The sequence below is a fragment of the Novosphingobium colocasiae genome (assembly GCF_014652555.1).
GTDB lineage: Bacteria > Pseudomonadota > Alphaproteobacteria > Sphingomonadales > Sphingomonadaceae > Novosphingobium > Novosphingobium colocasiae.
Genome location: NZ_BMZA01000002.1, coordinates 282,945 through 339,192 on the forward strand (window position 1 = coordinate 282,945; position 56,248 = coordinate 339,192).

The window sequence follows — 56,248 nt, forward strand, 5'->3', positions numbered from 1 at the left end:
GTTCCCGCAGCACCGGTTGCCAAAGCGCCGAAACCTGCACCCAAGCCGGTCGCCCCGCCGTCGCCGGTTGCGGCGAAGCCTGCGGCGGCTCCCGTTGCCGCGGCTGCGCCCGCCGCTCCTGCTGCGGCTACCGCGCCCAAGGCGGCCAAGGGCACGCTGGTGGTGCAGATCGGCGCGTTCGCGTCGGAGGCCAACGCCCGCGCCTTGGCCGGTAAGCTCAACGCCAATGTCAGCCGCTCCGGCAAGCTGTGGCGGGTATACGCCGGGCCGTTCGCAAGTCGTGGACAAGCGAGCGCGGCGCTGGAGAAAGTGAAATCCGCCGGATATAGCGGCCTGATCCAGAGCGCGGACTGACGGCAAGCCCCGGCTTCCCACGTCCCCGCGCTTCCCCCGGCGCGGAGTAAACCGACCTTGAAATTCCTGCCCAAGCGGGCCGGTATGCTGGCCCTGATGGTGGCCGGCCTGCTGGTCCAGCCCCCCGGAGGCGGCGCGGTGATGGCCGCCGGGCCCAGCATCGCGCCCGCGCCGCCTCCCGAGGTAGCCGCCATCCCGGTTTCCATGCTGGTCGATCTCAATTCGGGCCAGATCCTGACCGAGCGGCGGCCGGACGTGCCGTTCCTCCCCGCGTCGGTCACCAAGGTCATGACCGCCTATGTCGCGTTCGAGGAGATCGCGGCGGGGCGGCTGCACTTTGACCAGCGGTTTCCGGTGCCCGAAGATGCCTCGAAGGAATGGTGGGCCAAGGGCACTTCGATGTACCTGACACCGCAGGACAGGCCGACCCTGGCCGAACTGCTGCACGGGATCATGACCAATTCGGCCAACGATGCCTGCATCGTGCTGGCGCGCGGGGCGGCGGGCAGCGTCGATAACTGGACCGCAAAGATGAATGCAGCCGCCCGGCGGCTGGGCATGTCGCGCAGCCACTATCATACGCCGAACGGCTGGATGGACGATGGCCTGACCTATGTGACGGCGCGCGATCTGGTGCGGTTGTCCGACGCGATGACGATGAACTACCCGCGCTTCTACCGCGCGTTTTCGGGCCGCAAGCACTATTTCTGGCGCGATGTGGCGATGCGCAGCCACGATCCGACGGTGGGCGTGGTGCCCGGTGCCGACGGCATCAAGACCGGCTATACCCGCGAAGCCGGGTACAACTTCCTCGGCTCTGCCGAACGCAACGGGCGGCGGCTGGTGATGGTGCTGGCGGGAACGCCCACTTTCCGCGAACGCGATGCCGCCGCGCGCGCGCTGCTGGAATGGGGCTTTTCCGCCTGGTCGGCGCGCCCGCTGTTCGACAAGGGGGCGACCATCGCCACGGCGCGGGTGCAGGGCGGGGCCGCCTATGCCGTGCCGATGGTGGCCGATCGCGACGTGATCGCCACGCTTCCCGCCGGCACTTCGCCGCAGATAGGGCTGACGGTGCGCTACAAGGGGCCGGTCAAGGCGCCGATTGCCAAAGGCCAGCGGATCGGGACGCTCGAAATCCGCGTCGGCAACCTGCCGCCGGGCCACGTGCCGTTGCGGGCGGGGCGTGATGTCGCGGTGGCCGGGCCGGTGGACAGGCTGCGCAATGGGTTTATGAACCTGCTGCAATGACACCGGGGAAATTCATCGCGTTCGAAGGCGGGGAAGGGGGCGGCAAATCGACCCAGGCCCGCCTGCTCGTCGCCGCGCTTCGCGCGGGCGGGCATGACGTGGTGGCGACCCGCGAACCGGGCGGGACGCCGGGAGCCGAAACGATCCGCGCGCTGCTGCTGGGCGCTGCGGGCGATAGCGATCAGCCCTGGGGCCTGCGCGCCGAGGCGCTGCTGTTTGCCGCGGCCCGCGCCGATCACGTTGAAAAGCTGATCCGTCCGGCACTGGCGCGCGGGGCTTGGGTGGTGTGCGATCGCTATATCGATTCGAGCCGTGCCTATCAGGGCGGCGGCGGCGGGCTGGACGATGGCGACATCCTGACGCTTCACCGCATCGGCAGCGATGGCCTGCTACCCGATCTGACCGTTCTCATCGAAGTCTCGCCCGAAGTCGCCGCCGCCCGGCTGGCCGCGCGTGACACCGGGGGGACAGACCGCATCGGCGGCCGTGATACCGCTTACCACGCCCGTGTCGGCGCGGCGTTCGCAGCTATGGCCGAGGCCGAGCCGGAGCGGTTCGCGCGGATAAACGGCGACGGCTCGCCCGAGGCGACGCACCGGGCGGTGATGGCGGCCGTGGCCGGCCTGCTGGGCCCGGCGTGAAGGTGGGCCGCCCGTTCATCGGCCAGGAACAGGCCTGGCAGGAGTGGCTCGCCGCGCTCGGTTCCGATCGGATGCATCATGCCTGGCTGCTGGCGGGGGCCAAGGGGCTGGGCAAGCGCGCGTTCGCCTGCGCCGCCGCCGGCGAACTGGTGCGCGAACCGGGTGGCCGACTGCCCGATGCGGTGGCGCACCCCGATATCCACATCCTCGAGCATCTGCCCGCGAACGATGACGAGGCGAAGAAGAAGGCCGAGGGCAAGCCGTTCCAGACCAAGCGCAACATCACCATCGAACAGGTGCGCACGATGCAGCACCGGCTGGTGACCCGGCCGACGCTGGGCGATCGCCGGGCGATCATCATCGATCCGGCCGACGACATGGAGAAAAGCGCGGTCAACGCCCTGCTCAAGAGCCTGGAGGAGCCGCCGGTCGGCACCTATTTCCTGCTGATCGCCCATCAGCCCGGCCGGCTTTTGCCGACCATCCGCTCGCGCTGCCGGGTGCTGCGCTTCCAGTCGCTGGCTCCGGACGAACTCGATGCCGTCGTGCGCCGCGACATGCCGCAGGCCGACGCTGCCGAGCGTGCCGCCGCGATCACCGCGAGCCGGGGCTCGCCGGGCGTCGCGCTCAGCTTCATCGCGCAGGATCTGAGCGAAATTCACGAGCTGATGCTGGCAATCCTGCATCAGGGCGACGGCGATTTCCGGCTGCGCGGCAGGCTGGCGGCGGAAATGGGCGCGCGCCCGTCGCGCGAGCGGCAGCTCGCCGCGCTGGAACTCGCGCGCACGGTGCTCTCGGCCGAACTGGTTACTGCGGGCCGGGCCGGCCAGGTGAAGATCATCGCCGCGCACAGCACGCTGACCCGGCTTTCGGCGCAGGCTCCGGTCTACAATTTCGATGCCGGGCTTTTGATAATGGAAATTGGCGGCTTGCTGGCATCGGCCGCGATGCCTAGAGAGACGGCTCGCTAGACCACTCCCGAGCCAGGAAAGCCGCCAGACGCCATGGGCGAGCCTTATTACATCACCACCGCCATCAGCTATCCCAACGGCAAGCCGCACATCGGCCATGCTTACGAAGCGATCGCGGCAGACGTCATCGCCCGCCACCGCAAGGCCGAGGGGTTCGACGTGCGGTTCCAGACCGGAACCGACGAACATGGCCTGAAGATGGCGCAGAAGGCACGTGACATGGGCGTGACCCCAGCCGCACTCGCTGCCGAAATGTCGCAGCATTTCATCGATATGTGCGATGGTCTTGATGTCAATTACGACGTGTTCATGCGCACCACCGAACCGCGCCACCACGCCGCGACGCAGGAATTGTGGCGGCGGATGGAAGCGAACGGCGATCTCTATCTCGATCGCTACGAAGGTTGGTATTCGGTTCGCGACGAAGCCTATTACGACGAGACCGAGCTTGTCGAAGGGGAAGGGGGCGTCAAGCTTTCGCCGCAGGGCACCCCGGTCGAGTGGACGGTCGAGGAATCGTGGTTTTTCCGGCTGTCGCGCTATCAGGACAAGCTGCTCGAACTCTACGCCGCCGGTGAATTCATCCGCCCGGAAAGCCGCCGCAACGAAATCCAGCGGTTCGTTGAGGGCGGCCTGCGCGATCTTTCGGTGTCGCGCACCAGTTTCGACTGGGGCGTCAAAGTGCCGGGCAGCGAAAACCACGTCATGTACGTCTGGGTTGACGCACTCACGAATTATCTCACTGGCCTTGGTTTCCCTGACGGAACAGGAGATTACGCGCGATACTGGCCAGCCGATCTCCATCTGATCGGCAAGGATATCGTGCGCTTTCACACCGTCTATTGGCCGGCATTCCTGATGAGCGCTGGCCTGCCGGTACCCAGGCAGGTGTTCGGCCACGGTTTCCTGCTCAATCGCGGCCAGAAGGAGTCCAAATCGGTCGGCAATGTCACTGACCCGATCGCCTTGGCCGAAACTTTCGGCGTCGATACCGTGCGCTACTTCTTCCTGCGCGAAGTGGCATTTGGGCAGGACGGTTCGTGGTCGCCCGAAGCGATCGTCACGCGCGCGAATGCCGAGCTGGCGAACAGCTTCGGCAATCTGGCGCAGCGCACACTTTCCATGATTTTCAAAAACATGGGTGGCGAACTCAAGTCGGGACTGGAAGAGACAACGGCGGATGCGCTGCTCGCAGGGGCGGTAGCCGAAGGCATCGCTGGCCTGCGCGCGGCGTTCACCGATCTCGATTTCAGCAACGGTCTCGAAAGCTGGATGAAAGCAGTGTTCGCCTGCAACCAGTATGTCGACGAACAGGCCCCGTGGACCCTGCGCAAGACCGATCCGGCGCGGATGGAAGCGGTGCTGACCGTGCTGTTCCGGTCTGTGCGGCAACTGGCGCTGGCGGTGCGGCCGGTGGTGCCGACGGCGATCGACAAGCTGCTCGACCAGATGGGCCAACCCGCCGCCGCCCGCGATTATGCGGCGCTGGAAACGGCGAGCTGGTTTGACGATCTGATCACATCCGGGTTCCGCGTGGCGCAGCCGGTCGGCGTGTTTCCGCGTCTGGAACTGCCCGAGGCGGTCGACGGCTGATGCTGATCGACAGCCACTGCCACCTGCAATACAAGGGCCTGATAGAGGACCAGCAGGGCGTGCTCGATCGCGCGCGGGCGGCCGGAATCAGCGGTTTCCTCAACATCTCGACGCGGCAGAGCGAATGGCAGGCGGTGGTTGCCACTGCAGAACGCGAGCCGGACGTCTGGGCTTCGATCGGCATCCATCCGCACGAGGCGGACCAGCACGCCGATCTGGGCGAGGGGGCGCTGCTCGAAGCCGCAGCCCATCCCAAGGTCATCGGCATCGGTGAAACCGGGCTCGATTACTATTACGACAAGTCCGACCGCGAGGTGCAGCAGGCCCTGTTCCGCACCCACATCCGGGTGGCCCGGCAGACCGGCTTGCCGATCATCATCCATACCCGCGACGCCGAAGACGATACGCTGCGCATCCTGGACGAGGAAATGCAGCAGGGCGCGTTCCCGGCACTGATCCACTGCTTCACCGCCAGCGCAGAGTTCGGCCGGCGAGTGCTGGAACTGGGCCTCACCATCTCGCTTTCGGGCATTGTCACGTTCAAGAACGCCCGCGATCTGCAGGATTTCGCGCGCGAGGTACCGGGGGACCGGCTGCTGGTGGAAACGGATTCGCCATTCCTTGCCCCGGTGCCGCATCGCGGGCGTACCTGCGAGCCGGCCTACACGGCCGATACCGCGCGGTTCGTGGCAAACCTGCGGGGTGAAAGTGCGGACGATCTCGCAGCGCGCACCAGCGCCAATTTCTTTTCGCTGTTCGCCAAGGCCGTGCGGCCATGAAGCTGACGATCCTGGGTTCGGGCACCAGTACCGGGGTGCCGCGCCTGGGGGGCGAATTCGGCGCGGAATGGGGCCTGTGCGACCCGGACGAGCCGCGTAACCGGCGTACCCGCGTATCGATCCTGTTGCAGAACGAGGCGGGCGGCACGGTCCTCGTGGATACGCCGACTGACTTGCGCCAGCAGTTGCTGGCCTGCGACGTTCATCGCATCGACGCGGTGTTCTGGACTCACGACCACGCAGATCATTGCCACGGCATCGACGATCTGCGGCCGCTGCGCTACGGCCGCGCCGGACCGATCCAGGGCTATGCCGCGTCGGAAACTGTGCGCCGCCTGCGGCAGCGGTTCGGCTATGTCTTCGCTGGCCAGCACGGCTATCCGACGCTGGTGACGCTCGACAACCTCGAAACGGTGCGGATCTGCGAAGGGTTCGGCGTCGGCCATGTGCAGATGCCGCACGGCCCCGCGCAATCGACCGGGTTTACCTTCGATTATAATGGAAAAACCGTCGGTTACGCGACAGACTTCAGTGAAATCACAGGCGGCATGGTCAACCTGTTTTACGGCTGTGACGTCCTGGTCGTCGATTGCCTGCGCCGCGAGCCGCATCCGACCCATGCGCATCTGGCCATGGCGCTGGAACTGGTCTCAGTGACCCGGTGCAAGCGGGCGGTGCTGACCCATCTCGACAAGAGCATGGATTATGCCACGCTGTCCGCCGAAGTGCCGGAGCACGTCAGCGTGGCCTATGATGGCATGGTGGTGGACCTTGAGGAGTTGGCACGATGAGCCAGACGGCCATACTGGTTTCGATTGTCTCGATCCTGGGCTGCCTGTTGCTGGCGACACGCGGCCTCGCGGCCCGGAACATCAACTTTTCGCGCACCGCAACGATGGCGCTGATCTGGCTGGCGATCATCGTCGGGGGGACGTTGTTTGCTACTTGGGCGGGGCTTCACATCGGCTGAACCGCGCCCTTCGGTTGCTTCCTATTTTACATAATATATATTATCAATCCAACAGTCCGGTTGTCGCCGCCGATGCCGCCAGTTAAGCGTTCGCCCATGACTGACGCCCCTGTTCCTCAGATCGATCGCCTTATCGGCATCATGGCGCGGCTGCGCGATCCGCAGCGCGGTTGCGAATGGGACCGCGTGCAGACTTTCGCCACCATCGCTCCCTACACGATTGAGGAAGCCTACGAAGTGGCGGACGCCATTGCCCGTGCCGACCTGCCGGCGCTGCGTGACGAGCTGGGCGATCTGTTGCTCCAGGTGGTCTTCCATGCGCGCATCGCCGAGGAAGCCGGCGATTTCGCTTTCGCCGATGTTGCCCGGTCGATTGCCGACAAGCTGGAAGCCCGCCACCCGCATCTGTTTGGCGAAGACACGACCCCGCGAAGCCAGACGGAACGCTGGGAAACGCTCAAGGCCGAAGAACGCGCGACCAAGGGCGAACACAGCGCGGTCGATGGCATCGCTCTGGCCCTGCCGGCGCTGATGCGCGCGGAAAAGCTGCAGAAGCGCGCGGCGCGGGTCGGCTTCGACTGGCCGGACCCGAGCGGCGCAGCGGACAAGATCACCGAGGAAATGGCCGAACTCGACAGCGCCGCGCCACCGGATCGTCTGGAAGAAGCCGGTGACCTGCTGTTTGCGGCGGTCAATTTCGTGCGCCTGCACGGGATATCCGCCGAAGAAGCGCTGCGCGCCGCCAATGCCAAGTTCGAACGCCGGTTCCGCGCGATGGAACAACTCGCAGGCGATAATGGCAGGGACTTCGGCGCGCTGTCGCTGGATGAACAGGAAGGCTACTGGCAGGCAGTCAAACGCGGCGAGCGCTCATAAAGCCCCGTACCGGCCCAGTTCGCGGGGGGACAGCCTGACCGTCAGCCGCAGTTGGGGGCCATCGGCGCCCTCTCCCGCATCGTCTTCGGACAATACTTCGCCGCGCGCATGAAGGAACGCCAGACGCTGTCCGTCGGCCGCCGGCAGCACGAAGCTGTAGACGGCGCTGTCGCGGGTCAGCATTTCGCCCAGTGTGGCCAGCAGATCGTCGCACCCGTCACCGGTGATCGCCGAAACCGGAACGATCGTCTCGTCCGGCCGATGGGCGATCGCCTCGCGGAGGTGTTCGGCATGGGCCAGGCCCAGAAGATCCCACTTGTTCCACACCTCGACGATCGGGATCGCTTCCGAAGGATCTTCCGGCGCAACGTCTTCGGTGGCATCGGGCAGCACCCCGAGGTCGGCCAGCACGTCGAGCACCTGGCGCTTCTGGGCATCGGTATCGGGATTGGCGATATCGCGGACGTGGACGATGACGTCAGCCGCCGTCACTTCCTCGAGCGTCGCCCGGAAGGCGGCGACCAGTTGCGTCGGCAGGTCTGAAATGAAACCCACGGTGTCTGACAGGATCGCCTTTTCGACGCCGGGAAGCCGGATCGCGCGCATCGTCGGGTCCAGCGTGGCGAACAGCAGGTCCTGCGCGAACACCCCCGCCCCGGTCAGGCGGTTGAACAGCGTGGACTTGCCGGCGTTGGTATAGCCGACCAGCGCGACGATCGGCCAAGGTGCCTTTTCGCGACGGTCGCGATGGAGGCCGCGCGTGCGGCGGACCTGTTCGAGTTCGCGGCGGATGCGGGCCATGCGGTCGCGGATCATCCGGCGGTCCGCCTCGATCTGCGTTTCGCCCGGCCCGCCCAGAAAGCCGAAGCCGCCGCGTTGCCGTTCAAGGTGGGTCCAGCTTCGGACCAGTCGGCCCGCCTGATAATCGAGATGCGCCAGCTCGACCTGCAGCCGCCCTTCGGCCGTCGCCGCGCGTTCGCCGAAGATTTCAAGGATCAGCCCGGTGCGGTCGATCACCTTGCGCTTGAGCTTCTCCTCAAGATTGCGCTGCTGGATGGCCGTCAGCGAACCATCGACGACGACCAGTTCCGCCTCGCCCATGGTGCAGGCCACGGCGATATTCTCGATCTGGCCTTCGCCGAACAGGGTGCCCGCGCGCGGTTCGCGCACCGGCACGACCAGCGCATCGGCCACGACAAGGCCGATCGCCAGTGCAAGGCCGCGCGCTTCTTCGACCCGCGCTGCGGGATCGAGGCCATGACCGCGCGCGTCACGGCTGCGCATTTGCGGATAGACGACGAGGGCCCGCGCACCGCGCGCGACCTCGCCTTTTACATCATCGTTCAAAGCCTGTCGGCACTCCGCTCCGGCCGGCCGCTATGCTGCGGCCGGTTCAATCTTCCTCGACTTCGTGCGACTGCAGGTCAACCGGGGTCACCGGCTGGATCGTGGATACGGCGTGCTTGTACGCCAACTGGACGTATCCTTCGCGTTCCAGCAGCATGCAGAACAGGTCATAGGCGGCAACCCGGCCCTGGAGCATGACACCGTTTATGAGGAACATCGTCACCTGGACGGCGGCGTTGCGGATGCTGCTGAGGAACACGTCCTGAAGCATGCGGCCCTTTTTGGCCGAATCGGCGCTGCCGCCGAACTGGCGCGCATCGACGGGCATCGACGGCATGATCGTCGAGATCGCGTGCTTGTAGACGAGTTGCGACTGACCATCGCGGCGCAGGAGAATCGAGAAGTTGTCAAACCAGGTGACAATCCCCTGCAGCTTGACGCCCTTGACCAGGAACATGGTGACCGGGGTCTTGTTCTTGCGCAGGAGGTTCAGGAACTGATCCTGAAGGTTCTGCCCCTTCCCCGTCGGCGCAGGTGCGGCCACGGGCTCTGCTGCCGAAACTTCTTCCGGTGCCGGAGCGGGTTTGGGTCGCGCGGACAGCGTACGACCAGCCATATCGATATTCTCCTGTTTTTGGCGACCCTTGCGGGCCGCATTCTGGCTCGGCGTTCATCCGAACCGTTCTCGAATCGAAACCTAGCTATTTGCTGCAGTGCAGTAAACGCGAAAAATGTCTCGGGATTGTGACAGGTGGGCCGGGTGGACCATCAGTCCGCTTCGTCCACCTCGTCGTCCCGCCGTTCGACCATGCCCAGCAGCTTGAGTTTGCGGTGCAGGGCCGAGCGTTCCATGCCGATGAACGAGGCCGTCTTCGAGATGTTCCCCGAAAACCGCCTGATCTGGATACGCAGGTATTCGCGTTCGAAGCTCTCACGCGCTTCGCGCAAAGGGGCGCTCATCAGCACGCTGACGCCGGCATCGCCATCGCCCCGGCTGTTGAAGATCTCGGGCGGGAGCATTGCCGCCTCGATCAGGTGCAGCTTCTCGCGCGGGGCCATGATGACGGTGCGTTCGATCACGTTACGCAACTGGCGCACGTTGCCGGGCCATTCATAGGCCTGCAGCGCGGTCATCGCTTCGGCGCTCACTTGCGGCGGTGGCACCCCTTGCTCGTTGGCGTATCGGGCAAAGAAATGCTCGACCAGCGCCGGCACATCCTCCCGCCGCTCGCGCAGCGGCGGGATGGCGATAGGCACGACGTTGAGCCGATAGAACAGGTCTTCGCGAAAGCGCCGCTCGGCGATCTCCTTTTCCAGATCGCGCGAGGTGGAGGACACCACCCGCACATCGACGCGGATCTGGCGCGAGCCCCCTACCCGAACAAATGCCTGGTCGGTCAGCACCCGCAGGATGCGCGCCTGGGTCGACAGCGGCATGTCGGCCACTTCGTCGAAGTAGAGCGTGCCGCCATCGGCCATTTCCAGCAGCCCCGGCCGAACCAGCGCGCCGTTCTCCTCTTCCCCGAACAGTTCCTGTTCGAAGCGTTCGGGCGTGATCCGGGCCGAATTGACGCTGACGAAGGCGCTCTGCGCGCGCGGGCTCCAGGTGTGGAGCAGCCGGGCGGCCACTTCCTTGCCGGACCCGGCCGGGCCGGAAATCAGCAGCCGACTGCCGGTGTTGGCGATCCGCTTGAGCGTGGCGCGCACCTGGTTGATCGCGCCGCTGGAGCCGGTGAAAGCATCCATCGACGGGAAGTTCTGCTTGAGCTGTGCGTTCTCGCGCCGCAGCCGTTCGGTCTCGGTGGCGCGGGCGACGAGGTGGAGCAGCTTTTCGGTCTCGAACGGCTTCTCGATGAAATCCATCGCCCCCCGGCCGATCGCGGCGACGGCGGTATCGATATTGCCGTGGCCGGAAAAGATGATCACCGGAAGTTCCGGTTCGCGCGCCTTGATCGCGTCCAGCACTTCAAGCCCGTCCATCGGGCTGCCATGAAGCCATACATCGAGAAGGACCAGCGACGGCCGCCGCGCATCGACAGCCGCGATCGCGCTTTGGCTGTCGCCGGCGGTGCGGCATTCGTAGCCTTCGTCGCTGAGCACGCCGGCCACGAGTTCGCGAATGTCACGTTCATCATCGACGATGAGGATTTCGAGAGCCATCTGGTTGTCTTTCAACGAAAATTTTTAAATGCGACGGTCAGTCGCGCAAGGGGTGCGGCGGGCATCGGACTGGAGCAAGCACGGCAGATCATTCCGCCGCCTCGGCTTTGCGGCCACCGGCAAGCGGATCGGCCGCGAACCGCATCGTCACGCAGGTGCCGCCACCGACGGCGGGCGAGAAGGCCATTTCCCCGCCGTGTTCCTCGATGATCTTGTTGACGATCGCAAGGCCAAGGCCGGTGCCCTTCTCGCGCGTGGTCACGTAGGGCTCGATGATCCGCTCGCGATCCTGCTGGAGGCCGATGCCGTTGTCAGTCACGCGCACGAAGACGCAAGGGTTGCCCCGCTCCTCGCCGCCCTCGACCGAAACGGTGATCCGGCCGGTATAGCCCTCGTCCGCCTGCGCCGCCTTGGATTCGATGGCCTCCACCGCGTTCTTGAGGACGTTGGTCATCGCCTGTCCGAACTGGTGGCGATCGCAATCGATGCTGCCGAGGTCCGGATCGCCGGTGAAGGCGAAAGCGATGTCCGGGCGCGCCACCTCCTGCAGGAACAGCGCCTGCCGGGTCAGCGCCACCGGGTCTTCAGCGCGGAACACCGGCTTGGGCAGCCTCGCGAACGAGGAGAATTCGTCCACCATCTTGCGCAGATCGCCCACCTGCCGGATGATCGTGCGGGTCAGGTCCTCGAACAGCTCAGGATCCTGCGTGATCTGCTTGCGATAGCGCCGGCTCAGCCGCTCGGTAGCGAGCTGGATCGGGGTCAGCGGGTTCTTGATCTCGTGCGCGATGCGCCGCGCCACATCGGACCATGCGGCAGTGCGCTGGTCCACCAGTTGCCGGGTGATATCCTCGAACGTGATGACGTGCCCGGTAGCGTCACGGCTCGTCTTGACCGCCAGCGTCAGCAGTTCGCTGCCGCGATTGTACTGGACGATGCCGCCATCGCGGCCCTGCTGGACCAGATCGGCAATCTGGGGAGCAAGATCGGCAAAAGCCCGGTCCTCCACCGCATCCGCCTCGCTGTCGTTCAGCAGCTTGTGCGCGGTGCTGTTCATCAGCAGGATGCGCCCCTCGGCATCGAGCGAGACGATCCCGGCGGTAACTGATTCCAGCACCGCCTCGATGAACACGCGGCGTTCGTGCAACTGCCGGTTCGCCCCCAGCAGCGCCTGTGTCTGCTTTTCGATCTGCGCCGTCATCCGGTTGAAGGCGCGGTTGAGCTGGCCGATCTCGTCCGTCCCGGTGCGGCCACCGATGCGCAGCGAGAAATTGCCGCTGCCCACCTTGCGGGCGGCATCGACCAGTTCGTAAAGCGGCTGCACCTGTCGATCGGCAAAGCGCAGCGCGAACCACACCGCCAGCCCGACCAGCGCCAGCGAGGCCACGAACAGCGCGACGTTGAAGCGCAGTTGCAGCACCCGCGCCCGGCTCGTCAGCACCTCATAGGCTTCGACGATGTTGCGCACGCGCTGCCCCTGGCTCAGCGCCAGCAGATCGGAACTGCGTGAATTGTAGAGATAGACCCCGGCGGTGCGATCGATCGGGATAACGGCGTCGATGCGGTTGGCGTTAGCGGTCACCACCATCCGCTCACCGGTGTCGAGGCGGTGCAGGGTATCGGCGGTGATGTGGCCGACATCGCTGTCGCCCTCGGGATCGACGACCGCCAGCGTGGTCAGCTTGCCGTCAGGGGAGCGCTGGAACACGGCCGAATTGGTGAGTTTGCGACGCACCACCTGTTCGGCATAGAACGCGCGGACATCGAGGCTGGTGATCGGCTCCTGGCTGAGGACGGTGTTGAAATCCTGCGCCATCGATATCGATTCGTAACCGACATCGCGCTGGGCCTGCTCGTAGTAACCGCGCGCCAGCTTGTTGGCGTTTTCCAGCAAGCCGCGCGAACTGTCGGAAAACCAGAACTCGACGCCCGACTGGAACAGCCAGGACGCGAAGATCACCACCAGCAGCGTCGGCACCGCCGAAATGAGCGAGAAGATGAACACCATGCGGACGTGCAACTGGCCGCTGCCGCCCATGTGCTCGGCCGCCCGGCGCAGCGCCAGCCAGCGACCGAACAGCACCAGGATCGACATTGCCGGGACCAGCGTCCCCACCAGCAGCGTGGCGGTGAGGTTGGAGGACAGCAGTTCGTGCTGCTCGCCGCCGCGCGCCAGCGCCACCCAGGTGGTGACCGTCATCGTCACGAAGGCGATGACGGAAACGATCGCCAGGAGGCCGAAGAAGTTCGCCCGGCGAGCGCGGACCTGCAGCCGCCGCCACCAGCGCGGCCAGCTTTGCCGCCGGGGAAAACCGAGAGTCATAGTGGCGTGGTTACAACACCGGTGTGGCCAAACTGCAAGGGCTAATCGCGCATCAGGGACGCTGGATATCAGGGGCGCCGGATAAAGGCATCCGGATCAAGGGCCAGATCGCTCAGCCGCTTGCGCAGGGTATTGCGGTTAATGCCAAGGTTCTGCGCCGCGCGAAGCTGGTTGCCACCGGTTTCCCGCAGCACCATCGTGAACAGCGGCCGTTCCAGCGCGGCCAGCGCGGCGTCATAGATCGTGCCGTTGGCCGGGCGGGCCATGTCGAGCCAGCGCGCGACTGCGGCATCGATGCTCGTATCGACAGGCCCCTCGCCCGCCCCTTGCGGCTGCTCGTTGCGCAGCAGCGGTAGGATGTTGTCGGCATCGACCAGATCCTCGCGCGCCAGCAGCGCCAGGCGATAGACGAAGTTCTTCAGCTCGCGCACGTTGCCGCGCCACGGCTGGCGGCTGAGCAGATCGGCACCATCGGGGGTGAGCTGCCGGCGCGGCAGCCCCTCGTTCGCGGCCAGTTGCAGGAAATGGCGGGTCAGCACCTCGATGTCTTCCTTGCGATCGCGCAAGGGCGGCATCTCGATCGGCACGACGTTGAGCCGGTAATAGAGGTCTTCGCGGAACCGTCCGGCAGCGATTTCGGGTTCGAGCGCCTTGTTGGTGGCGGCGATGATCCGCACATCAAGCCGCACTTCCTCGCGCCCGCCGACCCGGCGCACGGTGCCCGATTGCAGCGCGCGCAGCAGGCGGGTCTGCGCCTGCGCCGGCATGTCGCCGATTTCATCAAGGAACAGCGTCCCGCCCGCCGCCTGTTCGAACTTGCCGATGTGGCGGGCGACCGCGCCCGTAAACGCGCCCTTTTCATGCCCGAACAGTTCGCTTTCGATCAGCTCGGCGGGGATCGCGGCGGTGTTGACGGCGATGAACGGGCCGTCCTTGCGCTGGCCCAGTCCGTGGATTGCCTCGGCAACGAGTTCCTTGCCGGTGCCCGATTCCCCGGTGATGAGGACGGTCAGATCGTTGCGCAGCACCCGCGTGATCATGCGGAAAACCTGCTGCATCGCCGCGCTGCCGCCGACCAGCGGCAGGCCGGGTGCCACCTGTTCGCCATCGACATCGGCGAGGCTGCCCGATCCACCCACTGCCTGGCGCACGGTACGGGCCAGCTCGTCGATATCGAACGGCTTGGGGAAGTATTCGAACGCCCCGGTGCTGGTCGCACGCACCGCCGTGTCCAGCGTGTTCTGGGCGCTGAGGATCACGATCGGCATGTCCGGGTCCTGCCCGCGGGCGGCTTCCAGCGTCTCGATGCCATCGCCGTCAGGCAGCATGACATCGGTTACCATTGCCTGGAACCGGCGCTCCGCCAGCAGCCTGTCGCGCTGGGCGATGGTGTCGCAGTGGACGACCGAGAACCCTTCCGCTTCAAGCGCGGCGGTGATGACGATGGCGATCGAGATGTCGTCTTCGACCAGCAGCACGCTCACGAGAAAATCCTCCGCTTGAGACTGCGCATCCGGGTTTCCTTGGCCAGCGGCAGGTGCGCGCGGAAATGGGTCAGGCCGGTCTCGTCGTCGCGCTCGTGGCTGATGCGTCCGTTCATGTCGCGCACCAGCTTGCGCACCAGCGGCAACCCCAGCCCCTGCCCCGATTTCTTCGAGGTCACAAACGGTTCGAAGATATGGTCGCGCAGCGACGGATCGACGCCGGGCCCGTTGTCGGTGACCCTCAGTTCGATCGGCAGGCGCACCGGCTGTCCGCTGTCCGCCGCGTGAAGCTGCAGGCCGCTGGCGAAGCGGGTGCGCAAGGTCACCCGCGCGCCTTCGACGCCGTGGCACGCCTCCAGCGCGTTGGACAGGAGGTTGATGATGACCTGGACCAGCCCGTCAGGACTGCCCAGCACCAGCGGCAGCGACGGGTCGAATTCCTCGACGATGCGCACCGCTGCGCCGCCCTCACCCCGCCCGGCGGTGATGACGTCGATGGCGCGGCGTGCCGCCTCGTGCAGATTGCACGGCTCGACCGGCGGCGCGGTGCGTCCGCTCAGCTTCTGCATCTGTTCGATCAGGGTGGCGATGCGATCCACCTCGGCGGTGATCAGATCGGCGAGAGCGCGGTCCTTGTCGTCCAGCTTGCGGGCGAGCAATTGCGCCGCGCCGCGTATCCCGGCCAGCGGGTTCTTGATCTCGTGGGCCATGATCTCGGGCCCGCGCAGCACGGTGGCGCTGTCCGCCGCCCCGGAATCGTCGCCCAGCGCCTCGGTGGCGCTATTGTCGTGGATCGTCAGCAACTGCCAGCCCGGCGCATCGCCCACCGGGGCCATGTTGACGTCAATCCGCCGCATCCCCCGGCCCTTGAGGTTGACGACGATCTGGCGCGCGGAAACCGGTGTCTCGTAATCGTTGAAGCGATCGATCACGCGCGGGTCGATGAAAGTGAGATGGTCGTCGAGCCGGCTGCCGGTCAGCCGCCGCAGCGACTGGCGGAAGAACTGTTCGGCGGCCGGGTTGACCGATGCGATCTGCCGCTGCTCGTTCAGCAGGACCACCGCGTGAGGCAGGCTGGCCAGCAGGCGCGACGGTTCGGGAAGGCCGTTTCGGGCCGACGTGCTCATACGGGCCGTATCATGCGGCGCGGCTGACCGGCCAACCGGAATCGTCGGCAGGCGCATCGGCATAAGGCGCGTAGAACGCATCGAGGGTGGCCAGCACCTCGGCTGGATCGCTCATGAAGTTCACCCGGTTGCGCAGTTCGGCCGAGCCATGGATGCCCTTGATATACCAGCCAAGGTGCTTGCGGGCCATCATGACACCGGTTTCGCGACCGTAATGGCTCAGCATCGCCTCGTAATGTTCGCGGATCACGCGGTACTGTTCGCCGATGGTCGGCGCGTCGATCAGTTCGCCGGTGCGCCACCAGTGCATGACCTGCGCCAGCGCCCAGGGCTTACCATAGGACCCGCGCCCGATCATCACCCCGTCCGCGCCGGACTGCACCAGCGCGGCGGCGGCATCGGCCGGGGTGCAGATATCGCCGTTGACCAGAACCGGGATCGTCACTGCCTGCTTCACCGCCTGGACGAACTCCCAGTCGGCATCGCCCTTGTACATCTGGTTGCGGGTGCGGCCGTGGACCGTCACCATCTTCGCGCCCAGATCCTCGGCGATGCGGGCGAGCTCGGGGGCGTTGAGGCTATCGTGGCACCAGCCCATCCGCATCTTGACCGTTACCGGCACGTTGACGGCCTTGACCGTCGCCTCGATCAGCCGCGTCGCCAGCGGCAGGTCGCGCATCAAGGCCGATCCGGCATCGCCGTTCACCACCTTGCGCACCGGGCAGCCCATGTTGATATCGATGATCGCCGCGCCGCGATCCTCCACCAGCTTCGCCGCTTCGCCCATCTGCTCCGGATCGCAGCCGACAAGCTGCATCGACACCGGATCTTCGGCCGGGTCCCACATCGCCTTCTGGATCGAGACCCGCGTCTCGCGGATCGCCGCCGGGCTGGCGATCATTTCGGTGACGTTGAGGCCGGAGCCGAAACGGCGCACCAGGCGGCGGAACGGCAGGTCGCTGACCCCGGTCATCGGTGCCAGAACCACCGGGCAATCGATCGTCACCGGACCGATCCGGATCGGCTTGAGCGGCGGCGGGGGGGCGGATGGCTGGGCGGGCTGGGTCATTCTGCAACTGCTGCCTAAAAAACAGGCAGCGCATAGTGGATTGCTCTCGATCGGGCAAGCGATTACCGGCAAAGCCGATGTCGGCGACCCACACCACTCCCGAACCGGACAGCCAGAGCGATACGCCATCGGGGGAAGTCCACCGCGTGGCGGCGATCGTCGTCGCCGCCGGGCAAGGACTGCGCGCGGGGCAGCCGCTGCCCAAGCAGTTTGCGCCGTGGCGGGGCAAGCCGGTGGTGCGCCATTCGGTGGAAGCGCTGCTGGCAGCAGGCGCACGCCCCGTTCTGGTCGTCATTCCCAAGGATGCCGGCCCGATCGCCCGCGAAGCCTTGCGCGGACTGCCCGATGTCATGCTGACAGCGGGCGGGACAACGCGGCAGGAATCGGTACGGCTGGGGCTTGAAGTGCTGGTGGCCCGCGCGCCTGATCTGGTGCTGATCCACGATGCCGCCCGCCCCGTCGTGCCCCCCGGTGTCATCGCCCGGCTGCTCGCCGCGCTGGAGCGGGGCAAGGCGGCTATCCCGGTGCTGCCGGTGGTGGACAGCCTGGCCCATTTCGAGCGCGGCTCGCACGGCGCGATGATGGGCGCTGCGGCGAAGCGTGAACAGTTGCGCCGGGTGCAGACACCGCAGGCGTTTCGCTTCGCCGATATCCTTGACGCCCATCGCGGATGGGAAACCAGTGCCAGCGCCGGCGACGATGCCCAGGTGGCGCAAGCCTGGGGTATGGAAATCGCGCTTGTCGAAGGAGACGAAGCCTTGCACAAGCTGACTTATGCCTCCGATTTTGGCTCTGAAGCGCCGCTGGTTCGGGTCGGCACAGGGTACGATGTCCACCGGTTGTCCGAGGGGGACGAGCTGTGGTTATGCGGTGTCAGGATCGACCACAGCCACGGGCTTGCAGGGCACAGCGACGCCGATGTGGCGATCCATGCGCTGGTCGATGCACTGCTCGGTGCGATCGGCGCAGGGGATATCGGCCAGCATTTTCCGCCGTCGGACCCGCAGTGGAAAGGGGCGGCCTCGCACCAGTTCCTTGCCCATGCCGCCGCGCTTGTGGCGCAGGCCGGCTATCGGCTCGGCAATGCCGATCTGACGATCATCTGCGAAGCGCCCAAGATCGGCCCGCATCGCGAGGCAATGCGCAGCCGCCTGGCGGCGATCCTGGGCGTTGACACCGCGCTGGTCAGCGTGAAGGCTACGACCACGGAAAAGCTCGGCTTCACCGGCCGCTCGGAAGGCATCGCCGCACAGGCTGCGGTCAGCCTGATGCGGGCCTGAAGCGAAAGGATACACGCATGACTTCCTCGTACCGTCTGCTCGCCCTGCGCGGCGCGGCGCTGCTCGCCATCGCGCCCGGAATGGCGCAGGCCGCGACGCCGGTATGCCTGACCCGCACCGAAGCAACCGGCCTCGTCGCCTATTCGCTGCCGCAAGTGATCCGGGGTTCCGGTAAGCGGTGTCAGACCACCCTGCCCGCCGGGTCATTCCTGCCCGCCAATGCCGGCAGCATGGCGCAGCGCTATGAAACGCAGAAGGCCGGCTATTGGCCGCAGGCCAAGCAGGCGTTCCTCAAGGTCGGCAGCGCGCGCGATCCGGGGATGGCGCAGGTGTTCCGCCAGATGCCCGACGATTCGCTGCAGAAGCTGCTCGACGTTGCAGTGGAAGGGATCGTGGTCCAGGCGATCCCGCTGACATCGTGCAGCACCATCGATACCGCCGCGAGCCTGCTGGCACCGCTGCCGCCCGAAAATCTCGCCGGGGTCATCGCGCTGGCCATGGAAGTCGGCAAGAAGGCCGAACCCGCCAAGGGCGCGGCCGGCATCACCATCTGCAAGGACTGACATGGCGCTGACAACCTGCTTCCCGCCCGAACTGATCGCCCTTGCCACGCGCGTGGTCGAGGAGAACCGCGCGATCGGACGCACCCTGGCGGTGGCGGAAAGCTGCACCGGAGGGCTCGTCTCCGCCGCGATCACCGAAGTTCCGGGATCATCGGCAGTGCTCGATCGCGGCTTCGTGACCTATTCGAACGAGGCGAAGCAGGAACTGCTGGGAGTGCAGGAAGACATCATCGATGCCTTCGGCGCAGTCTCCCCGGCCACTGCCTGGGCGATGGCGCAAGGAGCGATCCGGCACAGCCGGGCGGACGTGGCCGTGGCGGTCAGCGGCGTGGCCGGGCCCGACGGCGGCTCCGAACTGAAGCCGGTGGGCACCGTGGTATTCGGTTATGCCGCGCGAGGTGACGAGGAAGTGAACGCCGAGCAGCGCCACATCCCCGGCGCGAACCGCAGCGAAATCCGCCTGCACGCGGCGCTGGTGGCGCTGGAAATGCTGCTGCCACCGGCGACGGAGGCCTGACTGCAGTTTCCCAAGGTTACTGGTAAATGCTGTCAGAGCCAAGCACGTGAAGGCTGGATTGCTCGGAACCTGTGGTGCTGATCAAACGAACGAGCCTTTGCGTCACCTTTTGTTACCGCAGTAACTCAAGGTAACTCTTCGCGGGTTACCTCAGGTAACCGCCGCTCTCTTGCTCGGACCGTAAAGCTGCTCGGCGCGGGTTTCGAAGGCGGATACCATCTTGCGGAACGCCTTGTCGAAATACTGCCCGGCGAGCTTTTCGAACAGCGCATTGCGGAACGAGAAACGCACGTCGAATTCCACGTCGCAGCTCTGCGCATCGACCGGGTGGAAGCGCCATACGTTGTCCAGATCGCGCATCGGGCCATCGACATAGTGGACGCGGATTTCCTCGGCGCGGCGTTTCTCGACGCGCGAGGTGAACTTCTCGCGCAGCGCCTTGAAGCCGACCAGCATGTCGGCGATCATCTCGTGCCCGTCGTCCGATCGCACCCGGGTGGCGACGACCCAGGGCAGGAATTCCTGATAGCGGCCGACGTCCGCCACCAGATCGAACATCTGCTCGGCGCTGTAGGGTAACCGGTAAACCTCGTGAATTCCGGGCATGTCAGACGCGCGTCCTGCCCAGCTTCGCCTCGCGCGCGGCGCGCATCTGGGCGAAGTCCTCTCCGGCGTGATAGCTTGACCGGGTCAGCGGCGATGCGGCCACTTGCAGGAAGCCCTTGGCGCGGGCGATCGCGCCATAGGCGTTGAAGGCCTGCGGGGTGACGAATTCCTTCACTTCCGCGTGCTTGGGCGTTGGCCGCAGGTACTGGCCCATGGTCAGGAAATCGATATCGGCGCAGCGCATGTCGTCCATCACCTGATGGACCTCCAGCCGCTCCTCACCCAGCCCCAGCATCACGCCGGACTTGGTGAAGATGGTGGGATCGTGGCGCTTCACCTCCTCCAGCAACCGCAGCGAGGCATAGTAGCGCGCGCCGGGCCGGATGGTGGGGTAGAGCCGCGGCACGGTTTCGAGGTTGTGATTATAGACGTCCGGCCGCGCCGCCACGATCGCCTCGATCGCCGGGCGCATCTTGCCCCGGAAATCGGGGGTCAGGATTTCGATCGTCGTGCTCGGCGTGGTCCGGCGCAGTTCCTCGATCACCTTGACGAACTGGCTTGCGCCGCCATCGGGCAGATCATCACGATCGACCGAGGTGATGACGATGTGTTCAAGCCCCAGCTTGGCCGCCGCTTCCGCGGTATGCGCCGGTTCCAGCGGATCGACGCGGCCGGGCATCCCGGTCTTGACGTTGCAGAAAGCGCAGGCCCGGGTGCAGGTATCGCCCAGGATCATCACAGTGGCGTGCTTCTTGGTCCAGCATTCGCCGATATTGGGGCAGGCCGCTTCCTCGCAAACCGTGTTGAGGTTGAGATCGCGCATCAACTGCCGCGTCTGCCCATATCCCGCGCTGGTGGGTGCCTTGACGCGAATCCAGTCCGGCTTTCGCTGACGGGGCGGGGAACCTTCTGGTGCGGGCGGGGAGGAAAGATCGTTCATGGGTGCCAGATAATCGCATCACCGCTCGCTTGCCAGTGCGAATATCCCGGCTATGGGAAGTCCAAAGTTGCAAACGGCACAGTGAGGACCCCCTGACCATGACTGAGCAATCCAGTTCCACGCTCGCCCATCTGCTCGACGGTTACCGCCGCTTCCGTGACACCGGGTGGACGCCGCATCGCGAACGCTGGGCAACCTTGGGCGAGGGGCAGCAGCCCGAAGTGATGATCATCGCCTGCTCCGACAGCCGCGTGGACCCGACGCAGATCTTCGACGTCAGCCCGGGCGAGATCTTCGTGGTGCGCAACGTGGCCGCGCTGGTGCCGCCGTTCGAGACGACGCCGGGCCATCACGGCGTCTCGGCGGCGCTGGAATTTGCGGTTCAGGTGCTCAAGGTCAAGGAAATCGTGGTCATGGGCCACGGCATGTGCGGTGGCTGCAAGGCGGCGCTGACGCAGGAGCTGCGCGGCAACGAGCCCGGTGAAGGCGGCTTCATCGCCGACTGGATCGCCCTGCTTGACGAAGCGCGCGAGCCGGTAGCGGCGGAATTCGGCACCGAAGGTCGCTCGGCCGAACGCCAGATGGAACAGGCGGCGGTCCAAGTCAGCCTTGATAACCTGATGACGTTCCCCTGCATCCGCCGCAAGGTGGGCAAGGGCGAGCTCAAGCTGCGCGGGGCATTCTTCGCGATCTCGGACGGGGTTCTGCACCTGATGGATGAGGAAACCGGGCAGTTCGGTCCGATTTCCTGATCCGGCTTTTCCCGGCCGGGCACGAAAAAGGGGCGACGGCACCGAGCCGTCGCCCCCTTTTTCTTTACCTGAGCGCCCGATCAGGCCGGTGCGCTGCCCTTGGTGGCGGCATAGGCCGACCACAGCTTGGCGACGGCGGCAAGCGGGCCGCTGACCTTGGCGAGGTTCGCCTGTGCATCGGCGGTCTTGCCCTGCATCGCCTGCGCCATGCCAAGCCGCAGCGCGACCTTGTTGGCATCAACGCCGGGCATGCCGATCGCCTTGGCATAGAGCGTTTCGGCGCGGGCATACTCGTCATAGCTCAGCAGCACGTCGGCGGTGCTGGTGACTGAAGCCACCGAGGCACCCGGCTTGTTGGCGGCCGTTTCCGAACTCGCGATCGAAGCCTTGTCGGCCGCAATGCGCGACGTTGCGTTCGCCTTGTCGGGAACGTCGGCGGCGGACAGCTTGCCCTTGGCCAAGCCGTCATTCATGATTTTGACGGCTTCACCCGGATAGCCACGCGGATCGGCGTTTTCCAGATACTCGATATAGTCGCGGCGATCCTTCATCGATCCCGTGGCGAACATCAGCCGCATGATATCGACGTTCTGCTGCTTGGGCAGCGAGGCAAGCTGGCGGACAATCGAGATCGCCACGTTCCAGCTATCCGCCGAAGGATAGCTCTGCGCGAGCATCGCGCCATATTCAGCCGAATCCTGCAGGCTCTTGGCGTCATAGGCCGCCTGCAGCGCCGAACGGATCGAGGTTTCGGCCGGCTTCGTGCCGGTCGCCTTGGCGTTGGCGATTTCGGTCTTCACCATGTCGAGCGCGGCCGTGGTGTTGCCCGAGCGCTTGTAGCTGTCGGCAAGCAGCGCCGGGAGCAGGCCCTGCTGGTCCTTGTAGCCGGCATCGTTCGCAATCTTGAACCACTTCGCCGAATCGGCATAGTCGCCACTCTGGTACGAAGTCACGCCGGCGAGGAACACCACCTGGCCCGAGGTTTCGGGCTGAAGCGCGCCGCTCTCGTACATCATCACGAGCCCATCGTGCTGCATCTTGAGATCGTTCATCATGACGCCGACGCTGCGGGTCATCTCGCCCTGCTTGACCTTGTCCATGCCGGTGGTCGCGACCGCGCCCGATGCGCTGAGCTTGGCAAGGATGCCGCCGAGCGCCGCATCGACTTCCGCCTTGGCCGCAGCCTTGGCAGCATCGGTGGTGGCGGCATGCGCCTTGTCGGCCGCCGCCTTGACGGCAGGGTCTTCCTTCTTTTCGGTTAGCAGCTTGTCGATGGGTGCTGCAGCCGCTTGGAACGGCTTGGAGAATGAACCGCCCTTGGCTGCATAAGCCGTGGTCGGCGCGACAACTGCCGCTGCCATGCCGCCGCCCATGGCGATGGCGAGCGCGATACGGGAAATCAGGAACTTGCGAGCCATCAAGGCCAACTCCTCTCAAGACATGCGCCCGCATCCCCTGTTAGGGTGGCGCAAATTCAGCAACGGTGCCGGTAGTGGCGTCGATTGGGCCGCTTGGCAACCTTGCGAGCCAATTATCCCGCCACCACTGAACGCTGATTGAATGCATTTCGTCGCACTCGTTCAGGTTAGCCCTCCTGTGCGCGGCGGAGGACGGGATATTGTGTGGAAAAGGGTACGCTTGCGGCCGATCGCATGACGGTTCCGGTGGCTATTTCCGGCTCCCTGCCCTAGGGCGAACCATCCGCCAGACCATCGCAACTGAGAACGACCAAGCGCGTGAGCGAAGACACCGAAATTCTGGAACATTCCGGCCCCGAGGGTGAGTACACCCGCGTCGATATCGTCGATGAGATGAAGACCAGCTACCTCGACTACGCGATGAGCGTGATCGTGAGCCGGGCCTTGCCCGATGTGCGCGACGGTCTGAAGCCGGTCCATCGCCGCATCCTGTTCGCCAGCCAGGAGGGCGGCTTTGTCGCCGGGCGGCCCTATCGCAAGTCGGCCAAGATCGTCGGCGACGTCATGGGCAACTACCACCCGCATGGCGATGCCGCGATCTATGATGCGCTGGCCCGCCTGACCCAGCCGTGGTCCATGCGTCTGCCGCTGATCGATGGTCAGGGCAACTTCGGGTCGATGGATCCCGATCCGCCGGCATCGATGCGCTATACCGAAGCGCGCCTCGCCCGTGTCGCCAATTCGCTGCTGGACGATCTCGACAAGGATACCGTCGATTTCGCCGACAACTACGACGGTTCGCGCCGCGAGCCGACCGTGCTGCCGGCCCGGTTCCCCAACCTGCTGGTGAACGGCGCGGGCGGCATCGCCGTCGGCATGGCCACCAACATCCCGCCACACAACCTGGGCGAGGTGATCGACGGCTGCTTTGCGATGATGGACAATCCGGGGATCACCTCGGAAGAACTGTTCCAGATCATCCCCGGCCCCGATTTCCCCACCGCGCCGCTGATCCTGGGCCAGGGCGGCGCGCGCAACGCCTATCTTACCGGGCGCGGCTCGATCATCATGCGCTGCCGCCACAAGGTGGAGGAAGGCCGCGGCGATCGCCGCTCGATCGTGCTGACCAGCATCCCCTACCAGGTCGGCAAGACCAACCTGGTCGAGAAGATCGCCGAGGCCGCGAAGGACAAGCGGATCGAGGGTATCTCCGATATCCGCGACGAATCGAACCGCGAAGGCGTGCGCGTGGTCATCGACCTCAAGCGCGATGCGACCCCCGAAGTCGTGCTCAACCAGCTCTGGCGCAACACCCCGGCGCAATCGAACTTCCCCGCCAACATGCTGGCGATCCGCGCCGGCCGGCCCGAAGTGCTGGCGCTGCGCGATTTCATCCAGAGCTTCATCCAGTTCCGCGAACAGGTCATCACCCGGCGCACCAAGTTCGAACTGAACAAGGCGCGTGACCGGGCACATATCTTGCTCGGTCTCGTCGTCGCGGTGTCGAACCTCGACGAAGTGGTGGCGATGATCCGCCGCGCGCCCAATCCGGCCGCTGCCCGCGCCAGCCTGGTCGCCAAGGAATGGCCGATCGGCGATATCGCCGCCTATATCCGGCTGATCGAGTCGATCGAGCCGACCGCCGAGCAGGACGGTGGCACCTATCGCCTGTCGGAAACGCAGGTTAAGGCGATCCTGGACCTTCGTCTCCACCGCCTGACCGCGCTGGGCCGTGACGAGATCGGCGACGAGCTCAAGCAGTTGTCGCTGGCGATCGAGGAATACCTCTCGATCCTCGCCGATCGCGTGAAGCTTTATGGCGTCATGCGCGACGAATTGCAGACGGTGCGCGATCTCTACGCCACGCCGCGCGTCTCCGAGATCACCGGCGCAGCCGACGGGATCGAGGACGAGGACCTGATCGAGCGTGAGGACATGGTGGTGACCGTCACCATGGACGGCTATATCAAGCGCACCCCGCTCTCCACCTTCCGGGCCCAGGCACGCGGCGGCAAGGGCCGCGCCGGGATGGCGACCAAGGACGAGGACGCGGTGACGACAATGTTCGTCACCTCCACCCACAATCCGGTGCTATTCTTCTCCACCGCCGGCAAGGTCTATCGCCTCAAGGTCTGGCGTCTGCCCGAAGGCGGGCCCGCCACCCGCGGCCGGCCGATCGTCAACCTGCTGCCGGCGCTGGACAAGGATGAGACGATCCAGACCGTGCTGCCGCTGCCCGAAGACGAGGCCGAATGGGGCAACCTCTCGGTCGTGTTCGCCACGGCCAAGGGCAACGTGCGCCGCAATTCGATGGACAGTTTCGCCAACGTGCCCAGCAACGGCAAGTTCGCGATGCGCTTCGAGGAAGACAGCGAGGATCGTCTGATCGGCGTGGCGCTGCTGACCGCCTCCGACGACGTGCTGCTGGCCAGCCGCCAGGGTAAGGCGATCCGCTTTGCCGGCGACGATGTGCGCGAGTTCACCAGCCGCACGTCCACCGGTGTCAGGGGCATGTTGCTCAAGGGCGACGACGAGGTCATCTCGCTCTCGATCCTCCACCGCGTCGGCACCAGCGCCGATGAGCGCGAGGAGTACCTGCGCTTTGCCCCGTGGAAGGGCGAAAAGGACGGCGAGGCGGCGCTGGACGGCGCGCGCTACGCCGAACTGGCGGAGCGCGAGCAGTTCATCCTGACGGTCTGCGCCAACGGTTACGGCAAGATGTCGTCGGCCTATGAATACCGGCGCACCGGGCGCGGTGGCCAAGGCATCACCAATATCGACAATATCGCCCGCAACGGCCCGGTCGTCGCCAGCTTCCCGGCAACGCAGGCGCAGCAGCTCATGCTCGTTACCGATCAGGCCAAGCTGATCCGCCTGCCGCTGGAAACGCTGCGGGTCATCGGCCGGGGTTCGGCCGGTGTCCGCCTGTTCAACGTCGCCGCCGATGAGCACGTGGTCAGCGCGGTCCGGCTGGACGAAGAGCCCGAGCCCGAAAACCCGGCCGAGGAACTGGTCGATCAGGAACGCGCGGCGCTGAACGCCGTGAGCGAGACCGAAATCCCCAACCCGGCAACGCGCGACGACAATCTCGACGAGCCGGACGGCGAGGAACCGTGAGCGACAGTCCGGCCGCGCCGGGTGAAGCGATCGCCTACAAGATCCTGACGCTCACCCAATTGGCGAAGTGGCGGGCCGACGGCGAATTCGCGGGCGCGCCGGTCGATCTGGCGGACGGCTTCATCCACTTGTCCGCCGCCGATCAGGTGCAGGGCACGCTGGACAAGCATTTCGCCGGGCAGGACGATCTCCTGCTGGTCGCGGTGGATCTCGAAGCGCTGGGCGATGCGGTAAAGTGGGAAGTATCGCGCGGCGGTGCGCTCTTCCCGCACGTCTATGGTGCGCTACCCTTGTCTTGCATCGTGACGGTTGCGCCGATTGAGGCGGGCGCTGAAACCGCTGTCAATCAGGTGAGATGATCGCGAAACCAGGCCGCTACGTCCTGCTCGGTCAGAAGCCCTGCCGCCAGATCCAGCGTCATAACGACAAGTGCCGCTTCGCTGATATCAAAGGCGACGTTGTTCAAAACCAGAAACAGCAGAGCCGCTAGCGCTGCGGTTCGCTTGTTACCGTCGATGAACGGGTGGTTTTTGGCAATCCCGTATGCGTAGGCGGCCGCCAGATCACACGCATCGGGGTCTCCATATCCGCACGGATTGCGCGGCCGCGCCAGAGCGCTTTGCAGCAAACCCTGATCACGTATCCCCGGCGGCCCACCATGCTCCGTCAATTGCTCGGTATGCATGGCGAGCACAACGTCCTCGCGAAGCCAGACCCAATCGTCCATGACAAACTACTTCGCCAGTTCCCGCAGCGCATTGCGGTAAGCCGACATCAGCTTGCGCGCTTCGGCCATTTGATCGTCGAACTGCTCGTTGCGCGTTACAAGGGCAATACCGTCGGGCATATTAGTGACTGACAGCGTATCGCCTTGCGAAAGGCCCAGCCGGTCCAATACGTCCTTCGGCAGCACGACACCGGTCGAATTGCCGATTTTGATAAGCTTGAGCTGCTTCGTCGCTTGCGTAGGCTTGTTCATACTTGCGTTATAACATTTCCGCTTTGTGGCAGCAATGACTTGTCGCGCGAGCCCCCTCGGCGCTAACGGGCAGCCCATGACCCCTGACATCCACATTATCGGCGGCGGCCTCGCCGGGAGCGAGGCGGCCTGGCAACTGGCGCGGCGCGGGCTGCGTGTCCGCTTGTCCGAAATGCGCGGGACCGGGGAGCGCAGCCCGGCGCATCAGGGCGATGGCCTGGCCGAACTGGTGTGCTCCAATTCGTTCCGTTCCGATGACGACGAGAAGAACGCGGTCGGCCTGCTCCACCACGAGATGCGCGGATGCAATAGCCTGATCATGGCTGCAGCCGCGGTGGCGCAGGTTCCGGCCGGCTCCGCGCTGGCGGTGGATCGCGATGTGTTCTCGGCCGAGGTGGAAGCGCGGCTGTCGGCGCTCCCCAATCTGCAGATCGTGCGCGAGCGGATCGATACGCTCCCTGCCGCCGGGCTCACCGTGGTCGCCACTGGTCCGCTGACCGCAGAGGCGTTGGCGCACAGCATCGGTGCGGCGACCGGGTCCGATAGCCTGGCGTTCTTCGATGCCATCGCCCCGATCGTCTACCACGACAGCATCGATATGGACGTGTGCTGGATGGCCTCGCGCTGGGATAAGGGCGAGACCAAAGACTACATCAACTGCCCGATGAACCGGGACCAGTACCTCGCCTTCCACACCGGCCTGATCGAGGGTGAGAAGACCGCGTTCAAGGAATGGGAAGCCAATACCCCCTATTTCGACGGCTGCATGCCGATCGAGGTGATGGCCGAGCGCGGCGTCGATACCCTGCGGTTCGGGCCGATGAAGCCGGTCGGGCTGGACGATCCGCGCACCGGCCGCTGGCCGCACGCGGTGGTGCAGTTGCGGCAGGATAACAAGCTGGGCACCTTGTGGAACATGGTCGGCTTTCAGACCAAGCTCAAGCATGCCGAACAGGTGCGCCTGTTCCGGACCATACCCGGTCTGGAGAACGCCGAATTCGCGCGGCTGGGCGGGCTGCACCGCAATACCTTCCTGAATTCCCCGGTGTTGCTGGACCGCCAGTTGCGGCTCAAGACCGCGCCGCACGTCCGCTTCGCCGGGCAGATCACCGGCTGCGAAGGCTATGTCGAAAGCGCCGCCGTCGGCCTGCTGGCCGGGCTGATGACGGCTGCGGAGGCGACCGGACGCGAGTGGCAGGCTCCGCCGCGCACGTCGGCGCTCGGCGCTCTTCTCGCCCACATCACCGGCGATGCTGAGGCCGACAGCTACCAGCCGATGAACGTGAACTTCGGGCTGTTCCCGCCGCTTCACGATGTGAAGAAGAAGCAGCGCAAGGAAGCCTATACGGACCGTGCGAAAACCGACATCGCCCCCTGGCTGGCGGCGGTGCGAGCCTAGCTGCCGCCCTCATCGCTCTCCGGATCGTCGGCGTCCGGCTTGCCTGCTGCACCCTTGCGGCTGGCCGGGGCGCAACTGCATCGGGGTTTGGCTTTGGCGGGCTTGGGCGCGGTGCTGCGGAATTCCTGCGGGCTAAGCCAGCGGTCGTGATTGGCGTCGGCGGCGGCGAACTTGTCGACCGTGCGAACGGCCCACTCCTCGAACGTCAGCAGGTTGTTGCCATCCTTGTCGAGCTTGCGGAAGGCGGCAGCGCGGGCGGCGAGCATCTCGACCCGGCTGATCTTTCCGTCGCGATCGCGATCGAGCCGGCCGAAGCGGCGCTGTTCGCGGCTCTGCTCGGTCGCCCGGGGAAGGTCGGGCCCGATCATCTCTGCCGGGTCTGCGCTGGGCAGGTCTTCCGACACGACGGCGGCAAGTGCGGCCTGCGCCGGCGCGGCGCGTTCGACTGCGGCCCGGCTCTGCCACCAGAACATGCCGATCCCGGCCAGAAACAGCGCCGCCAGCGCGCCCAGAACAAAACGGTTCATCGCGTCAGCCTATGCTGCTGGTGGCGCTGCGCAAAATTACATCGCTGTCATCGGCCGATCAGGCCCACCCGCAGCGCGGTGAGCACGGCCGCCGGAGAAGTCGCGGCGGCTTCGGTGCCCTTCTCCAGCCGCCGCCTCGCCAGCGCCGAAAGGACTGCAACCGGGCGCAACGGTCGGGGTAGCCGGGGCGGCCGCGCCATTTCTGAACGGTACAGCGCCAGCGCCGCCTCACGCTCCTGCGGATGGCCGAGGCGCATGGCAAGATCGGCGCGCGCCCAGCGCCGCGCTACGGCCCGCGTATCCTCCGCTTGTGCTGCGAAGCCCAGCACGCCCGCCAGTCCGGAAAATGCAGCCGCCCGCCCCTCCGCCATGCCTGCCAGCGCATCGGCCGGGAGAGGCGCGGTTCCGGTCAGCATTTCCCAGCCATCGACCAACGCAACCAGCGGCGCATGGGCGTTCGACCAACTGCGCAGCGCCGCCAGCAACGGCTCGCCCTCGGGCCACGCGGCGGCATCCTGGCCCAGCGTCTCGCGCCACCAGGCCAGCCGCAACTGGGCCAGCATCGGCTCACGCGAATGGCGCAGCAATCCTGCCAGCCGCGCGTCGAGCGCGAGCAGCGCCAGCGTCGGCATTCTGGCGGGGTCGGGCGCATAGGCCAGCGCCAGCCGGGCTATCGGTGGCAAGGTTTCGGTCAGCCCCTGAGCGATAAAAGAAGAAGCGGAGGTCACCCCGTCTCCCTAGCCGTCCTGCCGCGCCGGGCAACCGAGAATAGCCGTGCCCGGCCATCCCGGTTGAAATACCGAGGCGACGCTACCGAATTATGTAACCAAATTAACCACGTGTGTTTGCCGAAGCGACACGGGTACGCGGCTAAGGCGATGGTCCGGAATGCAATTTTCTCGGGGCATGATGACTATCGACTTCCTCCAGACTGCCGTAGCCGCCCTTGCGCGTTTGCGCCGCAGGCTGGTTGTCGATACCGCCGGCAACACGTTCATCCTCGTCGCCGCGGCGATGCTGCCGATGCTGGCGCTGATCGGCGGCGGCATCGACATGGGCCGCAGCTACCTTTCCGAGACCCGCCTGCAACAGGCCTGCGATTCCGGCGTGCTCGCTGCACGCAAGGCGATCGGCACCACGGTGGTCAGCACCGGGATCATCCCGTCCAGCGCATCGACGATCGGCAACCGGTTCTTCAACACCAACTTTCCGTCAGGTGCCTATGGCTCGGCCAACCGCGCTTTCACCATGACGCTGGAAGAAGACTATTCCGTCTCCGGCGTCGCCAGCGCCGATGTCCCGACCACGATCATGCGCGTGTTCGGCAAGACCAACGTCCCCGTGCGGGTAAGCTGCACCGCCAAGCTCAACTTCTCGAACACCGATGTCATGATGGTGCTGGACGTCACCGGATCGATGGCGGAGACCAATCCCGGCGACAGCATGAGCCGCATCGAAAGCCTCAAAAGCACGGTCCAGGGTTTTTACAATCAGGTGATCGGCAGTGCCAGCCCCGGCGTGCGCATCCGCTTCGGCTTCGTTCCCTATTCCACCAACGTCAACGTGGGCGGCCTGCTGCACGACGATTGGGTGGTGACGAACTGGAAATACCAGTCCCGCGAATCCGTGGTGACCGGAACCAGCAACACCACCACCACCTACACGCGTAACTGGGCCTATGTCAGCGGCTCGAAGACCGGCGATCAGGTCGTCCGCACCTACGCCGGAACCTGGCATGCGACGTCGGCGACGCAGGGTTCCACCACGGTCGGCCCGAACGAACAGGTCACCACCACGCAAGGGCAAGCCGCCGGTGGCTACTATACCTGCGACACCGCGGCCCCCTCCAACACCTACACCAGCTCGGACGTGCTGCTGTCCACCGCGACCGAGCCTTTCCCCGGCCCGCCGACGGGAACCCGAACGATCGAATATCGCCGCAAGACCGAAAACGGCAGTTGGTACTGGGTCTCGCTGAGCGGATCGACCTGCACGATCTATCAATCCACCTACAACAACTACATCAACACCTATGAGAAAGTGACGGACCCGGCCACGCAGCAGATCACCCAGTGGCACTATTTCCAGATGCCCAAGGACGTCAGCAACTGGCGCAGCGAAAGCAACGGCTGCATCGAGGAACGCGATACCTACGAGATCACCGACTACAGCAACGTCAATCTCAACCAGGCGCTCGATCTCGATCTGGATACTGTGCCGAACGGGAGCTGGCGGACCCAGTGGCGTCCGGCCTATCCCGGCCTGATCTACCAGCGCGCCATCCGCTGGAACGGTTCGGGCAGCTTCAGCACTGCCGAAGTGACCACGAACGACGAATATATCGCCCCCGCCTGGGCCGGGCTTGCCGCCTGCCCCGCCGCCGCGCGCAAGCTGGCGGAGATGTCGTCGAGCGATCTGCAGTCCTATCTCAACACCCTGCAGCCCAACGGTTCGACCTATCATGACATCGGCATGATCTGGGGCGGCCGCCTGATTTCCCCCACCGGACTGTTCGCGGCCGAGAACGCCGACCTCAACGGCAACCCGACCTCGCGCAACCTCATTTTCCTCACCGATGGCGAGACCGCGCCGCTGGACGTGTCCTATTCGTCCTATGGGGCCGAGGGGATCGATCAGCGCCGGTGGTCGCCCAGCTCGCCGTTCACGCTGACCCAGACGGTGGAGAACCGCTTCACCTTTGCCTGCAACGAAGTGAAAAAGCGCAACGTCACCGTGTGGGTAATCGGGTTCGGCACCCAGATGACCGACATGCTCAAGAACTGCGCCGGCGATGGCCGCTGGTTCCAGGCCAACAACGCCGCCCAGTTAAGCGACGCCTTCAGCAGCATCGCCAAGTCGATGGGTGATCTGAGGATCAGCAAGTGAGCGCGTATCTTCCTGCACTGCGCGAGGACGAGCGCGGGGTTACGGCGGTCGAATTCGGTCTGATCGCGCCGGTATTGCTGATGTCGATGTTCGGGCTCTTCGACCTTGGTTATAATGTCTACACCGCCTCGCTGCTGGAGGGGGCGATCCAGAAGGTTGCCCGCGACTCGACCCTCGAAGGCGCTTCCGGCAAAACGACGACGCTCGACGCCAAGGTGACAACGATGGTGCGCACCATCGCCCCGCAGGCCACGGTCAGCTTCTCCCGATCGGCCTATGCGCAGTTCAGCAACGTGAAGCAGCCCGAGGATTTTACCGACGTCGACGGCAACGGCGTGTGCAACAACGGTGAATCCTTCGAGGACGCCAACGGCAACGGCACCTGGGACAGCGATCAGGCCGCTGCGGGATCGGGATCGGCCCGCGACGCGGTGCTCTATCAGGTGACCGTCACCTATCCGCGCCAGTTTCCGGTGATGAAGTTCCTCGGCATGGGCAACACCTTCTCGATGCAGGCGCGCACGATCCTGCGCAACCAGCCCTGGGACCTGACCATCAAGGCTCCCAAGGTGCTGGCATGCCCGTGACCCGCGCGACAGCCCGCCCGATCGCCCGCCTGCGCCGGCTCGGCCGCGACCGGCGCGGCGTCGCCATGGTCGAGGCGGCGCTGATCCTGCCGTTCTTCCTGGGCTTCGGGCTGTGGGGAATCGAGTTGGCGAACTATTCGCTGACCACCATGAAGGTCGGCCAGCTCGCGGTGCACCTTGCCGACAATGCCTCGCGGATCGGCGACGTATCGACGATCGACAACCGCAAGATCACCGAGGGCGATATCGACGACCTGCTGCTGGGCGCGGCACTGCAGGCCGGCCAGCGCATGAACATCTACGAAAAAGGCCGCGTCATCGTCAGCAGCCTGGAGGTCGATCCGAGCAACCGGCAGTACATCCACTGGCAGCGCTGCATGGGCAAGAAGACCGTCACGTCGAGCTATGGCGTGCAAGGTGCGGTGCTGCCGAACGGCATGGGCCCCACCGGCCGCGAGGTGATCGCCCTGCCCGGCGAAGCGGTGATCTTCGTGGAATTCCAGTATGACTATCAGCCACTGGTTTCGTCCAAGCTGATCGCTTCGACGGCGATCAAGTCGATCGCGTCGTTCACCGTGCGCAACAGCCGCGATCTTTCGCAGATATATCAGGCCGATCCCAGCGCCCCGGCCCCGGTCTATACTTGCGGCACTTATACGAACGCGTTCGCAAACCAGCTCTTTTAAGATACCGAGGTCGTTCAGGCACATGCGCCCGCGCAACCTGTTTGGGTAGCGACCCAAAAGTAGTCACCCTGAACTCGTTTCAGGGTCCATTTCTCGGTTTACCCGTCGCGGTCAGAAAGGCGCTTTCGGTACTGTTGCGCTTAGATCGTGTGGCAGCGCGGGTGGCACGATGGATGCTGAACCAAGTTCAGCATGACGTCGATTTTGCTGCCAAGCTGGGCTTAACCCGATCGCCACAGAAGAACCGGCGACCGCACACACGGCCGCCGGTACCCCGTCAGCGGTAGCAGACCTTCTTCACCGCTTCGATCACGCGCGGCACATCGATCAGCGCCGCCTTCTCCAGCTTTGCCGCATAAGGCAGCGGCACGTCTTCGTTGCACACCCGCAGGACCGGCGCGTCGAGATTGTCGAACCCTTCCTCCATGCAGATCGCGATGATCTCGGAAGCGATCGAGCAGACCGGGAAGCCTTCCTCGACGACGATCAGCCGGTTGGTCTTGGCCAGACTGTCGAGCACCGCCTGCTTGTCGAGCGGACGCAGCGTGCGCAGGTCGATCACTTCGGCCTCGATCCCCTCACCCGCCAGCGTTTCGGCTGCTTCCAGCGCCAGACCGATGCCGATCGAGTAGGAAACGATCGTCACGTCCTTGCCTTCGCGCACGGTCCGCGCCTTGCCGATCGGCAGGACGTGATCGTCCAGTTCGGGCAGTTCGAACGACCGGCCGTAGACCAACTCGTTCTCCAGGAACACCACCGGGTCCTCGCTGCGGATCGCGGCTTTGAGCAGCCCCTTGGCGTCCGATGCGTCATACGGAGCGATGACCACCAGGCCCGGCACGCTCGCATACCATGGCCCGAAGTTCTGCGAATGCTGCGCGCCCACCCTGCTTGCCGCGCCATTGGGACCGCGGAACACCACCGGGCAGCGCATCTGCCCGCCCGACATGTAGTTGGTCTTGGCGGCCGAATTGATGATGTGGTCAATCGCCTGCATCGCGAAGTTGAAGGTCATGAATTCAACGATCGGACGCAGGCCGCCCATCGCCGCGCCGGTGCCGATGCCGGCAAAGCCATATTCGGTGATCGGCGTATCGATCACCCGTTCCGGCCCGAACTCGTCGAGCAGGCCCTGGGTGACCTTGTAGGCCCCCTGATACTGCGCGACTTCTTCACCCATGACGAACACGCGGTCATCCCGGCGCATTTCCTCGGCCATGGCATCGCGCAGCGCTTCGCGCACGGTTGAGGTTTTCATGTTGGTGCCGTGAGGGATTTCCGGGTCACGCGCAGGCTCGGCCTTGGCGGCAAGCTGAGTGGTGCCGGTCTCGGGAGCGGCCTTATCAGCTTTCGGGGCCTCCGATTCTTCGGCCTTGTCCGCCTGCGCCGGAGCTTCAACAGCAGGTGCCGCCGCTTCGCCATCGCCGTTCAGCATCGCGATCACGGTGCCGACCTTCACGCCTTCGGTCCCTTCGGCGATCAGGATCTTGCCGACCGTACCTTCATCGACCGCCTCGAATTCCATCGTCGCCTTGTCGGTCTCGATCTCGGCGAGGATATCGCCGGAGGATACTTCGTCCCCTTCCTTGACCAGCCATTTGGCCAGCTTGCCTTCTTCCATCGTCGGGGAAAGCGCGGGCATCTTCAGTTCGATCGCCATCAGTAGCGCTCCACCAGCACGTCGGTATAGAGTTCGGGCAGCTCGGGCTCAGGCGAGCTTTCGGCAAAGTCCGCGGCTTCGGCGACCTGCGCGCGCACGCGCTTGTCGATCGCCTTGAGGTCAGCCTCTGCCACCCCCAGTTCGAGCAGTTCGGCCCGCGCATGGTCGATCGGATCGCGCTTTTCGCGCACTCCCTGCACTTCCTCGCGGCTGCGATACTTCGCCGGGTCGGACATCGAGTGGCCGCGATAGCGATAGGTGTTGAGTTCCATCAGCACCGGCCCGTTGCCGCCGCGCACGTGCGCCAGCGCGATCTGGGCGGCCTGGCGCACTTCGAGCACGTCCATGCCGTCCACCTGCATGCCGGGAATGCGGAAGGCGGTACCGCGCCGGTGGAAATGCGTTTCGGCAGAGGAACGGGTGACGGCGGTGCCCATCGCGTACTGGTTGTTCTCGATCACGAAGATGATCGGAAGCTGCCACAGCGCCGCCATGTTGAACGCTTCGTAGACCTGGCCCTGGTTAGCCGCACCGTCGCCGAAATAGGCCACCGCGACGCCGCCGTCCTTGCGATACTTGTGCGCGAACGCCAGCCCGGAGCCGAGCGGCACCTGCGCGCCGACGATGCCGTGCCCGCCGTAGAACTTGTGCTCCACGCTGAACATGTGCATCGATCCGCCCTTGCCCTTCGAGATGCCCGAATGGCGGCCGGTCAGTTCGGCCATGATGACCTTGGGATCGATGCCGTAAGCCAGCATGTGGCCGTGATCGCGGTATCCGGTGATGACCGAATCCTTCCCGCTTTCCAACGCCGACTGAAGGCCGACCGCGACCGCTTCCTGACCGATGTACAGGTGGCAGAACCCGCCGATCAGCCCCAGCCCGTAAAGCTGGCCGGCCTTTTCCTCGAACCGGCGGATTTGCAGCATCTGCTCGTAGAACGTCAGCAGTTCGTCCTTGGTCGCCGCATAGCGACGGTCTGCTTCGAGCTGTTCCTGAAGGCTGTGGAGGGCGAAATCCTCGTCCTCGGAATTCTGCGGTGGTGCCGCTTTCGCAGTGCCGCGCGGTGTCTTGGCCAAAATGTGCTCCCCTGGGGTAAGGATTATGCACCAGGACTATAGGAAACACATGAGCGAAACGAAAGGTGCGTAGCGGAAAATTGCCCGAAGCGAACGCAAACCGAATGGCACGCGTAATCAGTGCAGCAGCATCACCATTTCATCGGGATGCGCAAAGTTAAGTTCCTTGCGGATCAGTTCGCCCGCAAGATCGGGATCGACATGGCGCGGATCGAGCTGATTAACACGGTTGCGCAGCCGTTCGCGCTGGGCCTGAAGATTGTGCAGCGACGCCTGACGATGATCGAGCATCCGCTGGTTTTCGCCCCAGGCGATCAGCCCGCTGGGCCCGGCGATGGCTGTCACACCCATGGCGAGCAGGCAGATCAGCGCTATGGACTGAACCAGCCTTTCCTTGCCGAGTCGGGTAGAATTGCTCATCGGTGTCATCGATTTCATAGAATCACACGTGTCGATGTGACGCAAGATGTAAAAATCTCGGGACACCTCGGTTTATCTCAACCTGCCCACGCCAGTGCGCAAAAGTGGACATCCAGCTTCGTAGTTGCCCCCAACCGATTGATTTCCCGCACCTGTCGGCACATGAATGGGCGATGCGGCACAAAGAACTGCGGATCGCTCTTGTCTGCTATGGCGGCATCAGCCTTGCGGTCTACATGCACGGCGTCACCAAGGAGATCTGGAAGGTTCTGCGCGCCAGCCGGGTCTTCTGGAACGAGGCCGACGGGCAATCCGCCACCGAACCGCCCGGCCCGTCCGAAGCGGTCTATCTCTCGCTCCTGCAAAAGCTGGAAACCGACAAGCGGCTGAAGCTGCGGGTGCTGGTCGATATCCTCGCCGGGGCGAGCGCGGGCGGGATCAACGGCGTGTTCCTGGCGCAGGCGATCCATAGCGGCCAATCGCTCGAACCGCTGACCGGGATGTGGCTCGAATGCGCCGATGTCGATGTCCTGCTCGATCCCGATGCGCGGCCGTGGTCGAAAGCCGCCAAGTTCTGGGCCGCGCCGATCGTGTCCGCGCTGCTGCACCGGCCGGGCAATGCCGTGAACGCCAGCGTCGCCCCCGAAACGCGCGAGGAAGTGCGCGAAAAGCTATCCCGGCTGATCCGCTCGCGCTGGTTCGAACCGCCGTTCAGCGGCATCGGCTTTTCACGCCTCCTGTGCCGCGCCCTGACCGCGATGGCGGCAGCGCCCGCCGGTGCCCCATTGCTGCCCGACCGTCATCCGATCGACCTGTCGGTCACCGCCACCGATTTCAAAGGCCATGCCCAGACCCTGCGCCTGCATTCGCCGGGGATCGTCGTTGAAAGCGAGCACCGCCTGCCGATCCGCTTCACCGCCCGCCACCGCCGGGCCGACACTGCGGACCAACTCGGCACGATCCCCGAACTGGTGTTCGCGGCGCGGGCCACCGCCAGCTTTCCCGGCGCTTTCCCGCCGCTCGAAATCGCCGAGATCGATCGACTAACCGCAGAAGCCGCGATACCCTGGCCGCAACGCGACGGCTTCCTGCAGCGAATCATGCCCGAACACGCCCGCGCCGATGCCCTCGCCTCCGTCGCGCTGATCGACGGGTCGGTGCTGGTCAACGCGCCGTTCTCGGATGCGATGTCCGTGCTGCGCAACCGACCCGCGGCGCGCGAGGTCGATCGCCGCTTCGTCTACATCGATCCGACTCCCGAACGCGGGCGCAATGCCCAGCCCACGGCAGCTCGCGCACCGGGGTTCTTCCCGGTCATCTTCGGCTCGCTCTCGGGCATTCCGCGTGAACAGCCGATCCGCGACAATCTCGAAGTGCTGGAGCGCCGTTCGCGCGAAGTGGCACGCCTGCGCAGCATCCTCGAAGCGCTGCGCCCCGATGTCGATGCGGCGGTGGAACGCCTGTTCGGCGGGGCCTTTTTCCTCGACTGGCCGACGCCCCGCCGCATTGCCGCCTGGCGCGCGCGGGCGCAGCAGCAGGCGTGGGAACAGGCGGGCTTTGCCTATCAGGGCTATGCGCAGGTCAAGTTTTCGGGCGTGGTATCGGCGCTGGCCAGGCTGGCGTTCGAGGCTGCCCCGCCGCACGACGGACTGAACCCCGAAGGCATCGCCCAGCGTCTGCACGCCTGGCTGGCGGCATCGGGGCTTGATCGCCTGCGCGATCTGAAGGGGCCGTCCTCTGCTGGGATGGCGGCGTTTCTGCGGGCGCACGATCTCGATTTCCGCATCCGCCGCCTGCGCCTGCTGGCACGCCGGGTGACGCAGGACTGGGAGGACGAGCCCGGTGTGACCGACGCGGATCGCGACGAAGCGCGCGAGCGCATCTATGCGATGCTGGCCGTCTATCTGGCGCTGGAGCCGGCGGCAGGACTGGCCATCGATCTGACCGCGCCCGCCTCAAGCGTGATGGATGATCCCGGCGCATTTCTGGACCAGGTCGCCGCCGCTCGCGCGCTGGTAGAGCATGATGCCGAGATCGATGCGCGGCTGTGCGAGGCGCTGGCGATCATGCCGCCGCCGCTGCGCCGCCGCGTCCTGCTGACGTTCCTCGGCTTCCCGTTCTACGATACCGCCACCCTGCCCCTGTTCCGTGGCGAGGGTTTCAACGAGTTCGATCCGGTCAAGGTCGATCGCATCAGTCCGCAGGATTGCAACGCCATCCGCCCCGGCAAGGCCGCCGAAGCGCTGCGCGGGACTGAATTCTACAATTTCGGCGCATTCTTCAGCCGCGCCTATCGCGAAAACGATTACCTGTGGGGTCGGCTGCAAGGGGCGGAACGGATGATCGACCTCATCGCCTCGACGCTCGATCCCGTCCACGCGCTGAGCGCTGCGGAAACGATGGCGTTCAAGAAGGCCGCCTTCCTCGCCATTCTGGAAGAGGAAGAAGGCAACCTGCGCACTGACCCCGCGCTGGTCGCGGGGATCAGGGGCGAGGTGGAGGCGATGGGGTAATCTAGCAAGGGCAGGACCCGTTAGAATGCCGTGCGTTTAATCGACATCAGAAGTTCCGTTCGTATCGAGCGAAGTCGAGATACGTGAGCGCAGGGCAAGAGTGTCTCGACTTCGCTCGACACGAACGGAGGTTGATTCAGATTTCGCGGCTCACAAATACGATCGGGGCATCTGATTGAGCTTGACCGCCCTCGCCATTACTCCGTCAAGTCGTTCCACACATCCTTGATCCGGTCGAAGAAGCCCTTGGACTGCGGGCACTCGTCACCGGTTTCGGTATCCTGCAATTCGCGCAGCAATTCCTTCTGGCGGGCGGTGAGGCGAGTCGGCGTTTCGACCTGTATTTCGATCACCATGTCGCCGCGGCCCCGGCCCTGCAGCACCGGCATCCCGGCCCCGCGCTTGCGCAATTGCTTGCCCGACTGGATGCCGGCCGGAATATCAAGCTGGATTGCCTGCCCGTCGATGCCGGGCATCTCGATCGATCCGCCGAGCGCCGCCGTGGTGAACGTGATCGGCACCCGCGTCAGCAGGGTCGTCCCGTCACGCTCGAATACCTTGTGGCGGCGGACGTGAAGGAAAATGTAAAGGTCGCCCGAGGGCGCGCCGTGCGGGCCCGCCTCGCCCTTGCCCGAAAGCCGGATGCGGGTGCCCGAATCGACGCCGGGCGGGATCGTCACTTCCAGCGTCTGCGGCCGATCCACGCGGCCCTCGCCGCCGCAGGCGCGGCACGGCCGTTCGATCACCTCGCCCCGGCCGTGGCAGGTGGGGCAGGCACGCTCGACGACGAAGAAACCCTGCTGGGCTCGGACCTTGCCGTGGCCGTTACAGGTGCCACAGCGCGAACGGCCGGTGCCCGGTTCGGACCCCGACCCGGAACACGGCTCGCAGGTTTGCGAGACTTCGATGGTGATTTCGGTGTCCTTGCCATGGAACGCCTCGTCCAGGCTGACTTCCATGTCATAGCGCAAGTCCGCGCCGCGCCGCGCCTGCTGGCGGCCGCCGCCGCCAAAGGCGCTGCCGAAGATCGATTCGAAGATATCACCGATGTCGCCGAATTCGGCGCCCATCCCGCCTTGGCCACCACCGCCCATGCCCTGCTGGAACGCGGCATGGCCGAAGCGGTCATAAGCGGCGCGCTTCTGCGGGTCCTTGAGACAATCGTATGCCTCGTTGATCTGCTTGAAGCGGCTTTCGGAATCCTTGCAGCCCGGATTCTTGTCCGGGTGATAGCGCATGGCGAGCCGGCGGTAGGACGACTTGAGCGTCTTGTCGTCAGCAGTGCGCTCGACTTCGAGCAGTTCGTAATAGTCGATTTCAGTGCTCAAGTGCTCATCCCCAATAAACCCTCGTCACCCCCGCGAAGGCGGGGGCCCATCTCATACCGTTCCGTTCATCGCAGGTCGGAAGATGGGTTCCCGCCTTCGCGGGAATGACGATCATGGTTTATCTCCGTTGGCTGGATCAGCCCTTGTTATCGTCGACTTCCGAGAACTCGGCGTCGACCACGTCTTCGTCACCGGCCGGTGCGGCACCCGGCGAACCGGCGCTGGCCTGTTCCTTCTCGTAGATCGCCTGGCCCATCTTCATCGCCACCTGGGTCAGCGCCTGCGCCTTGTCGTTGATCGCGGTGGTATCGCCACCCTCGATCGCCGACTTGGCTTCGGCAATCGCGGCCTCGACTTCGGACTTGAGCGCGGCGTCGATCTTGTCGCCATGCTCGGCAAGCTGCTGTTCGGTCGCATGGACAAGACTGTCGGCGTTATTGCGCGCTTCCGCGCCCTCGCGCCGCTTCTTGTCTTCCTCGGCGAACTTCTCGGCATCGCGGACCATCTGGTCGATGTCGGAATCCGACAGACCGCCAGAGGCCTGGATGCGGATCTGCTGCTCCTTGCCGGTGCCCTTGTCCTTGGCCGAAACGTTGACGATGCCGTTCGCATCGATATCGAACGTCACCTCGATCTGCGGGACGCCGCGGCGTGCGGCCGGGATTCCGACGAGGTCGAACTGGCCCAGCAGCTTGTTGTCCTGCGCCATCTCGCGCTCGCCCTGGAACACGCGGATCGTCACCGCCTGCTGGTTGTCCTCGGCGGTCGAGTAGACTTGGCTCTTCTTGGTCGGGATCGTGGTGTTGCGATCGATCATGCGGGTCATGATGCCGCCTAGAGTCTCGATCCCCAGCGACAGCGGAGTCACGTCGAGCAGCAGCACGTCCTTGACATCGCCCTGGAGAACGCCGGCCTGGATCGCCGCGCCCATGGCGACGACTTCGTCCGGGTTCACGCCGGTGTGCGGTTCCTTGCCGAAGAACTGCTTCACGACTTCGCGCACCTTGGGCATGCGGGTCATGCCGCCGACCAGAACCACTTCATCGATGTCCGAAGCCGACACGCCGGCATCGGCCAGCGCCTTCTTGCACGGTTCGATAGTGCGCTTGATCAGGTCGTCGACCATCTTTTCGAGGTCGGCGCGGGTCACCGTCTCGACGAGGTGCAGCGGCGTGGTGGCGCCGCCTTCCATGCGCGCGGTGATGAACGGCAGGTTGATCTCGGTCGAAGCGGTGCTCGACAGTTCGATCTTCGCCTTTTCGGCCGCTTCCTTGAGCCGCTGCAGGGCCAGCTTGTCAGTGCGCAAGTCCATGTTTTCCTTGGACTTGAACTTGTCGGCCAGCCACTCGACAACCTTCGTGTCGAAATCTTCGCCGCCCAGGAAGGTATCGCCGTTGGTCGACTTCACCTCGAACACGCCGTCGCCGATCTCGAGGATCGAAACGTCGAAGGTGCCGCCGCCGAGGTCGTAGACCGCGATGGTCTTGCCGTCCTGCTTCTCCAGCCCGTAGGCGAGCGCGGCAGCGGTCGGTTCGTTGATGATGCGCAGCACTTCGAGCCCGGCGATCTGGCCGGCGTCCTTGGTCGCCTGGCGCTGGGCGTCGTTGAAGTAGGCGGGAACGGTGATGACCGCCTGGGTAACCGTTTCACCCAGATACGATTCGGCCGTTTCCTTCATCTTCTGCAGGGTGAAGGCGCTGATCTGCGACGGGCTGTAATCCTCACCGCCGGCTTCGACCCAGGCGTCACCGTTCTTGCCCTTGGTGATGGTGTAAGGGACAAGCTCGGTGTCCTTCTTGGTCACCGGGTCGTCAAAGCGGCGGCCGATCAGGCGCTTTACCGCGAAAATCGTGTTGTTGGGGTTGGTCACCGCCTGGCGCTTGGCCGGCTGGCCGATCAGCCGCTCACCATCCTTGGTGAAGGCGACGATCGACGGCGTGGTGCGCGCGCCTTCCGAATTCTCGATGACCTTGGGCTTGCCCCCGTCCATCACGGCCACACAGCTATTGGTGGTGCCGAGGTCGATACCGATTACTTTTGCCATTAATCCTGTTCCTTGCGTCCTGCTGTGACACCGCGCGGATCGCCTCCCCCATGCGAGGCAAGGCGGCTTGGCGGCTCGGTGACGTTCAAGTCGTCGAGGCGCATATAGGAGCGGTTTTGCTTGGAACAAGACCGTTCAGGTGGCATGACGCGGGCGAATTCGGGACAGATATTTGCCGAGGAAGGATAGCCTGTGAACAACCTGTGGAAACCGCGGCGGACCGCGCCTTTCGCCCTGTCGCTGGCGGCTGCGCTCACGCTGGCCGCCTGCAGCAAGACGCCCGAGGCGACCGATAGCGGTGCAGCCACTGCCGCGCCGGACACCACGCCGGTTGCCGGACCCGATGCCAAGCCGGGCATTGCCGTGAGCGACGGCAAGCTGGTGCTGCCGGCCGTTCCCGGGCGGCCGGGGGTGGTCTATTTCACCGTCCGCAACGGTGGCCCCGGCGCGGCGACGCTGGCCGGCGTCGATGTCAGCGGCGCAGGCCGGGCCGAAATCCACAAGACCGATGGCGGCACGATGAGCGCGGTCAAGGAACTGCAACTGGAACCGGGCGCGGATGTGACGTTCGCACCGGGCGGCCTGCATGTGATGGTGTTCGACCTCGATCCCAAGCTCAAGAGCGGCGGCGCGGCCGAACTGACCCTGACCTTCGCAGATGGCGACAAGGCTTCGTTGCCGCTGACAGTTTCGGCGATGGGCGAAGACAGCGGCGGCATGGCCGGCCATGACATGAGCGGCCACGACATGGGCAGCATGGAAGGCATGACCCACTGACCGATCGGAAGACAAGCTGCCCGGCGGGCAAGGAACGCGCCCTGACGGCGGGGGAGCGTTGGCTGGTCGGCGAGGTGTTCGGGGCGGCGGTGGATTGCGATCCGGTGCGGATTCGCCGTCGCCGCTGGTTTCCGCTGCAACCGGTGCGCACGGTGATGGCCCCGTGCGGCCACCTGCACTTCCACCCCGCCTCGCCGCTATACCACGATGATTTCGCGGACGCCGGTCTGGGCGCGCAGGGGCTGTTCATCCACGAAATGGTTCACGTCTGGCAGGCGCAGACGCGCGGGCGCTATTATCTGCCGCTCATGCGCCATCCGTGGAGCCGTTATGACTATGCGCTGCGGCCCGGCTGGGCGCTGCAGCGATACGGCATCGAACAGCAGGCTGAAATCGTCCGCCATGTCTTCCTGATGCAGCGCGGCGTGACGATCCCCGGCGCGCCGCCGCTGGCCAGCTATGCGGGCATCCTGCCGTTTCCCTGATCCGGACAACGAAACGGCCGGACATCGCGACGATGGCCGGCCGTAGCGTCGTTAGCAAGTGCCGTTGATCAGCAATCGCGGTCCCAGTAGCGGCGGCCGTCGCGGTCATAGCGGTAGCAGCCATCATGCTTCTTGGCGGTCGATCCGGCGACGGCACCGGCCGCCGCGCCGATCGCGGCACCCGTACCAACATCGCCGCCGGTCACTGCACCGATACCAGCGCCCAGCGCGCCGCCAGCGAGGGCGCCTTCACCGGCATAGTTGCTGGCGCAGCCGGCCACGCTGAAGGCGGCGGCTGCGGCGAGGGGAAGAATAAGCTTGCGCATGAGGTATCTCCGAAGGGCTTGTATGCCCGGATCAACGGCGCAACGGGCCCCATGTTCCCCTTTTCGCAACGATCCATCTCTTGACGACCACCGCTCGACCGCCACTCGGTCCGTAGCCGTTTAACCGGGCGGCAGGAAAATCGCGGTAGAGAACGGGCATGAACGCCCCGACTCCGATCAAGCCGTCAACCGGAACAGACGCCTTTCACCGTCAAAGGAGCCGCTGCATCGACGCCTTCGCGACGGCCGAGGCTGCCGTCGTCCGCTTGCTCTACCAGTTCGGAGAAATCGGCGGCACCAAGCCTATTGCGGCGAAGTGTGCTGCTCTGGGTTTGGTGAAGGCTTCGCCGACATACACCAAGCAGCGCAAGCTGGCGATCGAAAAGCTATTGACCGCGCTGGAAGAGTTTCTGCCCACCCGCGCAGATATGGCACATAGCCGAATGCAGATCATCGATTTGGACGGAGTCAAGCACGCGCGCTTCGTCAACAGCGCGGCGACCGTTTTGCCCTTCCCGCCGTGCCGATTGCTGAGCTTTGATCAGATGCGGGAGCTGACCCGGCGTGTCGAGGACATCGCCGGGCAACTCGAAACAGCGTAGCCTCAGTCCGGCTTCTTCGCCACTGCCACCATTGCCGGGCGCAGCAGGCGGTCCTTGATCATGTAGCCGGCCTGGAGTTCCTGGATGACCGTGCCCGGCTCGGCATCGGCCGAGGGCATTTCGATCATCGCCTGGTGCTGGTTGGGGTCAAGCGGCAGGCCCATCGCGGCGATGCGGGTGATGCCGTGGCTGGCGAAGACCTTCTCGATCTCGCGCCCGGTCGCCTCGATGCCGGCGACGAGGTTCTTCATCTTGTCATCCTCGCGCAGGTCCGCCGGGATCGACGACAGCGCGCGCGCCAGGTTGTCGGATACCGACAGGATATCGCGGGCAAAACTGGTCGCGGCATACGTGCGGGTATCGGCGATGTCCTTTTCCAGCCGGCGGCGCACGTTCTGGGTTTCGGCGCGGGCATAGAGCATGTCCTGCTTCGCGATCTCCAGTTCCTCGCGCAGCCGCGCGACTTCATCGCCCGGCTTTTCGATCAGGTCTTCCGGCACGCCCCTGAGTTCCTCGGCCACCGCCGCGTCCACGGCCTTGTCTTCTGATGGCTGCGTCTTGTCGTCAGTCATGTCTGTCTTGTTTTCCAGCTTATCGGATGAGTTTGCCCAGGCTGCGGGCTGTGAAATCCACCATGGGGACGACGCGCGCATAATTCAACCGCGTCGGCCCGATCACCCCCACCACGCCGACCACCCTGCCCTCGCGGTCGCGATAGGGCGAGGCGATGACCGACGAGCCAGACAGCGCGAACAGCCGGTTCTCCGAACCGATGAAAATGCGCGTCGATTCCGCCTCGCGCGCCATGTCGAGCAGGTCGGCGACGGATTGCTTGTTCTCCAGATCGTCCAGCAGGGAGCGCACCCGTTCAAGGTCGGAGATCGCCGTCTCGTCCAGCAGGTTGGCCTGGCCGCGCACGATCAGCACCGGCCGGTGCAGCGTGTCCTGCGTCCACACCGCCAGCCCGCGTTCCACCAGATCCCGGCTCGCCGCATCGAGCGCGGTCCGTCCTGAGGCGATCGCCGCCCGCATCGCCCGCCCGGCTTCGGACAGCGTGCGCCCGCCGAGGTGCGCGGAGATATAGTTCGATGCTTCCTCCAGCGCGCCGGGCGGCAGGTCCGGCGGCAGGTCCAGCACCCGGTTCTCCACCGCACCATCCTCGCCCACCAGCACCGCCAGTGCCCGGCCGGGGGCCAGCGGCACCAGTTGCAGATGAACCAGTCGCGGCTCGCGCCGGGGCACCATGACCACGCCCGCGCCGGACGAAAGACTGGAGAGCAGCGCACTCGTCGCCTCCAGCGCCGCCTCCACCGGCCCCGGCGCGGCGATCCGCTGCTCAATCACGGCGCGCTCTTCCGCTGTCGGCTCGGCCACCTGCATGATCCCGTCCACGAACAGGCGCAGGCCCGCCTCAGTTGGCAGCCGCCCGGCGCTGGTATGCGGCGCGGCCAGCAGCCCCAGCCCTTCCAGATCGGCCAGTACTGACCGGATCGACGCCGAAGACAGCCCCATCCCCGCCGTCAGCGCCTTGGACCCCATCGGCGTCCCGTTTTCGAGATAGCCTTCGACGACGAGCCGGAAAATCTCGCGCGCGCGACTGGTCAGTTCGGTGATGGGTGGTGTGGGCATATGCCCTGCAATTTAGGCAAAGCCCTTGCGGTCACAAGCCTGATCGGCGAAAGCGCCGCGCATAACCCACGTTCAAGGAAATCCCATGCGACCTTCCGGCCGCGCGCCCGACGAGATGCGCGTTATCGACATCCAGACCGGTTTCACCAAGCACGCGGAAGGTTCGGTGCTCGTTTCCTTCGGCGATACGCGGGTGCTGGTCACCGCTTCGGTCGAGGAAAAGGTCCCGCCGTTCCTGCGCGGCAAGGGCGAAGGCTGGGTTACAGCGGAGTATTCCATGCTGCCCCGCGCCACTCACACGCGCGGTTCGCGTGAAGCCGCCAAGGGCAAGCAATCGGGCCGCACGCAGGAAATCCAGCGTCTGATCGGCCGTTCGTTGCGCGCCGTGGTTGATATGAAGAAGCTGGGCGAACGCCAGATCGTCCTCGATTGCGACGTGATCCAGGCCGATGGCGGGACCCGCACCGCCTCGATCTCGGGCGCCTGGGTCGCGCTGCGTCTCGCGGTCGACAAGCTGATCGCCGAGGGCAAGATCAAGGACGATCCGATCCAGGCCCGCGTCGCCGCGATCTCCTGCGGCATCTGCGATGGCACCCCGGTGCTTGATCTCGATTATATCGAGGACAGCTCTGCCGATGCCGATGCCAACTTCGTGCTGATCGAAGGCGGCCAGATCGCCGAAGTGCAGGCCACCGCCGAAGGCGCGACTTATGACGAAGAAGGCCTCCTGCGTCTCCTCCGCCTCGCCCGCATCGGCTGCGAGCGCGTGTTCGCGGCGCAGGGTGCCGCGACCGGGCGGTGATCCGGAGGCCCACCCCCAGCCCCTCCCGCGAGCGGGAGGGGAGCGAGGCTTGTGAGCGCAGCGAACCAGCCGCAGCGGGGTGGGCTGGTGCGCCCTTCGCGGGAATGACGACGTGTTGACGGGTAAACTGGTCATCGCCACCCACAACGCGGGCAAGCTGAAGGAAATTTCGGCCCTGCTCGCGCCTTATGGCGTGGATTGCGTTTCCGCCGGGGAACTGGGCCTGCCGGAACCCGAAGAGACGGGCACCACCTTTGTCGAGAACGCGCTTCTCAAAGCCCATGCGGCGGCGCGGGCAGCGAACCTGCCGGCGCTGGCAGACGATTCCGGGCTTTCCGTTGCTGCACTGGGTGGCCGGCCGGGGGTCTATACCGCCGACTGGGCAGAGCGGCAGCCGTTCGAAGGCCCGCCGGGGCGCGACTGGTTCATGGCGATGGGCAAGGTCGAAGGGCTGCTGTGCGGCCTCGGCCGCCAAGTGGATCGGTCCTGCTGGTTTTCCTGCGTACTGGCGATCGCCTGGCCCGACGGAACCGAGGCAGTCTACGAAGGACGGGTGGACGGCACCTTCCACTGGCCCCCGCGCGGCGATCGCGGCTTCGGGTATGATCCGGTGTTCGTCCCCCACGGCCGAACCGAGACGTTCGCCGAAATCGATCCTGTCGAAAAGCAGGCCATCAGCCATCGCGCCGATGCCTTCGCCAAGCTTGTGGCCGGCCAGTTCGGCGATGCCCGCAACGATTGATCCGCGCCGCGCCGGGCAGGACGCCTTGCGCGCAGGGCGGCTGGGCGAGGCGGTGGGCTATCTGCGGCGCGTGCTTGCCGATAGGCCGGGCGATGCCTCCGCGCGCATCTGGCTGGGGCAGGCGCTCTGCGCCGGCGGGCACACGTTCGAAGGCTGCACTGCTTTGCGCGATGGCGGCATCCTGCTGTGCGAAACCGCGCCGGACAGCGCCTTACCGATTGCCGCACTGCTTCAGCAACAGGGCGATGCTGCAGGCTCGCTCGCCGTCGCCGATCGCGTGGCAGCCCTGCGGCCCGCCAGCCTGCAGGCACAGATGCTCATCGCCACCGCGGCCGCACAGACCGGCGCTCCCGAGCGCGCGCTGGTGGCTCTGGAAATAGCGCGGGGCCTCGCCCCCGCCACCGCCGCGCGCGATGTGCTGGCCGCCAGTGTCGAGAGCGACATGGGCCGCGCTGCGGACGCGCTGGCGCGGTTGGACGGGATCGATCCGGCGGTCATCACCCCGATCGACGCCTTCCGCATTGCCAAGGAACGCGCCCGCGCGCTCGACCGTCTGGGCCGGGCGGACGAAGCCTTCGCCGAGATCGCGCGTGGCGCGGCGCTCTGCGATGCCCTCCCCGAATACCGCGCGGCCGACCGCGCGCTGGTGCCCGCGATCCTCGCCGCCGACGCGGCGGCTTTCGACGCTGCCATGGTCCGGCGCTGGCGGGACGAACCCCCGGCGGATGACGGCTGGGCCCCGCTGTTCGTGATCGGATTCCTGCGCTCCGGCACGACCCTGATGCAGCAGATCCTCGCCACCGATCCGCAAGTCCGGGTGGCGGATGAGGAGCCGGTCCTGTCGGGCGTGATACAGGCGTTCCAGGCGGGCAGTCCCGGCAGTCCGCAGACCCGCATCGCCCGGCTGGACAATCTGGACCGCCCCGCCCGCGCCGCGCTGCGGGCCCGCTACCGGGCCATTGCGGAAATGCGCACCGGCCCGCTGGGCACCGAACGGCTGGTCGACAAGTTCACGCTCAACGCGATCGACCTGCCGCTGATTCTGCGGCTCTTCCCCGAAGCGCCGATCCGCTTCATGGTCCGCGATCCGCGCGACGCCTGCATTTCGGCGTGCCTGCAACTGATGCCGCCCGGCCCCTCCACCGTGCACATGCTGCGGCTTGCCGACGCTGCGCGCTTCCATGCGGCAATCAGCGCACAGTGGCACCGGCATCGCGATGCGCTGGGCCTGCACTACTGCGAAGTGCGCTACGAAGCGCTCGTGGCCGATCTGGAGGGCACGATGCGCCGCGCACTGGCCGGCACTGGAATAGGCTGGCGCGATGCCATGCACCATTTCCACCAGGCATCGCCCGGCCAGACCATCGCCTCACCCAGCCGGGCGCAGGTCCGCCAGCCGCTCACCACCGCCAAGGTCGCCCACTGGCAGCGTTATGGCCGCCATATCGCCCCGGTCGCCCATATTTTCGAACCCGCGCTGGACGACTGGGGCTATTGATCCCGTTGCCGCTTGCTGATCGAGGACAGCCGATGCTCCGCCGCCCCATTGGGTCTTACCGGCCCCTTATTGCCGCCCTGTTGATCCTGCCGCTCGGCGGATGCGAGCGGATCGACATGTTGGAAGTGACCGTGCGCACCGATCAGGACATCGCGATATCGCTGCCCTCGGGCCGCTGCATTGACAGTCTTGAGATCGGCGGCATGCAGATGCGCCGCACCGTGGCGTGGCGGATAGAGCGCGATCCGGCGCTCAAGGCACCCTGCACAACCCACGTCGTCTTCCCGCAAGTGCCGCCCGGTTTCAAGAACCCCTATTCGGCCGACAAGCTGCCCGAGGGCTCGTACCAGATCGCCGGGATGGCGGGGAACTATGCCCTGGCGGGGCATTTCGACCTGCCCGCGCGCTGACCGGGGCTTGACTTCGCCGCTGCAAGGCCCCCCATGCAGCATGGCCCGCGCGCTCTACATCCACTGGCCGTTCTGTCTCGCCAAATGTCCCTACTGCGACTTCAACAGCCATGTCCGCGACCGGGTGGACATGGCGGCGATGGAAGCGGCGATGCTGGCGGACATGCGCCACGAACGGGCGATGGTGGAGGCAGAGCCGCTGGCCTCGATCTTCTTCGGCGGCGGCACCCCGTCGCTGATGCCCCCGGCGCTGGTCGGGCGGCTGCTGGCCGAGGCGGAACGGCTGTGGGGCTTCGCGCCGGGCATAGAGATCACGCTGGAAGGCAATCCTTCTTCGGTTGAGGCGGCGAACTATGCCGCGCTCGCTGATGCCGGGGTCAACCGCGTCAGCCTTGGCCTGCAGGCGCTCGACGATGAAACGCTACGTTTCCTCGGCCGCCTCCACGATGCGCGCGAAGGGCTGGCGGCGCTGGAGGTTGCCCAAAGGAACTTCGCGCGGGTCTCGTTCGACCTGATCTACGCCCGTCCGGGGCAGAGCCTGCAGCAGTGGGAGGCGGAGCTGACCCGCGCGCTGGCGTTCGGCACCGGCCACCTCTCGCTCTACCAGCTCACCATCGAGCCGGGCACCCGCTTCGAAACCATGGTAAGAAAAGGTGACTTCGCCCCGCTGGACGACGACGCCTGCGCCGACATGTTCGCGCTCACTCGGGCGATGACGGCGGCAGCCGGGTTGCCCGCCTATGAGATCAGCAACCATGCCCGGCCGGGCGAGGAGAGCCGCCACAACCTGACTTACTGGCGATATCAGGATTACTGCGGCATCGGCCCCGGAGCCCACGGCCGGCGTATGGCGGTTGCCACCGTGCGCCACCGCAAGCCGGAGAACTGGCTGGAAGCGGTTGGCCGTTGCGACAACGGCATCAGCGAAACCCGCGCCCTCGGCACACGCGAACAGGCCTCGGAAGCCATGCTGATGGGACTGCGGCTGGCGGAGGGGGTGGATCTGGAGCACACCGCTGCCCGCTTCGGGCTCACCCCTGCGGACCTGTGCCATGCCGACAAGGCTGCCTTCTATGCCGAACAGGGGCTGGTGCGACAGCAAGGCGCGCGACTGACGGTGACCGAACGCGGAATGAACCTGCTCGACGGGTTGCTGGGCGAACTGGTTCCGGCAGAGCTGGTCAGCCCGTGACCAAGGCCGATGTCCTCGAAGCATGGGGGCAGCATCTGACCCATGCGCGGCGGCGCAGCCCGCATACGGTGCGCGCCTATCTTGCCACGGCGGCGCGGCTGCTCGATGCCACGGCGGCACATGACTGGACGGTTCTAGCACGGCTCGACACCGCGGCGCTGCGCGCGCATCTTGGCGATCGCCGCGCCGATGGCCTTGCCAACACGTCGGCAGCGCGCGAATTGTCCGCGCTCAAGGGGTTCCTGACATTCGCGCGGGCGCAGGCGGGGCTGGGCGAAGGGGTAAAGCCGCGCATGCGTGGGCCCCGGATCAAAAAGGGCCTGCCGCGCCCGGTCACCCCCGACGAAGCGATCAACCTCGCGCAAACGGTAGACGACGATGCGGCTGAGGGCTGGATCGGCGCGCGCGATCGGGCGGTTTTGCTGCTGCTCTACGGGGCCGGGCTGCGGATTGCCGAGGCGCTGGCCCTCAGCGCCGCCGCGCTCTCGGCCGGGGACACTCTGCGCGTCACCGGCAAGGGCGGCAAGCAGCGCGTGGTGCCGCTGCTGCCGATCGTGCGCGCGGGAATGGCGGACTACGCCGCGCAGTGCCCTTGGCCGCTGCCGCCGGATCAGCCGCTGTTTCGCGGGGCCAAGGGTGGGCCGCTGTCTCCCGGCATGGTGCAGAAGGCAGTGGCCCGGGCGCGCGTGGCGCTGGGCCTGCCGCCTACTGCCACGCCGCACGCATTGCGCCACAGCTTCGCCACGCACCTCTTGGGCGCGGGTGCCGACCTGCGCAGCTTGCAGGAACTGCTCGGCCACGCCAGTCTCGGCTCGACCCAGATCTATACCAAGGTGGATGCCGCGCTGCTGCTGGACGTCTATCGCAACGCCCATCCCCGTGAGAACATGACCGCCAGAGAGGACCCGACATGACCACCCGCATCATCCTGACCATTGTCGGCAGCGATCGCCCCGGCCTGACGCAGGCGCTGGCCGAAGCGGTCCACGGGGCCGGCGGCAACTGGCTGGAAAGCCATCTGTCGCGCCTCGGCGGGCAATATGTCGGATCGGTGCTGGTGGAGCTGGCGGACGATGCCGTCAGCGGGCTGGAAGCCGCGGCACAGCGGATCGATCCGGCCGGGTTGCGGGTGGCGCTGGTGGCGGCGGGCGAAGGCGCGGCGGCACCGGCACGCGGGCTCGAAGTGGAACTGGTCGGGCAGGACCGCCCCGGCATCGTGCGCGAGGTGACCGGCGTGCTGGCAAGGCTGGGCGCGAACATCGAGGAATTCGATTCCACCGCCGAGATCGGATCATGGTCGGCCGAAAGCCTGTTCCGCGCCCGCGCCCGCATCACCCTTCCTGCTGATACCGATGCCGATCAGGTGCGCGATGCGCTGGAGGCGATCTCGGGCGAGATCATGGTCGATTTCAGCTTCGGCTGACGCTCCATAAGCTTGATCACGCAAGTCTCGCCCCGCCTTCTTCGTCTTTGCGAGCGACCGAAGGTCGCGCGGCAATCCAAGGCAGTTTAAACCGCCCTGGATTGCTTCACCCGCTGCGCGGTTTCGCAATGACGAGGGAAAGCCATAGGCCGCACCTCACCCCGCGATCATCGCCGCGTGGCGCACTTCGATCGCGTCCCAGATCATCGCTCCGGTGTCCGTGCCGTTGAAGCGATCGATGGCGACGATGCCGGTCGGCGAGGTGACGTTAATTTCGGTCAGCCACTCGCCGCCGATCACGTCGATCCCCACGAACACGAGGCCCCGCGCCTTCAGGTCCGGGCCGAGCGCGGCGCAGATTTCCTCTTCGCGCGCTGTCAGCCCGCAAGCCTCTGCCGAGCCGCCGACGGCCAGGTTGGACCGGAATTCGCCCTCACCCGGACGGCGGTTGATCGCGCCCGCGAATACGCCGTCGACCAGCACGATGCGCTTGTCGCCCTCGGCCACGTTCGGGAGGAACGGCTGGACCATGAACGGCTCGACCCAGGCGTTCTGGAACATCTCGACCAGCGCGCCGAGGTTGCTGCCGTCTGCCGGCACCCGGAACACTGCCTTGCCGCCGTTACCGTGCAGCGGCTTGACGACAAGATCGCCGGGATGGTCGAGATGGAAGCGCTTCACGTCCTCTATCCGCCGGGCGATGAAAGTGGGCGGCATGAACCGCGCATAGTCCAGCACCATGACCTTTTCGGGCGCGTTGCGCACCGCTGCCGGATCGTTGACCACCAGCGTCCGCCCAGCCAGCCGTTCGAGGAGGTGTGTGGCGGTGATGTAGCCCAGGTCGAACGGCGGGTCCTGCCGCATCAGCACCACGTCAATATCCTCGCCAAGGTCGATCAGCCGGTATTCGCCGCGCAGGTAATGGTTGCCTTCCACCCGCTGCACGGTGACCGGGGCACCCCAGCAGGTCAGCCGCCCGGCCGCGCCATGGCTGGCATCGTAGGCGAGCGTCCGGACATCGTAATGATACAGCTCGTGCCCGCGCGCCTGCGCCGCCAGCATCAGCGCGAAGGACGAATCGCCGGCAATCTTGATGGTTTCGAGCGGGTCCATCTGGACCGCGACGCGCAAGGACATGAAAACTCCCGGGAGAAACGTGCAGATCAGGCCATCGAGGCGTTGACGATGTGGCGTGGCCAGCGCCCCGGCGCAAGAAGCAAGACATCGACGCGCACGGTATCGCCCTGCCGCAGGTAGCGCGGAGCCAGCGCTTCAGCCGCGCCGACCACCCGCCGCAGGCGAAAGGCATCGATCGCCTGACCCAGGTCGGCCATGTCCCTGCGCCACTTCACTTCGACGAAGGCCACCGTGCGCCAGCGCCGGACGATCAGGTCCACCTCGCCCCGCGCGCAGCGCACCCGGCGATCGAGCACGCGCCAGCCGTGGAGCCGCAGGTACCAGGCGGCGATCGCCTCGCTGCGCCGTCCCTTGCGTTCCGCGCCGCGCCGTCGCTCGCTCACTTCAGTTCCAACGCCCGGGCATAGAGCACCTTGCGGTCAAGCCCCGTCGCGCGAGCGACTGCCGCCGCCGCCTGCGAGGCCTTGGACGTTTGCAGTTCGGCCCGCAGCAGGGCATCGGCATCGATCTCTCCCGTCGGCGCAGCCACCGGCGGGCCGATGACCAGCACGATTTCCCCCTTGGGCGGATGGGCGCGATAATGGTCGATCAGGTCCGCCGGAGAACCGGGCCGGCATTCCTCGAACTTCTTCGTCAGTTCGCGCGCCACCGCCACCTGCCGGCCGGGCAGCACAGCGGCAACCGCCTCCAGCGCCGCTTCGAGACGCGGGGCGGTCTCGTAGAACACCAGCGTCGCCGGAACCGCCGCCAGTTCGCGCAAGGTGTCTTCGCGCGCCTTGGCCTTGTTAGGCAGGAACCCGGCGAACAGGAACCGGTCGCTCGGCAGGCCGGACAGCGTGATCGCCACGATCGCCGCGCTGGGCCCCGGCAGGCTGGTCACGGCGATGCCCCGCTCCTTCGCCTCGCGCACCAGGCGGTAACCGGGGTCGGAAATCAGCGGCGTGCCGGCATCGCTGACCAGGGCTACCGGCTCCACCGCCATCAGCCCCAGCAACCGTTCGCGCTCCGCCTCACCGGCGTGATCGTCATACCGCAGCATCCGCCCGGAGATGCCGAGGTGGTGCAGCAGCCGCCCCGTCACACGCGTATCTTCGCAGGCAATGGTGCTCACGCCGCGCAGCACATCGACCGCACGCAACGTGATATCGCCCAGGTTGCCAATGGGGGTGGCCACTATATAGAGGCCCGGCAATAGCTTTTGATCCATACCGGGATTCATGGCCAACCAATGCGGGAGCGGCAAGCATGTTCGGCGCAAGCACGTTCGGCGGGGTGATGAACACCCGGCTCAATCGACGCAATCTGGTAGCCACGCTGACGCTGTCGTTGCTGGGTGCCTGCTCTGTGGTTCCCAAGACCACCACCACGGCCCCGCCGCCGCCGCCCAAGCCCGTCGAAACCAACGTCATCGCCAGCGACACCACGCGGCACCGCATCGCGCTGCTGGTGCCGACCAGCGGCAAGGGCGGCGATGCCGGCCAGTCGATCGCCAATGCCGCCAACATGGCGCTGCTCGACACTTCGGCCGGAAATCTGCGAATCAGCATTTACGATACGTCGGCCGGGGCCGGTGCAGCGGCCAAGCGCGCGATTGCCGATGGCAACCGGCTGATCCTTGGCCCGCTCCTCGCCGATGACGTGCCCGCCGTTTCCGCAGAGGCACGGCCTGCCGGCGTCCCGGTGATCTCGTTCTCCAACGACGAGGAAGCCGCCGGCGGCAAGGGCGTCTTCGTGATGGGCAACCTGCCCGGCCAGTCGATCTCGCGCACTGTCAGCTACGCCCGCTCGCGCGGGGTCAGTTCGTTCGCCGCGCTCGTCCCCCGGGGCGAATACGGCGATCGGGTCAGCAGCGCCTTTCTCCAGGTCGCCCGCCGCGAAGGCGGCACCGTGGTGGCGATGGAGCCTTATGACCGCTCTACCGGCTCGATCGGTTCCGCCGTGGCCCGGGTAAAGGCCAAGGGCGGCTTCGATGCGCTGCTGATCGCCGATAGCGGCAGCCTCTCGGCCAAGGCCGCGGCGACTTACCGGGCCGGCGGCGGCACCGCCCGGCTGCTCGGCACCGAACTGTGGAGCGGCGAGCGCGAGCTGACCGCCACGCCGGCCCTTTCCGGCGCGTGGTTCGCCACCGTTTCCGACCAGCGCTTCGGCCGCTTCGCCACGAGCTATCGCACCCGCTTCGGCGCGCAGCCGTTCCGCATCGCCACACTCGGCTATGACGCGGTACTGCTCACCCTGCGCGTCGCCCGCGACTGGAAGCCGGGCACCCGCTTCCCGATTGACAGCCTGACCGACAGCAGCGCTTTCCCCGAAGGCTTCCTGGGCGTGGACGGTGCGTTCCGCTTCACCAAGGGCGGTCTGATCGAACGCGCGCTCGAAGTGCGCGAGGTGCGCAAGGGCACGGTCGCCACCGTCAGCCCGGCACCCGCCACCGTCGCGCCCTGAGGCGATACTGCGGATAAGCGCAAAGACCCAGCTTGATCGCGGATTCGCGCGCGGCCTATAGTCAGCCCCATGGCCGACGATCTGTTTGACAAGCTCCCGACAAGCGCCGGGGAAACCTATGATGGTTCCGCGATCGAGGTGCTGGAGGGCCTTGAGCCCGTCCGCCGCCGTCCGGGCATGTATATCGGCGGCACCGACGAACGCGCGCTGCACCACCTGGCCGCCGAAGTGCTCGACAATGCGATGGACGAAGCGGTGGCCGGCCACGCCAACCGCATCGAGGTGACGCTGGACGACGAGCCCGGCACCGCCGGACGGCTGACGATTACGGACAACGGGCGCGGCATCCCGGTGGACGAACATCCTAAGTATCCGGGCAAGTCGGCGCTGGAAGTGATCCTCTCCACGCTGCATTCGGGCGGCAAGTTTTCGGGCAAGGCCTATGCCACCTCGGGCGGCCTTCACGGCGTCGGCATCTCGGTGGTCAACGCGCTTTCGCTCAAGACGCGGGTCGAAGTGGCGCGCAACAAGGAACTGTTC

57 protein-coding genes (2 of these 57 only partly in view) are annotated in these 56,248 nt (G+C 65.8%); 32 read left to right on the top strand and 25 right to left on the bottom strand.

Going from position 1 to position 56,248, the window contains the following annotated elements; genetic code table 11:
• From IE122_RS05140 to mazG, 9 genes are all read left to right on the top strand, one after another.
• A protein-coding gene (locus IE122_RS05140; RefSeq protein WP_189620029.1) for a septal ring lytic transglycosylase RlpA family protein crosses the window boundary here: on the top strand, positions 1-354 show its end. The gene continues 615 nt to the left of window position 1, outside the view; the window shows 354 of its 969 coding nt (coding positions 616-969); its start codon lies off the left edge, out of view; it ends in the stop codon at positions 352-354.
• A gap of 57 nt (positions 355-411) precedes the next feature.
• Positions 412-1,602, top strand: coding sequence for a D-alanyl-D-alanine carboxypeptidase family protein (locus IE122_RS05145; RefSeq protein ID WP_229813775.1), 1,191 nt, complete (start codon positions 412-414; stop codon positions 1,600-1,602).
• Positions 1,599-2,243, top strand: a complete 645-nt coding sequence (gene tmk, locus IE122_RS05150) for a dTMP kinase (protein ID WP_189620030.1) — start codon at positions 1,599-1,601, stop codon at positions 2,241-2,243. The genes IE122_RS05145 and tmk overlap by 4 nt, the downstream gene beginning before the upstream one ends.
• Positions 2,240-3,214 carry a DNA polymerase III delta subunit-related protein gene (locus tag IE122_RS05155; RefSeq protein WP_189620031.1) on the top strand — a complete coding sequence of 325 codons (975 nt, stop codon included), beginning with the start codon at positions 2,240-2,242 and terminating at the stop codon, positions 3,212-3,214. Before tmk ends, IE122_RS05155 begins: the two co-directional genes overlap by 4 nt.
• Before the next feature lie 33 nt (positions 3,215-3,247).
• Positions 3,248-4,807: a methionine--tRNA ligase gene (metG, locus tag IE122_RS05160; protein WP_189620032.1), complete on the top strand. Its 1,560-nt coding sequence runs from the start codon at positions 3,248-3,250 to the stop codon at positions 4,805-4,807.
• The gene (locus IE122_RS05165; protein WP_189620033.1) at positions 4,807-5,586 is read left to right on the top strand and encodes a TatD family hydrolase; all 780 of its coding nucleotides are present in this window, start codon (positions 4,807-4,809) and stop codon (positions 5,584-5,586) included. The genes metG and IE122_RS05165 overlap by 1 nt, the downstream gene beginning before the upstream one ends.
• Positions 5,583-6,377 (top strand): MBL fold metallo-hydrolase, encoded by a 795-nt coding sequence (locus IE122_RS05170; protein ID WP_189620034.1) that lies wholly within the window; start codon positions 5,583-5,585, stop codon positions 6,375-6,377. Before IE122_RS05165 ends, IE122_RS05170 begins: the two co-directional genes overlap by 4 nt.
• Positions 6,374-6,556 (top strand): hypothetical protein, encoded by a 183-nt coding sequence (locus IE122_RS05175; protein WP_189620035.1) that lies wholly within the window; start codon positions 6,374-6,376, stop codon positions 6,554-6,556. Before IE122_RS05170 ends, IE122_RS05175 begins: the two co-directional genes overlap by 4 nt.
• A 96-nt stretch (positions 6,557-6,652) precedes the next feature.
• Positions 6,653-7,432, top strand: coding sequence for a nucleoside triphosphate pyrophosphohydrolase (gene mazG / locus IE122_RS05180; RefSeq protein WP_189620036.1), 780 nt, complete (start codon positions 6,653-6,655; stop codon positions 7,430-7,432).
• On the opposite strand, the gene hflX is transcribed toward mazG, so the two are convergent.
• The 7 genes from hflX to dusB all read right to left on the bottom strand — a co-directional run bounded on the left by hflX (position 7,427) and on the right by dusB (position 16,942).
• Positions 7,427-8,779: a GTPase HflX gene (gene hflX / locus IE122_RS05185; protein WP_189620037.1), complete on the bottom strand. Its 1,353-nt coding sequence runs from the start codon at positions 8,777-8,779 to the stop codon at positions 7,427-7,429. The genes mazG and hflX overlap by 6 nt on opposite strands.
• Positions 8,780-8,825: 46 nt before the next feature.
• Positions 8,826-9,395, bottom strand: coding sequence for an RNA chaperone Hfq (gene hfq / locus IE122_RS05190; RefSeq protein ID WP_189620038.1), 570 nt, complete (start codon positions 9,393-9,395; stop codon positions 8,826-8,828).
• Positions 9,396-9,547: 152 nt separating this feature from the next.
• Positions 9,548-10,939 carry a nitrogen assimilation response regulator NtrX gene (ntrX, locus tag IE122_RS05195; protein ID WP_189620039.1) on the bottom strand — a complete coding sequence of 464 codons (1,392 nt, stop codon included), beginning with the start codon at positions 10,937-10,939 and terminating at the stop codon, positions 9,548-9,550.
• Between the two features lie 88 nt (positions 10,940-11,027).
• Positions 11,028-13,262 (bottom strand): sensor histidine kinase, encoded by a 2,235-nt coding sequence (locus tag IE122_RS05200; protein WP_229813777.1) that lies wholly within the window; start codon positions 13,260-13,262, stop codon positions 11,028-11,030.
• A 68-nt stretch (positions 13,263-13,330) separates the two neighbouring features.
• On the bottom strand, positions 13,331-14,746 hold the full coding sequence (locus tag IE122_RS05205; protein WP_189620040.1) for a sigma-54-dependent transcriptional regulator: 1,416 nt from the start codon (positions 14,744-14,746) through the stop codon (positions 13,331-13,333).
• The gene (locus IE122_RS05210) at positions 14,743-15,873 is read right to left on the bottom strand and encodes a two-component system sensor histidine kinase NtrB (protein WP_189620041.1); all 1,131 of its coding nucleotides are present in this window, start codon (positions 15,871-15,873) and stop codon (positions 14,743-14,745) included. The genes IE122_RS05205 and IE122_RS05210 overlap by 4 nt, the downstream gene beginning before the upstream one ends.
• A gap of 10 nt (positions 15,874-15,883) precedes the next feature.
• Positions 15,884-16,942, bottom strand: a complete 1,059-nt coding sequence (gene dusB, locus IE122_RS05215) for a tRNA dihydrouridine synthase DusB (protein WP_189620042.1) — start codon at positions 16,940-16,942, stop codon at positions 15,884-15,886.
• A 77-nt stretch (positions 16,943-17,019) separates the two neighbouring features.
• Here dusB and IE122_RS05220 point away from each other — a divergent pair, with 77 nt between their 5' ends.
• From IE122_RS05220 to IE122_RS05230, 3 genes are read left to right on the top strand one after another with little or no spacing between them, the layout of a single operon-like run.
• Positions 17,020-18,222, top strand: a complete 1,203-nt coding sequence (locus tag IE122_RS05220) for a bifunctional 2-C-methyl-D-erythritol 4-phosphate cytidylyltransferase/2-C-methyl-D-erythritol 2,4-cyclodiphosphate synthase (RefSeq protein WP_189620043.1) — start codon at positions 17,020-17,022, stop codon at positions 18,220-18,222.
• Between the two features lie 17 nt (positions 18,223-18,239).
• Positions 18,240-18,785, top strand: coding sequence for a hypothetical protein (locus IE122_RS05225; RefSeq protein ID WP_189620044.1), 546 nt, complete (start codon positions 18,240-18,242; stop codon positions 18,783-18,785).
• Position 18,786: 1 nt separating this feature from the next.
• Positions 18,787-19,302 (top strand): CinA family protein, encoded by a 516-nt coding sequence (locus IE122_RS05230; RefSeq protein ID WP_189620045.1) that lies wholly within the window; start codon positions 18,787-18,789, stop codon positions 19,300-19,302.
• Between the two features lie 150 nt (positions 19,303-19,452).
• On the opposite strand, the gene IE122_RS05235 is transcribed toward IE122_RS05230, so the two are convergent.
• Both IE122_RS05235 and lipA read right to left on the bottom strand, forming a co-directional pair.
• Complete coding sequence (locus IE122_RS05235) at positions 19,453-19,908, bottom strand: type II toxin-antitoxin system RatA family toxin (RefSeq protein WP_189620046.1); 456 nt, start codon at positions 19,906-19,908, stop codon at positions 19,453-19,455.
• 1 nt (position 19,909) lies between these two features.
• On the bottom strand, positions 19,910-20,848 hold the full coding sequence (gene lipA, locus IE122_RS05240) for a lipoyl synthase (RefSeq protein ID WP_189620047.1): 939 nt from the start codon (positions 20,846-20,848) through the stop codon (positions 19,910-19,912).
• A 98-nt stretch (positions 20,849-20,946) separates the two neighbouring features.
• Here lipA and IE122_RS05245 point away from each other — a divergent pair, with 98 nt between their 5' ends.
• On the top strand, positions 20,947-21,600 hold the full coding sequence (locus IE122_RS05245) for a carbonic anhydrase (protein ID WP_189620048.1): 654 nt from the start codon (positions 20,947-20,949) through the stop codon (positions 21,598-21,600).
• Positions 21,601-21,680: 80 nt separating this feature from the next.
• Here IE122_RS05245 and IE122_RS05250 read toward each other — a convergent pair whose 3' ends face one another.
• The gene (locus IE122_RS05250; protein WP_189620049.1) at positions 21,681-23,018 is read right to left on the bottom strand and encodes a hypothetical protein; all 1,338 of its coding nucleotides are present in this window, start codon (positions 23,016-23,018) and stop codon (positions 21,681-21,683) included.
• A 393-nt stretch (positions 23,019-23,411) separates the two neighbouring features.
• Here IE122_RS05250 and gyrA point away from each other — a divergent pair, with 393 nt between their 5' ends.
• Positions 23,412-26,135 (top strand): DNA gyrase subunit A, encoded by a 2,724-nt coding sequence (gene gyrA / locus IE122_RS05255; RefSeq protein WP_444544217.1) that lies wholly within the window; start codon positions 23,412-23,414, stop codon positions 26,133-26,135.
• Positions 26,132-26,494, top strand: a complete 363-nt coding sequence (locus IE122_RS05260; RefSeq protein WP_189620051.1) for a DUF952 domain-containing protein — start codon at positions 26,132-26,134, stop codon at positions 26,492-26,494. The genes gyrA and IE122_RS05260 overlap by 4 nt, the downstream gene beginning before the upstream one ends.
• Here IE122_RS05260 and IE122_RS05265 read toward each other — a convergent pair.
• Both IE122_RS05265 and IE122_RS05270 read right to left on the bottom strand, forming a co-directional pair.
• A complete protein-coding gene (locus tag IE122_RS05265) occupies positions 26,482-26,862 on the bottom strand; it encodes a type II toxin-antitoxin system death-on-curing family toxin (RefSeq protein WP_189620052.1) in 381 nt (126 codons plus the stop codon). The genes IE122_RS05260 and IE122_RS05265 overlap by 13 nt on opposite strands.
• A 6-nt stretch (positions 26,863-26,868) precedes the next feature.
• Positions 26,869-27,114: an AbrB/MazE/SpoVT family DNA-binding domain-containing protein gene (locus IE122_RS05270; RefSeq protein ID WP_189620053.1), complete on the bottom strand. Its 246-nt coding sequence runs from the start codon at positions 27,112-27,114 to the stop codon at positions 26,869-26,871.
• A 76-nt stretch (positions 27,115-27,190) separates the two neighbouring features.
• Here IE122_RS05270 and trmFO point away from each other — a divergent pair, with 76 nt between their 5' ends.
• Positions 27,191-28,513, top strand: a complete 1,323-nt coding sequence (gene trmFO / locus IE122_RS05275; protein WP_189620054.1) for a methylenetetrahydrofolate--tRNA-(uracil(54)-C(5))-methyltransferase (FADH(2)-oxidizing) TrmFO — start codon at positions 27,191-27,193, stop codon at positions 28,511-28,513.
• On the opposite strand, the gene IE122_RS05280 is transcribed toward trmFO, so the two are convergent.
• Both IE122_RS05280 and IE122_RS05285 read right to left on the bottom strand, forming a co-directional pair.
• Complete coding sequence (locus tag IE122_RS05280) at positions 28,510-29,040, bottom strand: EF-hand domain-containing protein (RefSeq protein WP_189620055.1); 531 nt, start codon at positions 29,038-29,040, stop codon at positions 28,510-28,512. The two genes, trmFO and IE122_RS05280, sit on opposite strands and share 4 nt — an antisense overlap.
• A 47-nt stretch (positions 29,041-29,087) precedes the next feature.
• Positions 29,088-29,768 carry a hypothetical protein gene (locus IE122_RS05285; RefSeq protein ID WP_189620056.1) on the bottom strand — a complete coding sequence of 227 codons (681 nt, stop codon included), beginning with the start codon at positions 29,766-29,768 and terminating at the stop codon, positions 29,088-29,090.
• A 178-nt stretch (positions 29,769-29,946) separates the two neighbouring features.
• Between IE122_RS05285 and IE122_RS05290 the strand changes: the two genes are divergently transcribed.
• Genes IE122_RS05290 through IE122_RS05300 form a run of 3 tightly spaced genes read left to right on the top strand, consistent with a single transcriptional unit; the run spans position 29,947 to position 33,199 of the window.
• Positions 29,947-31,926 (top strand): TadE/TadG family type IV pilus assembly protein, encoded by a 1,980-nt coding sequence (locus IE122_RS05290; RefSeq protein WP_189620057.1) that lies wholly within the window; start codon positions 29,947-29,949, stop codon positions 31,924-31,926.
• The gene (locus IE122_RS05295) at positions 31,923-32,513 is read left to right on the top strand and encodes a TadE/TadG family type IV pilus assembly protein (RefSeq protein ID WP_189620058.1); all 591 of its coding nucleotides are present in this window, start codon (positions 31,923-31,925) and stop codon (positions 32,511-32,513) included. Before IE122_RS05290 ends, IE122_RS05295 begins: the two co-directional genes overlap by 4 nt.
• Positions 32,504-33,199: a pilus assembly protein gene (locus IE122_RS05300; protein ID WP_189620059.1), complete on the top strand. Its 696-nt coding sequence runs from the start codon at positions 32,504-32,506 to the stop codon at positions 33,197-33,199. The genes IE122_RS05295 and IE122_RS05300 overlap by 10 nt, the downstream gene beginning before the upstream one ends.
• A 277-nt stretch (positions 33,200-33,476) precedes the next feature.
• Here IE122_RS05300 and IE122_RS05305 read toward each other — a convergent pair whose 3' ends face one another.
• The 3 genes from IE122_RS05305 to IE122_RS05315 all read right to left on the bottom strand — a co-directional run bounded on the left by IE122_RS05305 (position 33,477) and on the right by IE122_RS05315 (position 36,403).
• A complete protein-coding gene (locus IE122_RS05305; RefSeq protein ID WP_189620060.1) occupies positions 33,477-34,859 on the bottom strand; it encodes a pyruvate dehydrogenase complex E1 component subunit beta in 1,383 nt (460 codons plus the stop codon).
• A complete protein-coding gene (gene pdhA, locus IE122_RS05310; RefSeq protein WP_229813779.1) occupies positions 34,859-35,938 on the bottom strand; it encodes a pyruvate dehydrogenase (acetyl-transferring) E1 component subunit alpha in 1,080 nt (359 codons plus the stop codon). Before pdhA ends, IE122_RS05305 begins: the two co-directional genes overlap by 1 nt.
• Before the next feature lie 117 nt (positions 35,939-36,055).
• Positions 36,056-36,403 (bottom strand): FtsB family cell division protein, encoded by a 348-nt coding sequence (locus IE122_RS05315; protein WP_308430406.1) that lies wholly within the window; start codon positions 36,401-36,403, stop codon positions 36,056-36,058.
• Positions 36,404-36,531: 128 nt separating this feature from the next.
• Here IE122_RS05315 and IE122_RS05320 point away from each other — a divergent pair, with 128 nt between their 5' ends.
• Positions 36,532-38,871, top strand: coding sequence for a patatin-like protein (locus tag IE122_RS05320; protein ID WP_189620061.1), 2,340 nt, complete (start codon positions 36,532-36,534; stop codon positions 38,869-38,871).
• A 197-nt stretch (positions 38,872-39,068) separates the two neighbouring features.
• Here IE122_RS05320 and dnaJ read toward each other — a convergent pair whose 3' ends face one another.
• Together dnaJ and dnaK are read right to left on the bottom strand one after the other, a co-directional pair.
• Positions 39,069-40,199, bottom strand: coding sequence for a molecular chaperone DnaJ (gene dnaJ / locus IE122_RS05325; RefSeq protein ID WP_189620062.1), 1,131 nt, complete (start codon positions 40,197-40,199; stop codon positions 39,069-39,071).
• Between the two features lie 136 nt (positions 40,200-40,335).
• Positions 40,336-42,243 carry a molecular chaperone DnaK gene (dnaK, locus tag IE122_RS05330; protein WP_189620063.1) on the bottom strand — a complete coding sequence of 636 codons (1,908 nt, stop codon included), beginning with the start codon at positions 42,241-42,243 and terminating at the stop codon, positions 40,336-40,338.
• A 192-nt stretch (positions 42,244-42,435) separates the two neighbouring features.
• On the opposite strand from dnaK, the gene IE122_RS05335 reads away from it, so the two are divergent.
• Together IE122_RS05335 and IE122_RS05340 are read left to right on the top strand one after the other, a co-directional pair.
• A complete protein-coding gene (locus IE122_RS05335) occupies positions 42,436-43,020 on the top strand; it encodes a copper chaperone PCu(A)C (protein WP_229813781.1) in 585 nt (194 codons plus the stop codon).
• A gap of 104 nt (positions 43,021-43,124) precedes the next feature.
• The gene (locus IE122_RS05340; RefSeq protein ID WP_308430407.1) at positions 43,125-43,505 is read left to right on the top strand and encodes a hypothetical protein; all 381 of its coding nucleotides are present in this window, start codon (positions 43,125-43,127) and stop codon (positions 43,503-43,505) included.
• A 68-nt stretch (positions 43,506-43,573) separates the two neighbouring features.
• Here the strand turns inward: IE122_RS05340 and IE122_RS05345 are convergent, their stop codons facing one another.
• Positions 43,574-43,831 carry a YMGG-like glycine zipper-containing protein gene (locus IE122_RS05345; RefSeq protein WP_189620064.1) on the bottom strand — a complete coding sequence of 86 codons (258 nt, stop codon included), beginning with the start codon at positions 43,829-43,831 and terminating at the stop codon, positions 43,574-43,576.
• Positions 43,832-43,989: 158 nt separating this feature from the next.
• On the opposite strand from IE122_RS05345, the gene IE122_RS05350 reads away from it, so the two are divergent.
• A complete protein-coding gene (locus IE122_RS05350) occupies positions 43,990-44,433 on the top strand; it encodes a hypothetical protein (RefSeq protein WP_189620065.1) in 444 nt (147 codons plus the stop codon).
• Positions 44,434-44,435: 2 nt separating this feature from the next.
• Here the strand turns inward: IE122_RS05350 and grpE are convergent, their stop codons facing one another.
• Complete coding sequence (gene grpE / locus IE122_RS05355; RefSeq protein WP_189620066.1) at positions 44,436-45,005, bottom strand: nucleotide exchange factor GrpE; 570 nt, start codon at positions 45,003-45,005, stop codon at positions 44,436-44,438.
• Between the two features lie 19 nt (positions 45,006-45,024).
• Entirely contained in the window at positions 45,025-46,062 is a 1,038-nt protein-coding gene (gene hrcA / locus IE122_RS05360) for a heat-inducible transcriptional repressor HrcA (protein ID WP_189620067.1), read from the bottom strand.
• An 85-nt stretch (positions 46,063-46,147) separates the two neighbouring features.
• On the opposite strand from hrcA, the gene rph reads away from it, so the two are divergent.
• The 7 genes from rph to IE122_RS05395 all read left to right on the top strand — a co-directional run bounded on the left by rph (position 46,148) and on the right by IE122_RS05395 (position 52,129).
• Positions 46,148-46,864, top strand: a complete 717-nt coding sequence (rph, locus tag IE122_RS05365) for a ribonuclease PH (protein WP_189620068.1) — start codon at positions 46,148-46,150, stop codon at positions 46,862-46,864.
• A 112-nt stretch (positions 46,865-46,976) separates the two neighbouring features.
• Positions 46,977-47,606 carry an RdgB/HAM1 family non-canonical purine NTP pyrophosphatase gene (gene rdgB / locus IE122_RS05370; protein ID WP_189620069.1) on the top strand — a complete coding sequence of 210 codons (630 nt, stop codon included), beginning with the start codon at positions 46,977-46,979 and terminating at the stop codon, positions 47,604-47,606.
• Complete coding sequence (locus tag IE122_RS05375; protein ID WP_189620070.1) at positions 47,590-49,104, top strand: tetratricopeptide repeat-containing sulfotransferase family protein; 1,515 nt, start codon at positions 47,590-47,592, stop codon at positions 49,102-49,104. The genes rdgB and IE122_RS05375 overlap by 17 nt, the downstream gene beginning before the upstream one ends.
• Positions 49,105-49,184: 80 nt before the next feature.
• The gene (locus IE122_RS05380) at positions 49,185-49,514 is read left to right on the top strand and encodes a hypothetical protein (RefSeq protein WP_189620071.1); all 330 of its coding nucleotides are present in this window, start codon (positions 49,185-49,187) and stop codon (positions 49,512-49,514) included.
• Positions 49,515-49,554: 40 nt separating this feature from the next.
• The gene (gene hemW / locus IE122_RS05385; protein WP_189620072.1) at positions 49,555-50,706 is read left to right on the top strand and encodes a radical SAM family heme chaperone HemW; all 1,152 of its coding nucleotides are present in this window, start codon (positions 49,555-49,557) and stop codon (positions 50,704-50,706) included.
• Positions 50,703-51,620, top strand: coding sequence for a tyrosine recombinase XerC (locus tag IE122_RS05390; RefSeq protein ID WP_189620073.1), 918 nt, complete (start codon positions 50,703-50,705; stop codon positions 51,618-51,620). Before hemW ends, IE122_RS05390 begins: the two co-directional genes overlap by 4 nt.
• Positions 51,617-52,129: a glycine cleavage system transcriptional repressor gene (locus IE122_RS05395; protein ID WP_189620074.1), complete on the top strand. Its 513-nt coding sequence runs from the start codon at positions 51,617-51,619 to the stop codon at positions 52,127-52,129. The genes IE122_RS05390 and IE122_RS05395 overlap by 4 nt, the downstream gene beginning before the upstream one ends.
• A 156-nt stretch (positions 52,130-52,285) precedes the next feature.
• Here IE122_RS05395 and gshB read toward each other — a convergent pair whose 3' ends face one another.
• From gshB to rsmI, 3 genes are read right to left on the bottom strand one after another with little or no spacing between them, the layout of a single operon-like run.
• Positions 52,286-53,266, bottom strand: coding sequence for a glutathione synthase (gene gshB, locus IE122_RS05400; protein WP_189620075.1), 981 nt, complete (start codon positions 53,264-53,266; stop codon positions 52,286-52,288).
• A gap of 26 nt (positions 53,267-53,292) precedes the next feature.
• Entirely contained in the window at positions 53,293-53,649 is a 357-nt protein-coding gene (locus IE122_RS05405) for a YraN family protein (RefSeq protein WP_189620076.1), read from the bottom strand.
• On the bottom strand, positions 53,646-54,473 hold the full coding sequence (gene rsmI, locus IE122_RS05410) for a 16S rRNA (cytidine(1402)-2'-O)-methyltransferase (RefSeq protein WP_189620077.1): 828 nt from the start codon (positions 54,471-54,473) through the stop codon (positions 53,646-53,648). Before rsmI ends, IE122_RS05405 begins: the two co-directional genes overlap by 4 nt.
• 38 nt (positions 54,474-54,511) lie before the next feature.
• On the opposite strand from rsmI, the gene IE122_RS05415 reads away from it, so the two are divergent.
• Together IE122_RS05415 and parE are read left to right on the top strand one after the other, a co-directional pair.
• On the top strand, positions 54,512-55,708 hold the full coding sequence (locus IE122_RS05415; RefSeq protein ID WP_229813783.1) for a penicillin-binding protein activator: 1,197 nt from the start codon (positions 54,512-54,514) through the stop codon (positions 55,706-55,708).
• Positions 55,709-55,777: 69 nt separating this feature from the next.
• Positions 55,778-56,248 carry the 5' portion of a DNA topoisomerase IV subunit B gene (parE, locus tag IE122_RS05420; RefSeq protein ID WP_189620078.1) on the top strand. Its footprint extends 1,539 nt past the window's final position, so only the first 471 of its 2,010 coding nucleotides appear in the window; the start codon lies at positions 55,778-55,780; its stop codon lies beyond the right edge, outside the window.

Coding starts and splice junctions, on each gene's coding strand:
- IE122_RS05230 (WP_189620045.1), top strand. CDS start 18,787: ATGGCGCTGACAACCTGCTTCCCGCCCGAACTGATCGCCCTTGCCACG.
- trmFO (WP_189620054.1), top strand. CDS start 27,191: ATGACCCCTGACATCCACATTATCGGCGGCGGCCTCGCCGGGAGCGAG.
- rph (WP_189620068.1), top strand. CDS start 46,148: ATGCGACCTTCCGGCCGCGCGCCCGACGAGATGCGCGTTATCGACATC.
- IE122_RS05210 (WP_189620041.1), bottom strand. CDS start 15,873: ATGAGCACGTCGGCCCGAAACGGCCTTCCCGAACCGTCGCGCCTGCTG.
- IE122_RS05305 (WP_189620060.1), bottom strand. CDS start 34,859: ATGGCGATCGAACTGAAGATGCCCGCGCTTTCCCCGACGATGGAAGAA.
- IE122_RS05395 (WP_189620074.1), top strand. CDS start 51,617: ATGACCACCCGCATCATCCTGACCATTGTCGGCAGCGATCGCCCCGGC.
- IE122_RS05235 (WP_189620046.1), bottom strand. CDS start 19,908: ATGCCCGGAATTCACGAGGTTTACCGGTTACCCTACAGCGCCGAGCAG.
- dnaK (WP_189620063.1), bottom strand. CDS start 42,243: ATGGCAAAAGTAATCGGTATCGACCTCGGCACCACCAATAGCTGTGTG.
- IE122_RS05225 (WP_189620044.1), top strand. CDS start 18,240: ATGACTTCCTCGTACCGTCTGCTCGCCCTGCGCGGCGCGGCGCTGCTC.
- IE122_RS05165 (WP_189620033.1), top strand. CDS start 4,807: ATGCTGATCGACAGCCACTGCCACCTGCAATACAAGGGCCTGATAGAG.
- grpE (WP_189620066.1), bottom strand. CDS start 45,005: ATGACTGACGACAAGACGCAGCCATCAGAAGACAAGGCCGTGGACGCG.
- lipA (WP_189620047.1), bottom strand. CDS start 20,848: ATGAACGATCTTTCCTCCCCGCCCGCACCAGAAGGTTCCCCGCCCCGT.
- IE122_RS05415 (WP_229813783.1), top strand. CDS start 54,512: ATGTTCGGCGCAAGCACGTTCGGCGGGGTGATGAACACCCGGCTCAAT.
- rsmI (WP_189620077.1), bottom strand. CDS start 54,473: ATGGATCAAAAGCTATTGCCGGGCCTCTATATAGTGGCCACCCCCATT.
- gshB (WP_189620075.1), bottom strand. CDS start 53,266: ATGTCCTTGCGCGTCGCGGTCCAGATGGACCCGCTCGAAACCATCAAG.
- mazG (WP_189620036.1), top strand. CDS start 6,653: ATGACTGACGCCCCTGTTCCTCAGATCGATCGCCTTATCGGCATCATG.
- IE122_RS05350 (WP_189620065.1), top strand. CDS start 43,990: ATGAACGCCCCGACTCCGATCAAGCCGTCAACCGGAACAGACGCCTTT.
- hfq (WP_189620038.1), bottom strand. CDS start 9,395: ATGGCTGGTCGTACGCTGTCCGCGCGACCCAAACCCGCTCCGGCACCG.
- IE122_RS05250 (WP_189620049.1), bottom strand. CDS start 23,018: ATGGCTCGCAAGTTCCTGATTTCCCGTATCGCGCTCGCCATCGCCATG.
- IE122_RS05290 (WP_189620057.1), top strand. CDS start 29,947: ATGATGACTATCGACTTCCTCCAGACTGCCGTAGCCGCCCTTGCGCGT.
- gyrA (WP_444544217.1), top strand. CDS start 23,412: ATGAAGACCAGCTACCTCGACTACGCGATGAGCGTGATCGTGAGCCGG.
- hrcA (WP_189620067.1), bottom strand. CDS start 46,062: ATGCCCACACCACCCATCACCGAACTGACCAGTCGCGCGCGCGAGATT.
- IE122_RS05170 (WP_189620034.1), top strand. CDS start 5,583: ATGAAGCTGACGATCCTGGGTTCGGGCACCAGTACCGGGGTGCCGCGC.
- IE122_RS05300 (WP_189620059.1), top strand. CDS start 32,504: ATGCCCGTGACCCGCGCGACAGCCCGCCCGATCGCCCGCCTGCGCCGG.
- IE122_RS05220 (WP_189620043.1), top strand. CDS start 17,020: ATGTCGGCGACCCACACCACTCCCGAACCGGACAGCCAGAGCGATACG.
- IE122_RS05200 (WP_229813777.1), bottom strand. CDS start 13,262: ATGACTCTCGGTTTTCCCCGGCGGCAAAGCTGGCCGCGCTGGTGGCGG.
- hemW (WP_189620072.1), top strand. CDS start 49,555: ATGGCCCGCGCGCTCTACATCCACTGGCCGTTCTGTCTCGCCAAATGT.
- IE122_RS05280 (WP_189620055.1), bottom strand. CDS start 29,040: ATGAACCGTTTTGTTCTGGGCGCGCTGGCGGCGCTGTTTCTGGCCGGG.
- IE122_RS05270 (WP_189620053.1), bottom strand. CDS start 27,114: ATGAACAAGCCTACGCAAGCGACGAAGCAGCTCAAGCTTATCAAAATC.
- IE122_RS05245 (WP_189620048.1), top strand. CDS start 20,947: ATGACTGAGCAATCCAGTTCCACGCTCGCCCATCTGCTCGACGGTTAC.
- metG (WP_189620032.1), top strand. CDS start 3,248: ATGGGCGAGCCTTATTACATCACCACCGCCATCAGCTATCCCAACGGC.
- IE122_RS05320 (WP_189620061.1), top strand. CDS start 36,532: ATGCGGCACAAAGAACTGCGGATCGCTCTTGTCTGCTATGGCGGCATC.
- tmk (WP_189620030.1), top strand. CDS start 1,599: ATGACACCGGGGAAATTCATCGCGTTCGAAGGCGGGGAAGGGGGCGGC.
- IE122_RS05265 (WP_189620052.1), bottom strand. CDS start 26,862: ATGGACGATTGGGTCTGGCTTCGCGAGGACGTTGTGCTCGCCATGCAT.
- dusB (WP_189620042.1), bottom strand. CDS start 16,942: ATGACCCAGCCCGCCCAGCCATCCGCCCCCCCGCCGCCGCTCAAGCCG.
- IE122_RS05175 (WP_189620035.1), top strand. CDS start 6,374: ATGAGCCAGACGGCCATACTGGTTTCGATTGTCTCGATCCTGGGCTGC.
- IE122_RS05345 (WP_189620064.1), bottom strand. CDS start 43,831: ATGCGCAAGCTTATTCTTCCCCTCGCCGCAGCCGCCGCCTTCAGCGTG.
- ntrX (WP_189620039.1), bottom strand. CDS start 10,939: ATGGCTCTCGAAATCCTCATCGTCGATGATGAACGTGACATTCGCGAA.
- IE122_RS05375 (WP_189620070.1), top strand. CDS start 47,590: ATGCCCGCAACGATTGATCCGCGCCGCGCCGGGCAGGACGCCTTGCGC.